We start from the raw sequence: 55,852 nt of genomic DNA, 5'->3' as shown, positions 1-55,852 counted from the left end.
GCGCGAGGCGGGCCTGCACACGAGCTGGACCGAGCCGAACGAGGCGTACGAGAAGGCCGTCACGGCGTTCGTGGAGGCGGGCCCCTGCGGACCGCCGCTCTACACGGTCGCGGAGTTCGCGGGCACGCTGCGCCCGCACGTGCGGGCGAACCTCCTCGGGGCCGCGCTGCTCCAGCTCGCGATGCCCGGCGTGCCCGACCTCTACCAGGGCACGGAGAGCGAGTACCGGGCCCTGGTGGACCCGGACAACCGGCGGCTCGTGCGGTTCCAGCCGCATGTCCTGGAGTACCTGGAGCAGCACCGTGACCGCTGGGACCTCTCCGAGGAGAAGCTGGCCGTCACGACGACCGCGCTGCGGCTGCGCAGACGGCGCCCGGAGCTGTTCGGCGACGCGGCGACGTACGAGCCGCTGGCCGCGCGGGGTCCGGGCGCGGCGCACTGCGTGGCCTTCGCGCGCTCCGGAGAGGTGATCGCCGCGGTGACCCGGCTCTCCCTGCGCCTGGCCGAAGCGGGCGGCTGGCGCTCCACGGAGCTGGCGCTTCCGGAGGGGCGGTGGGTCGATCTGCTCACCCGGGGGCGGGAATTCACCGGGCACGCGCGCGTGGAGGAGCTTTTCGGGGAGCTGCCCGTGGTGCTGCTCGAACGGGCCTCAGGAGGGGCGGACTCAGGAGCGGCGGACTCAGGAGGGGCGGACGAGTAGGAGGCGTGGTGCCCGCGCCATGAGCCCTCCGGGCGCGGGCCTGAAGCCGGGCGCCCAGCGCAGGCCCGGCATGGCGTCGAGCAGGGCCCGCAGACCGCACTCGGCGACGATTCCGGCCACGGTGGCCGCCGGGCGGAAGCGGCCGGGCGCGCCGAACACGAGGTGCGCCGGGTCCGCGCGGAAGATGTCGTAGCGGTCGGGGTCGGCGAAGCGGTACGGATCGCGTCCCGCGGAGCCGATGAGGCAGGCCACGACGGATCCCGCGGGCAGCGCGGTGCCGCCCAGGGTGATCGGAACTCTCGCGCGGCGCGGTACGACGGGCGTGGGCGGATCACGGCGCAGGGACTCCGCCCACGCGCCGGGTATCAGCCCCGGACGGGCGCGTGCGAGCTCCAACTGGGCCGGGTGGTCCAGGAGGTTGGCCAGGAAAGAGGCAAGGGCGAGAGCGGTGGCCCGGCCGCCGCCCGTGAGGAGCGCGGCGGCACGCGCGGTGACGGCCTCGTCCGAGAGTGCCTGCCCGTCCACCCGGACGCGGCACAGCGCGGAGAGCAGGTCGGTGCCGGGCCGCTCCCGCCGCCGCACGACATGGGGGCGCAGGAGCCCGGCGAACTCCGGGTGCACGCCGTCGCCGTGCACGGGGCCCGTACGGCACCACTCCCGCACCCGGGCGGACTCCTCCCCCGGCAGCCCGAGCGCGGCGACGGCAGCCGCCGCGGGCAGCCACGCGCTGAACTCGGCGACGAGGTCGATCTCGTGCCGCCGTGCCACGCGCCGGGCCAGTACGTAGGCGATGCGCTGGGCGGCGGTCCGCAGCGCGGGCTCCACGAGATCCCGGCAGTCCGGACCGGGGTCGGTCGCCGCCGGCCGGGTCCGGGTGGCGTGCAGTACCGCGCGTACGTCCGCGTACCGGCTGATCAGCCAAGCTCCGAGGTGTTCGTCGCGGACGAGGGGGAAGCTCTCGCGGAGGGCGCGGTAGAGCGGGTAGGGATCACGCTCGCCGCCGGGAGCCAGGAGGCCGGGCGGTGACGCGTGGTGCCCGCGAGGGGGCGAGCTCAGTGACACGGCAGACCCCGTTCGGACTCGGCGCGGCGGCAGCCGTGCGATGGGGTTTCAGGGGATCACCGCGGGGCGCCCCGCGCAGTCTCCGTACACCCATTCGGGTGACGCTGCGGGGCAGGGGCGCAGGGGAACGACTTCGCTCGGGCCGCACGCTTGACACCTGCCCGACCGCGTGGCGTACTGCGGATTGCTTCAGCGGACAAGTCAGGGGTGAGTCAACTGGCGGAGCAGCGCTATCCCAATGTGGCCGAACTCGTACTGTCCGCAAGGGAGTTGGCAGCACACCGCCCCGAGCTGAGCACCCTGCGCCAGGTGGGCGCGTCGCGCGCAGGAAGACCCCTGCACCTGCTGTCCGTCGGCCGCTCCCGCCGTGCCGTCCTGGTCGTCGCCGGAGCGCACGCGAACGAACCGACCGGCGGTTCGACGCTGCTGCGCCTCGCGGAGTGGGCCCTGCGCGACGAGGACCTGCGCGCCGACACCTCCTGGCACTTCCTCCTGTGCGCCGACCCGGACGGCGCCAGCCTGCACCGCACGCCCGCGCCGCGCACCCTCTTCGACTACCACCGGCACTTCTTCCGCCCCGCGGGCCCCGAGCAGCCCGAGTGGTCCCCCTCCGTGCTGCCGCCCGACCGGCTGCCGCCCGAGACCCGCACCCTGACCGGCGTCATCGACGAACTGCGGCCCTACTTGCAGGTGTCGCTGCACGGCACCGATCTCGGTGGCAGCTGGGTGCAGTTGACGCGGGACATACCGGGGCTCGCGGAGCCGTTCGCCAAGTCGGCGGCCGAGCTGCACATACCGGTGGAGACGGGGGCTTCGGACGCCGCGGGCTGGCCGGTGTCGGGGCCGGGGGTCCATGTGCTGCCGGGCCCCGGCTCGGCCGCCGCCTATCCGAGCCTCCCGGAGGACGCCCGGCACACCACCTGGCACCACGCCCACCGGTACGGCGGCCTGACCGCCATCGTCGAGGTCCCGATGTGGGCGAGCGACCTCGTGGACGACGTGGCCGCCCATCCCTCCCCGGTCCTCGCCCTGCGCGGCTTCTCGCGGCGGCTGCGGCAGGACGCCCGCCTGGTCGAGGACATCCTCGGCGAGGCGCTGCCCCGGCTGCCCCTGGCGCACGGGCCGCTTCTTCGCGCGGCGCGCTGGGCGCTCGACCTGGTGCCCGGTCTCGCCGACGACTGGGCCAGGCTGCCGCCCGCGGGGACGTCGATGGCGTACATCAACAGCGTCGACGCGTTCGGGCGCCGCCTTCCGCTGCGGGCCGCCGCGATGCTGCTGCGGGTCCTCGACACGGCGGGCGACCCGGCCGCGCCCCGCCTCGAACGGCTCGTGCTGCGCTGGAGCGACGCGTTCGCCGAACGGTTCAGGGCGCGCTGGGTGCCGCTGGAGCACCAGGTCGAGCACCAGTCGCGGACGACGGTCGCGGCCGCACGCCACGCGCGCGTGCAGAGCGACTGACGGCGGGCGCCTCCGGGGACCTCACGAAGCGGGCCGCTCCGAAGACCTCACGAGGCGGGCCCCTCCGAAGACCTCATGAAGCGGAGAGCCGGAAGCCCATCTTCCCGAAGCTGACCTGGTCGCCGTCCTGGACGACGGCCGCACCGATCACCCTGCGGCCGTTCACGGACGTGCCGTTCGTCGAGCCGAGGTCGCGAAGGACCCACATGCCACCCTGCCTGCTCAGCTCGGCGTGCACCCGGGAGACCGTCTCGTGGCTGAGCCTGAGCCCGTTCGCGGGGTCGCGGCCGATCCGCAGCGGGTACGGGTTCGCCGGCACCGGAAGGAGCAGCTTCGGCAGCTTCTCCGCCTGCCAGACCCTGCGCAGCCGGACCGTGAACCCGGAGACCGCGCCGACGGCGCCGAACACCGCCCGCGAGAGGCGGCCCTCGGTCTGCAGATCGGCGGTGAGCGCGGCCAGTTCGTCGGGCTGCCGGGCGGCGAGTGCGAGCTCCATGCGCCGCACGAACGTGTCGTGCGAAAGCTTGCCGAGGGCGGCACCCTCCCTGAGCACCTTCAGCGCCCTGTCGCGCTCGGCATCGGTCAGCCGCGCGGGGTACGTGTGGATCTCGAAGGAGGACGTCACCCTGGTGATTGTCGGTCAGCTCGGCCGGAGTGTCCAGAAAACGCGGAGCGACCCCTGGAAACCCCGAGAAACCCCAAGAAACACAGAACGACCCCGCGGCGATCACTTGTGCACCACGATGGACGGACGTGACGGACGTGACCACGGATGACGTACGGATGAAGACGGATCGCCGTCGACCGACGGCAGACAAGGGGGAACCCGCGGTGGAGTTCGAGGTGTGGGCACCGGGGGCCGAGCACGTCGCGCTGCTGTGCGAGGGCGCCACGCACGCGATGGAGCGCGACGGCGGCCGGGCCGGCTGGTGGACCGCGGAGGCGGACGCCTCCGACGGGGCGCGCTACGGCTTCTCGCTCGACGGCGGCCCCGTACTGCCCGATCCGCGCTCGCGGCGCCAGCCGGAGGGCCCCGACGGGCTCAGCGCCGTCGTCGACCACGACCGGTACGTCTGGCGCGCTCCCTGGACGGGGCGCGGGGTGCGGGACGCGGTCCTGTACGAGCTGCACGTCGGGACGTACACACCGGACGGCACGCTCGACTCGGCGGCGGGGCGGCTCGGCCATCTCGCCGAACTCGGCGTCACCCACGTGGAGCTGATGCCGCTGTGCCCGTTCCCCGGCCGGCACGGCTGGGGGTACGAGGGCGTGTCCCTGTGGGCCGTGCACGAGCCGTACGGCGGGCCCGAGGCGCTGAAACGGTTCGTCGACGCCGCGCACGCGCACGGCATCGGCGTCGTGCTCGACGTGGTGCACAACCACCTCGGCCCGTCCGGCAACTATCTGCCCGCGTTCGGGCCCTACTTCACGGAGACCCACCACACGCCGTGGGGCGCAGCGGTCAACCTCGACGCGCCCGGCTCGGACGAGGTGCGCGCGTTCCTGATCGGCAGCGCGCTGGCCTGGCTGCGCGACTACCGCCTGGACGGCCTGCGCCTGGATGCCGTGCACGCGCTGCGCGACACGCGCGCGTGCCACTTCCTGGAGGAACTCTCGGCGGCCGTGGACGAGCTGTCCGCCGAGCTCGGCAGGCCGCTCTCGCTCATCGCCGAGTCCGACCAGGGTGATCCGCGGGTCGTCACGCCGCGCGCACAGGGCGGGCTCGGACTGCACGCGCAGTGGAACGACGACTTCCACCACGCGCTGCACTGCGCGCTCACCGGCGAATCACACGGCTACTACGAAGACTTCGCCCGCGCGCCCTTCGCCGCGCTGGCCAAGACGCTGACGGGCGGCTTCTTCCACGACGGCACGTACTCGACCTTCCGCGGTCGCCGGCACGGACGCCCCGTCGACACCGCACGGACGCCCGCCTACCGCTTCCTCGGCTACACGCAGACCCACGACCAGATCGGAAACCGCGCGCAGGGAGACCGGCTCTCCGCCGCCCTCTCCCCCGGCCTGCTCGCCTGCGCGGCGGCGCTCGCCCTCACCGGGCCGTTCACGCCGATGCTCTTCATGGGCGAGGAGTGGGGCGCCACCACGCCCTGGCAGTTCTTCACCGACCACACCGATCCCGGACTCGCGGACGCCGTACGCCGGGGCAGGCGGCGGGAGTTCGCGGCGCACGGATGGGCCGAGGAGGACATCCCCGACCCGCAGGACCCGGCCACCAGGAACCGTTCCTGTCTCGACTGGGCCGGGCCCCTGACCGACCCCCACGCGCGCGTGCTCGCCTGGTACCGCGAGCTGATCGCCCTGCGCCGTACCCGCGGCGACCTCATCGACCCCGATCTGGCGGCTCTGCGGGTCGCGTACGACGAGGAGAAGCGCTGGTTCGCGGTGCGGCGGGGCGATCTGCGGATCGCGGTGAACGTCGGCAAGGAGGCGGTCGACGTCCCCCTGGGCGGCCGGGGCGCGCGGGTGCTCGCGGCGTGGGAGCCGGTGACCGCGCCGGGGCCGGACGGGCTGCTGCGGCTGCCCGCCGAGTCGTGCGCGGTCCTCGCGACGCCATGAGGTCGGCGGTTGTGATCGGTGACGGTTGCGACCGGTTGACGGTTGCGGCCGGTTGACGGGTGTGATCAGTTCACGATCGCCAGCTCGCGGGGCGTGGAGTTGAGGCGCCGTACGCCGTCGTCGGTGACCGTCACGATGTCCTCGATACGCACTCCGAAGCGGCCCGGCAGATAGATGCCGGGCTCCACGGAGAAGCACATCCCGGGCACGAGCGGCAGCTCCTCGCCCTCGATCATGTACGGCGGCTCATGGGTGGTGACGCCTATGCCGTGCCCGGTGCGGTGGATGAAGTGCTCGCCGTACCCGGCATCGGCGATCACCGCCCGCGCCGCCCTGTCGACGTCCTGGCACGCGGCGCCGGGCCGCACCGCGCGGCAGCCGGCCTCCTGGGCCTCGCGCACGATGTCGTGGACCCGCTGCTCCTCGGCGCCGGGCTCGCCCACGTGCACCGTGCGCGAGGTGTCCGAGCCGTAGCCGTGCAGCAGGCCGCCGAAGTCCAGGACGACCATGTCGCCGTCCTCGATGACGCGCTCGCCCGCCTCGTGGTGCGGATTGGCGCCGTTCGGGCCGGAGCCGACGATGGTGAAGTCGACCTGGGAATGCCCGAACTGCCGCAGCAAAGCGTCGAGATCGGCGGCGACCTCGGTCTCCTTGCGGCCCGCGAAGGGAACCTTCTTGATCTCCTCGTACGTCGCGTCGGCGGCGGCACCGGCCGCCGCCAGGCGCTCCAGTTCGGCGGCGTCCTTGACGGCGCGCAGCATGGGGAGCGCTTCGGTGAGGGACACGTAGGAGGTGTTCGGCAGCTCGTTCTGGAAGCCGATGAGGTGCATGGCCCAGGAGTTGTCGCTGATCCCGAAGCGGCCGTCGACGTCCAGGAGCGGCGCGGTCGCCGCGTAGGGGTCCTTGCCGTCGGTCCAGTCGCGCAGGGTCAGCGCGCTCGCGCCCGCCGCGCGTTCCGCGTCCGGGGCCTCCAGGGTGGGCACCACGAGCACCGGCTCCTGCCCGGCCGCGAGCACGAGGACGGTGAGGCGCTCGGTGGCGACGGGCTGGTAGCCGGTGAGCCAGATCAGGTCGGGGCCGGGCGCGACGAGCAGCCCGGCGAGCCCCGCGTCCGCCGCGGTGGCCGCGGCGCGGTCCATGCGGGCCTTGTAGTCGTCGGCGGTGAAGGGTACGGGGGTGCCGGTCGTCCCGGTCGTGCCGGTCATGGGGGCCTCCAGGGCTGCTCACTGCTGCGCGTACGGTGCGCTGCCGGTGAGGCCGATCCTGCCCGCAGGGCCGCGCGGGCGCGACCGGGTTACGGAGGCTTTACGGCGGCCCTGTCACGGCCGGTCACCTCGCGCCGCATGACGCTGGCCCGCGTCGGCCCGTGTCGGCCCGCGTCAGCCCGTATCGGCCCGCATCGGCCCGCGTCACGTCACGAAGCCCGGCGTCACCGACAGGGACTGCCGCTGTCCGCCGGCGTGCCGGACGGTCACGGTGACGTTCTTTCCCGGATCGGCCGCGGCGACCGCCGCCGCCAGGGCCTTGGCCGAAGCGATGCGGGTCCCGCCGAGGGCGAGCAGTACGTCGCCGCGCACGAGACCGGCGCTGTGGCCGGGGCCGGGGCTGTGCACGCCGACGAGCAGGGCTCCGGAGCCCCCGGGGGCGTCCACGGCCTCCACACCGAGTGCGGGCCGCGCGGAGGTCCCCCCGGCGGGCTTCCCGGGCTGCTTCTGAGGTGGCTTCGGCGGCGGTTTCGGCTGGGCGGCGGGCTTGGACGCCGCGCCGCCGGAGCCGGGCTCACCGCCGGGTGCCGACGCCGGTCCTGCCTGCTTCTGCATGTCGGCGAGCTTGCTCATGCCGATGACGGTGGCGCTGACGGTGCCCAGACCCACCCCCGAAAGCACGAGGACGACCGAGAAGAGCAGCCCGCAGAGCAGGGTGACCAGCCGCCGCCCGCGCCGCCGCGCGGCATGCGGACGGTGGCCAGGGCCGGGCGCGCGGCCCGTGCCGGGTGTCCGCCCGGCGCCCGGCTTCCGCCCGATGCCGAGCTTCCTGCGGACGCCGGGCACGGCGCCCCGGCCGAACTTGCCGCCGCCGAACTTGCCGCCAGAGCCGTGCTCCTGTCCGGGCATCGGCTTGGGACGCAACGCAGTCTGATCCATGGCTCGCCTCCGGCCACAGCCCTACCCGGCGTGAACCGGCGCGACGATTCACGAACGAGTGAAGTCCAGACGTTCCCCGTCCGCGGGCAGCGCAACGCCACGGATACCGTGGCCGCGTGAAGACCGCCTCCGACATCGCCTCCCTCTGGGCCCGCACGACCAGGGTCGAGATCACCGGCACGACGGGCGGACCCGACGTGCGGCACGACGTGCGCGACCCGGACGAGCTCCGCGAACTGGCCGCGCTCCTGGCCGTCGACCTCACCGCTGACGCCTTCTGCTGCATGTGCTGGGGCGATCTGCGGTTCCTGCTCCGCGATGCCGGCGGCCGGCACGTCGAGCGGCTGACGCTGCACCTCGGGACGGCGAGCAGCGACGTCGAGTACGGCGATGACGGCCAGTTTCCGCTGGTCCGCTCCGGGGACCTGCGGAACTGGCTGGCCGTCCGCGGGCTCTGTCAGCCCGTGTGACCTCCCTCGTGGCCGCCCTCGTGGCCCCCGTGCCCCGCGCCGTGGTCGAACTTCAGGGCCTCCTTCGGCATGACCACGAAGGGGCGCATCATGCCCATGTCCTCGTGCTCGAGCAGATGGCAGTGGTACATGAAGCGGCCGTAGGCGCCGTCGAACTTGCCCATCACCCGCAGCATTTGACCGCCGGGGACCAGGAAGACGTCCTTCCAGCCCCGCTCGTTCGGAGCGAGGGGGATCTCCTTCTTCGGGTCGAAGCTGATCGGGGCGAGCGTGCCGCCCACGGTGACGTCGAAGCCCGACGCGTCGTACGCGTCGCGGCCCAGGAGCTGGAAGTCGGCCAGGTGGATGTGCATGGGGTGGGTCACCGGCGGGTTCACCGCGAGGTTCAAAAAGCTCCACTGTTCGTGGCTGCCCTCGGCGATGGTGAAGCCCAGGCCGTCGTTGAACGTACGGGCGGTCCTGCGATACGTCTTGGTCTTCCCGTCCTCGCCCCTGACCTGGATGACTCCCTCGGTCGGGACCTGGATGCCGCCCGCGTCCTTGACCTCCGTCATCTCCCAGATCTCCGGGTGGCCGCCGCCGCCCTTCGTGGCGGGCGGCGTCAGGACGATCAAGCGGTGGCCGTGCTCGACGTCATGGCTGAGCGGGCGGAAGGAGCCGGAGAGGATCTCCGGCAGCGAGAAGGGGTCCTCGCACTCGGCGTCGCGCACGCGGAACTCCATGACCTGCGGATACCGCACGTCGTTCGCCGGGTCCGGCACTCCGGGGGCCTGCGCCCTGCCCTTGTTCACGAGCCGCACCCGCCTGCCCGCGAGCGCGCGGAAGTCGATCAGCAGGTCCATCCGCTCGGCGGGCGCGACCGTGAGCGTGGGCAGCGCCTCGTCGAAGTCGACCGGCACGGGACGCGGCAGCAGGCCGCCGTCGCTGCCGATCTGGTGCATGACGCCCTGCACGGGGTTGTTGTCCTCGTCGACGAGCACGAGGTCGTAGATCCGGGCGTTCGACGCGTTCACCAGGCGGAAGCGGTGCCAGGCGGCGTCCACGTCCGCGTACGGCCAGATGCGGCCGTTGACCGTGCTGTACGGGCCCGTGAAGGGCAGCGAGACGGGCTTGCCGGTCTCCGGGTTCTTCTCCTGGACGATCACTGTCTTGTGCAGCAGGCGGCCGTTGAGGCGCCCGTCCTCGTCCGTGTCCAGGTTCCGGTCGGCGAGCAGCAGCGGGATCTCCCGCTCCCCGCAGGGGAGGCCGAGCGCGTCCTCTTCGTCGTCCCTCACCAGATACGTGCCGTACAGACCCGCCTGGACGTTCCAGCGGGTGATGTTCATGGCATGGTCGTGATACCACCACTGGACCGCCTGGTGGTCGTTCGGATACTCGGAGAGCTGGGCGTCGCCGGAGCCCACCGCGTTGTCCGCCCAGCCGTCGTTGCCCCCGCCGGTCTGCGCGCCGTGCAGATGCGTCACCGACCAGGCGGGCAGCGCCGCCACGTCCTTGTTCGGCTCGACGCCCGCGCGGCCCGGCAGGGTGGCGGGGCTCGGGTCGGCCCGCGGCACCTCCACGGAGGTGACGGGATACTCGCTGCCCTTGGGGATGCGGTTGGTCCAGGCGATGCGGACGCGCCGCCCGCGCCGCACCTCGATCGTCGGCCCCGGCACGCGGCCGTCATACCCCCACATCAGGGTCGGCGGCAGCTGCGGGTGCAGCCGGACCCAGGCCAGGCGCAGCGCGATCTCGGTCTCCACGGGCACGTCGGTCTCGTCCCGTACGTCCACGGAGTCCGGGCGCAGGACCGGCGGCACCGGCAGCGGTGTGACGTACGGCGTCAGCTCCTCGGCAGCCGCCGTCGTGTGCGCGTCGGCCGGTGTTCCCGTCAGACGGTCCGTGATGCGCTCAATGATGTCGGTCAAGTCGAACACCCCCGTGTCGATCAATGCGGTCGATCAATGCGGTCGATCAATGCGGTCGATCAAGTCAGCCGATCGATGCGAATGCAATGGCCGCTCTCCTGCGGCCGGTTGGGCGGCCCGGTCGGTGGCCGCCCCTCTACATCAGAAGACTCGCGGCGCCGCGGCCAAGTTCCACGAATCCCCCATTCCGTAAGAAAGGGATCGGAAACCGCATATGGAATCGGGTAGTCCTGTTGTGGGTCTGCCGTCAGTGACCGCTGTTACTTTCGGAGCATGACCGAACGTGCACTCCGTCTGCTGCGACAGGACCCGCGCCTGGCCGAGCTGGCCGCGTTCCCTTTCGCATTCGACCTGTCCCGCGCGGACCACGTCGAAGAGGTCCGCCTCGCGTCCGGCGGCCCGCTCGAACCGATCGCGGGGGACGATTCCGGGGGCACGTACTTCGTCTGCGGGGACGGATCCGTGCTGTACGCCGACTCCGAGGGGTCCGCCGGGATCATCGGGGACAGCGTGGACGAGGCCCTGGAGATCCTCGTCGGCCTGCCCGGCTGGCAGGACTACGTAGGCCTGTCGCCGACCGACGGCGAGGCGCGGATACTCGCCGAGATCGCCGACACGGAGGGCGATTTCCGCGAGGACTGCGTGCCCGACCTCGATGCGCGCCGCGCCGAGCTCCGGACCGCGCTCGGACTTCCCGCGCGCTCCCCCGTACAGCTCGTCGCGCGCCTGCACACCGCGCTCCTGCGCACCGAACCGGACCACCTCCTCCTCAACGCCGTCGAGCACCTGGCGTACAAGCGCCTCGATCCGCATCCGCGCCCGCCCCTGTGGGAGCAGGTGCTCGCCAGGGGCCGCACCGACCTGGCCCTGCTGCGCACGGGCGACCGCACGGTCTGGGACGGCGTGGCGGTGGACCGGGCGCGCAGGGTGGCCGCGCTGCGCGCCGCGCAGTTCGACCGGCGGAACACGGACCGCGCCCTCCTGCGCCACCTCCTCAAGCACGAGGCGGACGCCTCCATGTCGGACGAACTGCGCCTCGCCGTGGTCCTGGTGGGGCTGCACGGCCTGGCGGAGGATCTGCCCCTGCTGCGCGAGGTCCACGAGACGACGTACGACACCTGGTGCGGTCTGGCCGGGCTGCCGGAGGACGCCGGTCAAGTACAGGAGTGGGCGCGCTCGTTCGACGACTCCAACTACGGGACCGATCCCGACGACGAGCCGGAGTCCACCTGGCTGGAGCTGGCGCGGGAACAGGGCATGGTGGAGGCGGCCCGCACCTACCTGATCCGCGAACTGGACGACACGGGCCCCGACCCGGCCCAACTGGCGGTGCTGCGGGACGAGTTGGCGATGATCGGCGACTACACCCAGGCGATCCGGGCCCAGCGTCTGCACAAGTCGCTGCAGAACACCGACCAGGCCCGCGCGGCCGCCGACGCGCGCCTTGCCGAACTGGAGCGCAGGGCCATGGACGCGACGGGTTCCTGACCGCGCCGCGAGAGCCGCCGGGCGGGTCAACTCGCCGCATCGCGCCGCCGCGTCATCCGATACGGTTCAAGATCGATCCCGCGCGCACCACCCGGACCGGATACGGAGACGCCCCATGCACGCCCCGGCAGCCGAGGACGAGTACCACGACGACGTCTTCCCCTACGCCGAAGCGCCCGACGACGGCACCCCCTGGCAGGCCCCCGCCGACCTCGAAGAGCACCTGTACGAACTGTGCGAGGCCGACGACGGGTACACCTACCTGCGGGCGATAGCCGTCACCGGCCTGTACCGCCCGGTGTCGGTGGCCGAGGTCGAGCCGGGTGCGGGCGAGCGTCCCGTCCTCACCGTCGACCTCCCCGACGGGCGCCGGATCGCGCAGATGTACACCTCCGGACTGCTGCCGCGGCCGCACCCCGAGGTCGTCTACGAGTTCGTCACGCTCGGCACGCTCGCCGCCGAACTCCCCGACGACATCGACCTCCTGGTGGTCAACGCGGCCACGCCCTGCCAGCAGTTCTATCTGACCACCGACGAGGAACGGGACGTCTGGGCCGACCTGCACGCGGACCACTACGAGGACGGCCGCCTGCACGACCGCATCGACACCCGCCGCACCGGCGCCCCGCGGTCCCCCGTCCTGCTGCACGGCCTGGCCTGCGGCGCCCACCTCTGCTTCGCCAACGGCGACGCCTGGAACACCCTCGACTGGCACGGCGCGGGCTACCACCACGAGATCGAGCGCCTGGCGGAGTGGTGGGGCGTGCACGGCCGCGAGGACTGGCTCGGCATGCAGGAGCGGCTCCTGAACCGTGAAGTCAGCCCGTGGTACTGGGACTTCGTCCTCGGCGCCCGTATGTCACTGATCGAGCAGTTCGGCCCGCGCGTCGACCCGGAGCTGTGGCGTCAGTGCGTGGAGGTGACGATCCGCAACCGCGTGGCCGAGAGCGAGGGCCCCGACGCCCCGCACAAACCGGGCGACGACCCCGAGCTCGACGACTTCGTGGCCGCGCTGCGCGGCCACGTCGGAAAGATCATCCGCTACGAGTCCCGCTTCCGCGCCGACGAGCTCCTGCCTCCCGACGGCCATGTCCGCACCGTCGCGGCCTGGGACATCGGGCGCGCCTCGAAGATGGCCCGCTGGGGGCGCGGCGCGCGGTACGCGACCCACGCGGAGCTCGAAGCCGCCGTCGAGGGCGCGAGCCGCGCGGCCCGGGCGGCGTACAGCTCCTGGGAGGAGTTCTCCGCGGGTTACGTACTCGGCCGCTGTCTGCACTTCGACGAGGAGCAGTTCGGCGACTGGTACACGACGGTGCTCCAGGCCCACCGCGAGCTGGTCTCGGACCCGGACAGCCCTTGGCTGACGGTGCCTTTTCAGTGATCCGATGAGGTGCGTTCCGGTGCTCCGGTGAGGTGCCGTTCCAGTGCTCCGGTGACGGCCGCGCTGAGGTGCTCCGGTGACGGCCGCGCCGAGGTGATCCAGCAGGGCCCGGCGCCACCTCCGGTCACTCCGCTCACCTGAGCACCTCGCATCACAATTAGGTCTCGCTGCCCCTCCAGGGTCTTGCCACCCACCCGTGTAATCGATTCCAATCCTCCGTGTAATCGATTCCACAAGGAGGTGGACCGGCGATGGCGAGCATCAAGGACGTCGCGGCCGAGGCAGGCACATCCGTCGCCACGGTCTCGCGCGTCCTGAACAGTCACCCCTCGGTGAGCCCGGCGGCCCGCGCCCGCGTCATCGCCGCGATAGAGAGCCTGGGCTACCGCCCGAACGCCGTCGCCCGCTCCCTGCGCACCGACCAGACCCGCACCCTCGGCCTGGTCATCAGCGACGTACTGAACCCGTACTTCACGGCCCTGGCCCGCTCCGTCGAGGAGGCGGCCCGCGCACTCGGCTACAGCGTGATCATCGGCAACGCCGACGAGCGCCCCGAGCTTCAGGACCACCACGTGCGCACGCTCCTGGACCGGCGGATCGACGGGCTCCTGGTCTCCCCCGCCGACGGCGGCACCCCGCTGCTCCTGGACACCGCGCGCGCCGGCACCCCGATGGTGTTCGTGGACCGCTGGATCCCCGGCGCGGACGTCCCCGTCGTCCGCGCCGACGGCCGCGAGGCCATCCGTGACCTGGTCGCCCATCTGCACGCCGTCGGGCACCGCAGGCTCGCGATCATCGCGGGGCCCGCGGCCACCACGACGGGCAGCGAGCGCGTCGAGGCCTTCCGCGATGCGCTCGCCTCGTACGGGATTCCGCTGCCCGACAGCTACATCGGGCAGGGCGACTTCCAGGCCGACAGCGGGCGCCGGGCCACCGAGCGGTTCCTCGCGCTGCCCGAGCCGCCCCGCGTGATCTTCGCGGCGGACAACCTGATGGCGCTCGGCGCGCTGGACGCGATCCGGGCGCGCGGTCTGCGCGTCCCGGACGACATCGCGCTGGCCGCCTTCGACGACATCCCGTGGTTCGTGCACACCGATCCGCCGATCACCGCCATCGCCCAGCCGACCGGGGATCTGGGCCGGGCCGCCGTACAGGCCTTGGTCGACCGGATCGAGGGCAGGAGCCCCCGGTCCGTCACCCTGCCCGCACGTCTCGTCGTACGCCGCTCCTGCGGCGAGTCCCCCACCGACCAGAGGAGCAACACGTGAGCGACCCGGACGAGTTGCCGCGCACCACAGAGGACGAGTCGCCGCGCGCCACGGAGCATGACGCCGCCGAGCCGCACGACGCGACCGAACTGCTGCGCATCGAAGGCATACGCAAGACCTTCCCCGGCGTCGTCGCGCTCGACTCCGTCGACTTCGACCTGCGCCGCGGCGAGGTGCACGTCCTGCTCGGCGAGAACGGCGCGGGCAAGAGCACCCTCATCAAGATGCTCTCCGGCGCCTACCGCCCCGACGGCGGCCGCATCCTCGTGGACGGGAAGGAAACCCGCATCCACGGCGCGCAGGACGCCGAACGGCTCGGGATCGCCACGATCTACCAGGAGTTCAACCTCGTACCCGACCTCACGGTCGCCGAGAACATCTTCCTGGGCCGGCAGCCGCGCCGCTTCGGGATGATCGACCGCAAGGCGATGGAGTCGGCGGCCGACGAGCTCCTCAAGCGGGTCGGCGTACAGGTGTCGCCGCGCGCCAAGGTGCGCGAACTGGGCATCGCCCGGCTCCAGATGGTGGAGATCGCCAAGGCGCTCAGCCTGGAGGCCCGCGTCCTGATCATGGACGAGCCGACGGCGGTCCTGACGAGCGAGGAGGTCGACAAACTCTTCGCGATCGTGCGGCAGTTGCGTGCGGACAGCGTCGGCGTCGTCTTCATCACCCACCACCTGGAGGAGATCGCCGCGCTCGGCGACCGCGTGACCGTCCTGCGCGACGGCCGCAGCGTCGACCAGGTGCCCGCGTCGACCCCCGAGGACGAGCTCGTACGGCTGATGGTGGGCCGCAGCATCGAGCAGCAGTATCCGCGCGAACGCCGGGCCGCCGAAGAAGCAGCGCCCGCGTTGCTCACCGTCGACGGCCTCACCCGGGACGGCGTCTTCCACGACGTCAGCTTCGAGGTGCGGGCCGGTGAGGTCGTCGGCCTCGCGGGGCTCGTCGGGGCGGGACGGACCGAGGTGGCGCGTGCCGTGTTCGGCGCCGATCCGTACGACAAGGGCTCCGTCGACGTACGCGGCGAGCGGCTGCCCCGGCATGACGTGATCGCCGCGATGGGCGCGGGCATCGGACTCGTACCGGAGGACCGCAAGGGCCAGGGGCTCCTGCTCGACGCCTCCGTGCAGGAGAACCTCGGCCTGGTGACGCTGCGTTCGGCGACGCGCTCCGGGCTCGTGGACCTCAAGGGCCAGCGCGTCGCGGCGGCCAGGATCGCCGAGCAGCTCGGAGTACGGATGGCCGGGATCGGCCAGCACGTGCGCACCCTGTCCGGCGGCAACCAGCAGAAGGTCGTCATCGGCAAGTGGCTGCTCGCCGACACGAAGGTGCTGATCCTCGACGAGCCGACGCGCGGCATCGACGTGGGCGCGAAGGTCGAGATCTACCAGCTCATCAACGAACTGACGGCCTCCGGGCACGCGGTCCTGATGATCTCCAGCGATCTGCCCGAGGTCCTGGGCATGAGCGACCGCGTGCTCGTCATGGCGCAGGGCCGCATCGCGGGCGAACTCGCGGCGGACGACGCCACGCAGGACGCGGTGATGGCACTCGCCGTCAGCAGTACGGGCAGCGAAACGGCAGTCCGGACAGACGAAGCAACCGAAGGGAAGGCCTCCCGTGGCCACTGAAACGCTGAAGAGCAACGCGGGTGGCGCCACCGGTATCCGCCGCGTGCTGCTCGACAACGGCGCGCTGAGCGCCCTGGTCGTCCTGCTGATCGCGATGTCGCTGCTCTCCGGCGACTTCCTCACCACGCAGAACCTGCTGAATGTGGGCGTGCAGGCCGCCGTCACGGCGATCCTCGCGTTCGGTGTCACCTTCGTCATCGTCTCGGCGGGCATCGACCTGTCGGTCGGCTCGGTGGCCGCGCTCTCCGCGACCGTCCTGGCGTGGACGGCGACGTCCGAGGGGCTGCCGGTGTGGCTGGCGGTCGTCTTCGCCGTCGGCACCGGCATAGCGTGCGGTTTCGTGAACGGCCTGCTCGTCTCGTACGGCAAGCTCCCGCCGTTCATCGCGACGCTCGCGATGCTCTCGGTGGCCCGCGGTCTCTCCCTGGTCATCTCGCAGGGCAGCCCGATCCCGTTCCCCGACTCGGTCTCCAACCTCGGTGACACGATCGGCGGCTGGCTGCCGGTCCCGGTCATCGTGATGATCGTGATGGGCCTGGTCACCGCCGTCATCCTGGCCCGTACGTACATCGGCCGCTCGATGTACGCGATCGGCGGCAACGAAGAGGCCGCCCGCCTCTCCGGTCTGCGCGTCAAGCGGCAGAAGCTCGTCATCTACGGCCTGTCCGGCCTGTTCGCCGCCGTCGCGGGCATCGTCCTCGCGTCCCGTCTGGTCTCCGCGCAGCCGCAGGCCGCGCAGGGTTACGAGCTGGACGCGATCGCCGCGGTCGTCATCGGCGGCGCGAGCCTGGCGGGCGGTGTCGGCAAGGCGTCCGGCACGCTGATCGGCGCGCTGATCCTGGCGGTCCTGCGCAACGGCCTCAACCTCCTTTCGGTGTCCGCCTTCTGGCAGCAGGTCGTGATCGGTGTCGTCATCGCGCTCGCCGTCCTGCTCGACACGTTGCGCCGCAAGGCCGGGGCGACTCCGGGAGCCTCGACCGGCGCGGCAGCCGGTGGTGGCAGGAAGGGGCCGCAGCTCCTGAAGGTGGGGCTCGCGGCCGTGCTGGTGGCGGCCGTCATCGGTGGCATCTCCTTCTTCAACAAGGACTCCTCGTCCGGCGCGACGACGAAGGTCGGCATGTCGCTCTCCACCCTCAACAACCCCTTCTTCGTCCAGATGAAGGAGGGCGCGCAGGCGGAGGCCGAGAAGGCGGGCATCGACCTCACGGTGACGGACGCGCAGAACGACGCCTCGCAGCAGACCAACCAGTTGCAGAACTTCACCGGCGAAGGCATGAAGTCGATCATCGTCAACCCGGTCGACTCGGACGCGGTGGGCCCGGCGGTGCGCGGCGCCAACAAGTCGGACCTCCCGGTGATCGCCGCCGACCGCGGCGTGAACAAGGCGAAGGCGGCGACGCTCGTCGCCTCCGACAACGTCGCGGGCGGCAAGCTCGCCGCGAAGACCCTCGCGGAGAAGCTGGGCGGCAAGGGCAAGATCGTCACGCTCCAGGGCGTCGCGGGCACGTCGGCGAGCCGCGAGCGCGGCAAGGGCTTCGCCGAGGGCATCAAGGAGTACCCCGGCATCAAGGTCGTCGCCTCCCAGCCCGCGGACTTCGACCGCACCAAGGGCCTGGACGTCATGACGAACCTCATGCAGTCCAACCCCGGCATCGACGGCGTCTTCGCCGAGAACGACGAGATGGCCCTCGGCGCGGCCAAGGCGCTCGGCGGCAAGGCGGGCAAGTCGGTCTCGGTGGTGGGCTTCGACGGAACTCCCGACGGGCTCAAGGCCGTTGAGGGCGGCACCCTCTACGCGTCCGTGGCGCAGCAGCCGAAGGAGCTGGGCAGGATCGCCGTGCAGAACGCGGTGAAGGCGGTGCGCGGCAAGGACGTCGACACGATGGTGAAGGTGCCGGTGAAGGTGGTCACGGAGAAGAATGTGGCCGACTTCTCCTGACGGTCCGTCGTACCTCTCTTTGCCCCGCCGCCGGACGAACACAGGAGCTGGATTCTCAGATGCACGACCACGACGACGCCACGTACGACCTCCTGGTCGTCGGGTCGGCCAACGCCGACCTGGTGATCGGCGTCGAGCGCCGACCCGCCCCCGGCGAGACGGTCCTCGGCTCCGACCTCGCCACGCATCCCGGCGGCAAGGGCGCCAACCAGTCGGTCGCCGCGGCCCGCCTGGGCGCCCGTACCGCCCTGCTCGCGCGGGTCGGCGACGACGCGCACGGGCGGCTCCTGCTCGACTCGCAGCGCGCGGCGGGCGCGGACACCGTCGGCGTCCTGGTCGGCGGGGCGCCCACGGGTGTCGCGCTGATCACCGTCGACCCGTCGGGTGACAACAGCATCGTGGTCTCGCCGGGCGCCAACGCCCGGCTCACCCCCGAGGACATCCGCGCGGCGGGCAGCCTGCTCGCCGCGTCCCGGGTGATCTCGACCCAGTTGGAGATTCCCGTCGAGTCGGTCACCGAGCTCGTACGGACGCTGCCGGACGCCGCCCGTTTCGTCCTGAACCCGTCGCCTCCGGCCCCGGTGCCGTCCGAAGTCCTCGCGGCCTGCGACCCGTTGGTGGTCAACGAGCACGAGGCGCGCTACATCCTGGGCGACACCGCGGCGCCCGGGGACTCCCCCGCCGACTGGGCGCGGGCGCTGCTCGCCCTCGGCCCGCGCTCGGTGGTGATCACCCTGGGCGCGGACGGAGCGCTGACGGCGGACGGCAGCGGCTCCCCGGTCACCGTGCCGAGCCCGAAGGTGGACGCGGTGGACACGACCGGCGCGGGCGACGCGTTCACCGCGGCCCTGGCCTGGCGCCTGGGCCGGGGCGACGACCTCCCGACGGCGGCGGCGTACGCGGCGCGTGTCGGAGCGGCGTCGGTGACCCGGCGGGGCGCGCAGGAGTCGTATCCGACGGGTGACGAGCTCGAGGTACCGTCCGCATGAAGAAGCACGGCATCCTCAACCGCCATCTCTCCGGCGCCCTGGCCGAGTTGGGCCACGGGGACATGGTCCTGATCTGCGACGCGGGCATGCCCCTGCCGCCGGGCCCCAAGGTCGTCGACCTGGCGTTCCGGGCCGGTGTCCCGTCCTTCGCCGAAGTGCTCGACGGGCTGCTGGCCGAGCTGGTCACCGAGGGCGGAACCGCGGCGACGGAGGTCCAGGAGGCGAACCCGGCGACCGCCGCGCTCCTGGCCGCCCGCGTCACACCCCTCACCCTGGTCCCGCACGAGGAGCTCAAGCGCCTCACGGCGACGGCTCGTCTGGTGGTGCGTACCGGTGAGGCCACGCCGTACGCGAATGTGCTGCTGCGGTGCGGGGTGTTCTTCTAGGCCGGGAGTTCGGGCCGGGCGTTGGTGCCCGGCGTTCGGGCCCGGCGTTCGGGCCCGGCGTTCGGGCCCGGCGTTCGGGCCCGGCGTTCGGGCCCGGCGTTCGGGCCCGGCGTTCGGGCCCGGCGTTCGGGGCAGCAGGGTTCAGGCCGGACGTTCGGGCCAGGCGTTCAGGGCGGGAGTCAGGGCCGGGCTCTGCGCGGCCCCGGCCGCCGCCCCTCCCGGGAAACTCAGCGTCCGGTACACCGTCACCCCGCCCGCGAGCTCCCCGCACGCCTGCGCCGCCGCACTGACGCGCCGCGTGTACGAGGGGTCGTCGGTGTCGAGGAGGATGCCGAGGGCCGTGCCGCTGTGCGCGACGGCGACCCCCAGGCCGCCGACCTCCCGGCAGATCTCCCGCATCGGCTCCAACGACCATTTGTGGCGCAGGAGTTGGTTCATCTCGGCGCTGCGGGTCGCGATCCTGCCGACCTCCGCCAGATCGCGGCGGCGCACCGCGCAGGCCAGCCGGTCGAGCAGGCGCGCGTACTCGTGGCGGTCGGCCAGAGTGAACGGCTTGGGGATGCGGTTGAAGTCGACGGTGTCGACCGAGCCGCCCTCGTCGATCCCCACCACGGCCATGACGGGCAGCGAGCCGAGGACCCCGCGCAGGCGCACGGTGCGGTGGTGGAAGGCGACGATCGCCGGGTAGAGCACCCCGTCCGTCGGCTCGATGTCCGCGAGCAGCCGCTCGATCCTGGCCGGCGGCATCTCGACCCGCAGGGCCTGCCCCACCGCCCGCGCGGTCGCGACCAGGTCGGCGGACGAGCTCGCCAGGCCCTTGCCCTCGGGGATGACGCTGTTGACGCGGAGGGTTCCCCCGGCCCGAAGCCCGGTCTGCCGCTCCGCCAACTCGCATATCGCGCGCGCCAGTCGCAACGCCTTGGTCTTGCCGGCGGGCCGGACCACCACGTCCCTTGAGCCGGAGCCTGAGCCTGAGCCTGAGCCGGGCTCCGGGCGGAACGTGGCCATCGTCCACCGCGCGACGGGCAACGTCACCAGGAAGTCCCCGTCCTCCTCCGGCAGCACGCCCTGCAGCAGCTCGCCGAAGGTCCCGAAGGCGGCACCCACTCCGATTCCGGCCGTTCGCGTTCCGGCTGTTCGCGTTCCGGCTGTTCGCGCACCCGCCGGACGGGGCCGCGACCCGGCCTCCCGGGACAGCTCCACAAGTCTCCCTCCAACGTCCGGACGCCTCTGTCGCCCACAGGCTGCCACAGCCCTAACCGTCTTGACAATCATTTTCATCTAGTGTGATGCTCTCGGCTCGGCGACGACCTATCCGGGTGACCCAGGGGGCAGCGACAGACATGCACGACCACATAGCCGAAGCGGTGAAGAAACCCGATCTCATATCCCTGGAACCAGACTTGCTCTGTCTCCGGTTCGAGACGATGAAGATCTATTCGGCGCTCGGAGCAGTCCGTCACCTTCTCGAATCGGGTGCCGTGAAACACGGCGACACCCTCATCGACAGTTCCAGCGGTATCTACGCGCAGGCCCTCGCACTGGCCTGCCACCGCTACGGAATGAAATGCCACATCGTGGGTTCCACGACCGTGGACCGCACCTTGCGCATTCAGCTGGAGATACTGGGCGCCACTTTGGAACAGGTGCAGCCGTCCAAGAATCTCCGGCTCGACCAGGAGCTGAGAGTGCGGCGCATCGCGGAGATCCTGGAAGCGAATCCGTCGTACCACTGGATGCGGCAGTACCACGACAGCATTCATTACTACGGCTATCGCGACGTGGCCGAAACGATCGACGCCGAGGTGCCCGAAGGGCCGCTCGCCCTCGTGGGCGGGGTCGGCTCAGGGGCCTCGACCGGCGCGATCGCCGGGTATCTGCGGGAGGCGGGCCGGGACGTATCGCTCGTCGGCGTGCAGCCCTTCGGCAGCGTCACCTTCGGCTCGGAACACGTCGCCGACCCGGACATGATCATCGCCGGGATCGGCAGCGCCATCGAATTCAAGAACGTCCGGCACGAGGCGTACGACCGCGTGCACTGGGTGAATTTCGACTGCGCGGTGTCCGGCGCGGTCTCACTCCTGAGAACCAGCGGAATCTTCGCGGGCCTCTCCGCCGGCGCCGCCTATCTGACCGCTCTGTGGGAACAGCGCCGCGACGATTCCCGTACGTACGTCTTCATCGCGGCGGACACGGGTCACCGCTATGTCGAGAGCGCCTACGCGAAACACGCCCAGGCACCGGACATCGACACCTTGAAGCCGCACGAGATCACCTCGCTCGACGAGCTCAGGCACCCCTGGTCGACGACTTCCTGGCCCGACCTTCCGTGACCGCGCACCAGCCGAATCCCCTTCCACCCTCCACCACACCGAAAGAACTCCGCATGTCACACCCCGACCCGCGCACGCCCCACAACGTCGCGAAGCTCATCGACGCCGTCCTGGCGGGCGACTACGGCCCCGACCCCGAGGAGCTCTCCGTCACCAGCGCGTTCTGGCTTTACAACACCACCCGCCTCGCGGGCAGCCAAGTGACGTACCACAACCACTACTTGCTGCTCCGGGTCGGCACGGCGTTCGGCGCCTGCTCCTTCGAGGCCGGTGAACTCGCCCCGGACTTCTGCGAGAACGCCTCCGGCCACACCCTCGGCAAGCTGCTGCGTGCCGAGTCCACCCCCGTCCGCATCGCCGCGCTCGACGCCTATCTCGCGCAGGTGAGCCCGCACCGCGAGTCCGCCGAGGCCGAGCGCGTCACGCTGCCCACCGGCACTCCGGAGGTCAGGGCCAAGGCGCGCGACGCCGCCATCGCCGGGCTGCTCGACATCGAGCCGGGCGCGAAGGTCGCGCTGATCGGCGTGGTCAATCCCCTGGTCGCGGCGATACGTGAGCGGGGCGGCGTCTGTCTGCCCTGCGATCTCAATCTCCGTACGACCCAGTGGGGCGACCGGATCACCGACGACATGACCGAGGTCCTGGGGGAAGCCGACGCCGTGGTCGCCACCGGCATGACGCTGAGCAACGGCACCTTCGACCTGATCCTCGCGCACTGCCGCGAACACGGGGTGCCGCTGGTGGTGTACGCGCAGAGCGGCAGCGCCGTGGCCCGCGCGTTCCTGCCCGCCGGGGTCACCGGCCTCTCCGCCGAGCCCTTCGCGTTCTCGCAGTTCAGCGCCGACGAGACGCCGCTCTACCGCTACAAGGAGGCGGCGTGAGCGTCGACGCCAAGGGCTCCGCGGTGGACCCCCGGCCCACCGAGGCCGGGGAGACCGTGCCGGGCGACCTGCGGATGGCCCGCACCCTGTGGCCCGTCCTGGTCGCCTCCGCGGTCGGTCTGCTGCCGTTCACCGTCTTCAGCACCTATCTGGTGCCCATGGCCGAGGACGCCGACAGCAGCGTCGCCACCCTGGGCGGCCTGCGCGGCCTCGGCGGTCTCGCCGCCCTCCTCGTGGGCACGGCGCTCGCTCCCCTCATCGACCGGGTGCGCAAGGAGTGGGCGGCCGCGGGCGGTCTCGCGGCGCTCGGAGTGTCCGCCGCACTCGGCGCGAGCGGCGACTTCATCCTGCTCGCCGTGTTCTGCCTCCTGGTCGGCGCCAGTACGTCGGTGCTCAACCCGGCGCTGACCGCGGCCGCCGCCGACCGCTTCGGCTCCGGCAAGGCCGCAGGGCGCGCGGCGACCCTCGTCACGGCGACCCAGTCGATGACGGCGATGCTCGCGGCTCCGGTCATCGCGCTGCCCGCGCTGTTCTGGGGCTGGCAGGGCGACCTCCTCGCCGTGACCGGGGTGTCGCTGCTCCTCGCGGCCGTCTTCTTCGTACGCGGCAAGGACAAGCCGGTCGAGGAGCAGGCAGGCACTCAACGCCTAGGCTACATCGCCTCGTTCAAGGCGCTCGGCGCGATCCCGGGTGTCGTGCCGCTACTGCTCATCGCCCTGCTGCGCACCGCCGTGTTCATGGGCTACCTCTCCTATCTGGCCGCCTACTACGACGACCGGTTCGACCTCGACCCCGGGCTCTTCGCGTTCGTGTGGACGCTCAGCGGCGCGTCGTTCTTCGTGAGCAACCTCCTCACGGGCCGGGTCACCAACTCCGAAGAGCCCCGGATCGGCACCGAGCGGATGCTCGCCTTCGGTCTGGTCGCCGCGCTCGTCTCGGTCGTGGGCTTCTACTTCACGCACTGGCTGCCGCTCGCGCTCGTGATGACGTCCCTGCACGCGGCAAGCCACGCGGTCGTCGCCGCGTGCGTGGTCAGCCTGCTCGTCCGGCGCTGCGGGACCCAGCGGGGCGCGGCCCTGAGCGTGAACTCCGCGGGGATGAGCCTCGGGGTCTTCGTGGGTGCGGGCCTCGGGGGGCTCGGTCTCGGGCTGGCGGGTTACCCCGGGGTGGCCGTGACCTTCGGCGTGTTGGTGGTGGCGGCTCTTGTGGCGGGGGTGTTCGTGCTGCGGGCGGGGCGGGTGGAGGCGGAGGGGGAGCATGCGGCCTGAGTGAAACCGCGGGCCCGTTGGGGGCTGGTCGCGCAGTTCCCCGTGCCCCTCGCGGGGCGCTGTGCCGGAACCGGCCTCGACATGTCCGTCCGGCACCCACGCACAACACCGCTGTATCCGAGCCGATGTGAAAGGCCCCGACCGTCATGCCCCCGCCCTCGCTCACTCCCCCGGCAGCCGTTGCCACGGCGTCCGACGTGCCGCCTCCAGAACCGCCGGCCAAAGGCGTACGGAGCCGGCTCGCCTCCCGCGCGGGGCTTGCGGCGGCCCTCGCCGTGCTTCTCCTCGTGCTCCTCGTCTCCGTCGTCGTGGCCATCGGCCTGGGCTCCGCGGTCGTCACGCCGGGCGACACCGCCCGGCTCCTGTGGGCGGCGCTGAGCGGCGGGAGCATCGACGCCGATGAGGTGACGACGTATCAGATCATCTGGCAGATCCGCACACCGCGCGTGCTCCTGGCGGCACTGGTGGGGGCAGGACTCAGCGCGGTCGGCGTCGCCATTCAGGCCCTTGTCCGCAACGCGCTCGCCGATCCCTTCGTCCTGGGCGTCTCGTCCGGGGCCTCGGTCGGCGCGGTCGGCGTGACGGTCACCGGCGGGCTCGCGGCGCTCGGCATCTATGCGGTGTCGGCGGGAGCGTTCATCGGGGCGCTCCTCGCCTCCCTCCTCGTGTACGTCGCTTCGGCGAGCCGCGGTGGCGGGCTCTCGCCGCTGCGGCTCGTCCTGACGGGGGTGGCCATGGCGCTCGGGTTCCAGGCCGTGATGAGCGTGATCATCTACTTCGCGCCGGACAGCGAGGCGACCAGCATGGTCCTGTACTGGACGATGGGCAGCTTCGGCGCGGCGAGCTGGGGCTCGCTGCCCGTGGTGGCCGCCTGCGTACTGCTCGGCCTCGCCGTGCTCCACCGCTACAGCAGGGCCCTCGACGTACTGGCGCTCGGCGACGAGACCGCGACGAGCCTGGGCATCAGCCCCGACCGGCACCGCAAGGGCCTGCTCCTGCTCGCCTCGCTGATCACCGGCGTGATGGTCGCCGTGAGCGGCGCGATCAGCTTCGTGGGTCTGGTCATGCCCCATCTCGTACGCATGGTGGTCGGCGCCACGCATGCGCGGGTGCTGGCCGTCGCACCGCTGGTCGGAGCGGTGTTCATGGTCTGGGTCGACCTGGTGTCGCGCACCCTTGTGGCGCCGCGCGAACTGCCGCTCGGGGTCATCACGGCGCTCGTCGGGGTGCCGGTGTTCGTCGCGCTGATGCGGCGCAAGAGCTATATGTTCGGGGGCCATTGAGATGGAACTCGCACTGGACGGCCTGTCCGTGACCATCGACGGCAAGCTCCTCGTCCGTGACCTGTCCCTCGACGTGGGCAGCGGCCAGATCGTGGGCCTGGTCGGCCCGAACGGCAGCGGCAAGTCGACCGCGCTCAAGTGCGTCTACCGCGCGCTGCGACCGAGCTCCGGCGTGGTCAGGGTGGGCGACGACGACCTCGCGCGTCTGACGCCCCGCCGCGGTGCGCAACTCGTCGCCGCGATGGCCCAGGACGGTTCGGTGGACCTCGACTTCACGGTGGAGGAGGTCGTCGCCCTGGGCCGCGCCCCCCATCTGCGCGGGAACCAGGCACTCAGCGCCCGCGAACAGGACCTGTGTGCGCGGACGATGGCCCGGCTCGACCTCACCCGCCTGGCCGACCGCGGCGTCCTCACCCTGTCGGGCGGAGAACGCCAACGCGTGCTGCTCGCACGGGCGTTGGTGCAGGAGCCGCAGATCCTGGTGCTCGACGAGCCGACCAACCACCTGGACGTACGCCACCAGATCGAACTTCTCTCGCTCCTCAGGGGCTCGGGCCTGACCGTCCTGGTCGTCCTGCACGACCTCAACCTCGCGGCGGCCGCGTGCGACCGCATCGGAGTGCTCTCACAAGGCGCCCTGGTGGCCGCCGGGACGCCGGAAGAGGTGCTCACGACGGGTCTCGTCGACGAGGTGTTCGGCGTCAAGGCCAGCGTGATCAGCCACCCCCTGACCGGCGACCCCCAACTCCTCTACGCACTGAGCCCCTCGGCACCTCTCTGAACCCCCCTCTGAACACCCCTGAACCTCTGAAAGGCACCACGACGACATGCCCAGAACACGCATCACCATCGGATTCGGATCGGCGCTCGCGGGAGCCCTGCTGCTCACCGGCTGCGGCGCGGAGGTCGACTCGGACTCCGAGGCCGGGGGCGCGCCGGAGAAGGTCACCGTGAAGCGCTGCGGTGAATCCGTCCCGTACAAGACCCCGCAGCGCGCGGTGGTCTACGAGGGCGGCAGCGCGGACAAGATGTTCAGCCTGGGCCTGACCGAGCACGTCCACGGCTATGTGATGCCCCCGGCCAACCCGCCGGTCAGCGAGTCCCCCTGGGCGTCGGAGTACGCCAAGGTGAAGATGCTCGGCGACGATCTGCTCAACAAGGAACTCGTCGTGGAGGCCAAGTCGGACTTCGTCGTCGCGGGCTGGAACTCGGGCTTCAGCGACCAGCGGGGCATCACCCCGAAGATCCTGGACAAGCTCGGCATCCAGAGCTTCATGCACACGGAGAGCTGCTTCAACTACCCCGGCCATCCGCAGAAGGTCACGCCGTTCAAGGCCCTGTACTCGGACCTGGACCGCCTGGGCAGGATCTTCCGGGTGGAGAAGAAGGCGGACGAGGTCGTGGACGGCCTCAAGAAGCGTGTGGCCGCGGTCGAATCCAAGGCACCCAAGTCCAACGCACCCAAGAAGAACCCCGTCCCCGTCTTCCTCTACGACTCCGGCACGGACCAGCCCTTCACGGCGGGCAGCCAGGTCCCGCCCAACGACATCATCAAATCGGCCGGCGGCAGGAACATCTTCGACGGCCTCGACGAGCGGTGGACCCAGGTGAACTGGGAAGCCGTCGCCAAGGCCGAGCCCGAGGTCATCATCATCTTCGACTACGGCGACAAGCCCGCCAAGGAGAAGATCGACTTCCTGAAGAAGTCCCCGCACACCAAGGAACTGCCCGCCGTGAAGAAGAACAACTTCTTCGTGCTCGACTACAACGAGGGCATCAGCGGGCCGCGCAACATCGACGGCCTGGAGAAGTTCGGGAAGTACGTACGGGAACTCAAGCGCTGAAGCCGACCGGGCCCGCCCCTCAGTGGGCCTCGTCGAGAGCGGCGGTCAGGCGGCCGAGGAGCCCTTGCAGCGCACGGGCCTCCTCGACCGTCAGACCGCTCGCCTCGATGATCCGGAGCGGGACACACACGGCCCGCTCCCGCAGCTCCGCCCCCGCGTCCGTCAGCTGAACGGTCACGGAGCGCTCGTCGGCTTCGCTGCGCTCGCGCCGTACGAGACCGGCCGCCTCAAGCCGCTTGAGGAGCGGCGAGAGCGTGCCCGAGTCGAGGCGCAGGCGCTCGCCGATGGCCTTGACGGGCCGCGGGCCGTCTTCCCAGAGGACGAGCATGACCAGGTACTGGGGATAGGTGAGGCCCAGGTCCTTGAGGGCATCGCGGTAGACGCCGCCGAAGGCGCGCGAGGCCGCGTGCAGCGAGAAGCAGACCTGGTGGTCGAGGCGGAGGAGCTCCGCGCCCTCGGGTACGGGGGCGGTCGGCGATGACGTCATGGTTCCAGCGTACCTCCGCAGACACGATTAAGTTGTGCACAACTTAATCGTGTGCAACCATTACAGCAGCACGAACGACCACCGTTCGCCGCACTCCGTTCTCAGCCCGAGGGAAGAGGCACCCCATGAACGCGCTGTACACCGCCGTCGCCACCGCCAACGGCCGCGAAGGCCGCGCCGTCAGCTCCGACGGTCAGATCGACCTCGCCCTCGCCATGCCCCCGGCCCTCGGCGGCAACGGCCAGGGCACCAACCCCGAGCAGCTCTTCGCCGCCGGGTACGCCGCCTGTTTCGCCAGCGCCATGGGGGCGGTCGCCCGCGAGATGAAGGTCGACGTCTCGGACGTCTCGGTGACCGCCGAGGTCTCCATCGGCAAGGACGACACGGGCTTCGGGCTCGCGGTCGTGATGCGCGTGGAGCTGCCGGACTCCCTGGCCGGCGAGACCGGACAGAAGCTGGTCGAGGCCACGCACGCGTACTGCCCGTACTCCAAGGCCACGCGCGGCAACATCGAGGTCGAGCTCGTCGTCGAGTAGTCCGGTCCGGCGGGCGGAATTCGGGCCCGCACCGTACGGCGGGTACCGTAGAGGGACCGATCTCATGGGCCTCCTGGTGGGCTGCGTGAACCCCAGGAGGCCCAGAATGACGACGAACCGCGGACGCAAGGGCGTGATCCGGAAGCGGATGACGTCGACCGGCGAGTCGTACGTGGTCGCCGCCCGCAACCTGAAGTCGATGAAGGACATGGGCGCCACCCGCGAGGCCGTCGTCACGCAGCGCTGGCAACCCGCCGAGACCCTGGACGTGCCGTGCCCCTGCGGCGGCACGTGCGAGCCCGGCGAGAAGTGCGACCACTGCCACGCCCGCCACCGCCACGTGGCCCGCTACCCCGGCAGCCGCACGGAGGTCGAGATCTGGGCCGACCGCTACGACTGCATGGGCTGCTCCGCCACGTACACGATCCTGGTCGAGCTGCCGGACCGCCCGTGGGGCATCGCCGAGACGGTCGTCCAGGGCGCCTCCGCCGAGCCGGTCGTCAAGGCCCGGGTGTTCCCCGGAGTGAAGCATCCGCTGCTGCGGCCCGAGACTCCCGAAGAGGGCTGACTCCTCTCGACGCGGACCGCCAAATATCGCGCGCCTCGCATCGATCAACCGTTCTACGATCGCCTCCGTACGGCCGATAGGGCCGGTAGGGCCTGTGCGGCCGGAGGGATCGGGGGCGGTCATGCGTCAGGGCTTCGAAGAGTTCGAGGGGTTCGAGGACAGCGGGAGCGGTGCTTCGGCGGCCGTGCTGCTCGCGGAGGGGGCGGAGCTGTCGGGTGTTCTGGCCGTCGACGATCCCGGCGGCTGGCTGTCGCTGGACGCGGGGGTGCGGGAGGTGCCCTGGCACCAGTGGGGCCAGGCGGAGCCCTTGCCTGCCTGGGAGCGCGCATCTCCGCTGCCCGCCGATCTGTCCCAGCTCGGCGAGTCAGGGCTCGCGCTCGCCCTTTGCCACCGCGACGGCCGGATCCGCGAGGCCGCGATACGCCGGGCGGGGCCGCACCCCGCCCTGCTTCCGCTGATCGTGATCCGCTGCTCCGACTGGGCCGCCCCCGTACGCAAACGTGCCCGCACGCTGCTGCGCGAGGCCCTGGACCCGAGCACCGCCATCGCCCTCACCCCGCTGATCCTGCTGGTCGGCCGCCGCGACCGGGGCGACTTCGGCGTCGAACTGCTCGGGGACGCGCTGCGCCACGCACCTCTCGGCACCCTCCTCGTGCACCTCGACCGCAGCACGCGGCGTTTCGCTCACCGCCTCGCCGTCGAGCACGAGCGTCTGAGCCCCGCCGAACTGGCCCGCACCGCCGCGCGTGATCCGGACACCGTGATCCAGGACCTGTGCGCGACGGCGGCGCTCACCACCCTGCGGGAAACGAATGCCGACTCCTCAGACTCCTCAGACTTCGCAGACTCCGGCGCAGACTCCGCCGACGTACTCGAACCGCTCCTGACCGCACGTCCGCCTCGCGTCCGGTCTGCCGGTGTCACCGCGCTGCGACGGGCGGGGCAGCCGGAGCGGGCAGCGGCCTTCCTCGCCGACCGGTCCGCGCAGGTCCGCGCCTGCGCCCGTTACGTCGTACGGCAGCACGGAGGCGACCCGGTGGCCTGGTACCGGGCACGGTGTGCGACGCCGGACGACCCCGGCATCGCACCCGGCGCGGTCATCGGCCTCGCCGAGTGCCAGGACCGCGCGGACGGCGCGCTGCTGCGGCCGTTGCTCGTACACCCCGAGGACGCGGTACGGGGGCAGGCCGTGGCCGGGCTCCGGGTGCTCGACCTGGCGGACACGCACCTGCTGCGGCCGCTGCTCGACGACCCGGCCCCCGGTGTCGTACGCCAGACGACCGAGGCCCTGCTGCCGTCGGCCCGGCAACTCCCCGCCGACTGGCTCCTGGAGCGCATCGCGCCCGAGCGGCCCCGGCACGTCCGCGTCGCCGCGTTCCGGCTGCTGCACGCCCACGGCGGGGTCATGGCCCTGCGGGCGGCAGCCGGGCTCGTGCACGACCCGGACGTGAAGCTGCGCACGTGGGCCGGGCAGTCCGTGCAGCGCTGGCATCCGTCGGCGGACGTACGGCGCGGAGACCCGGAGGTGGGCGGGCTGCTCGACCGGTGCAAGCACCTCTTCAGCACGTATGTCCTGAAGCGGCGCAAGTGGGAGGCGGGGCTGGGCGACTGACGGGGACTCAGCCTCCTGCCGTCCGCCGCCCGCCGGACGGTGCCGCGCGCCTCGCCCCGCAAGCGGAACCCTGCACAACGTCCGATATACGAACCCTTCCTTCCGGATTCTGACCGGATTCGTGCCTTGACTGCGCGTCGCGCCACCCCCAATATCAGGCAACGCACTTTGCGCCATGCACACGTCACATCAGCACAGCACGCACAGCACAGCACAGCTCCAGCGCCCTGCGGCATCCGCGTCGCAGGGCGTCAGTACGTTCCGTCCCCCTTGCTGTTCGGAATTCGGAGCCCCACATGAGACTCTCCAGATCCGCCATGCCCCGCGCCCTGAGACGGGCCACCGCGGGCGTCGCCACCCTCGCCGCCGCCGGCCTGATCGCGGCCACCGCACCCGCGGCCATGGCGGCCCCGTCCCCGACGCTCGCGGCCCCCGACATACCGCTCGCCAACGTCAAGGCGCACCTCTCCCAGTTCCAGTCCATCGCCACGGCCAACGGCGGCAACCGCGCCCACGGACGCCCCGGCTACAAGGCCTCGATCGACTACGCGAAGGCCAAGCTGGACGCGGCCGGATTCACCACCACCGTGCAGCAGTTCACGTCCAGCGGCGCCACGGGCTACAACCTCATCGCGGACTGGCCGGGCGGCGACCCGAACAAGGTCCTGATGGCGGGCGCCCACCTGGACAGCGTCTCCTCGGGCCCCGGCATCAACGACAACGGCTCCGGCTCGGCCGGCATCCTGGAGACCGCCCTCGCCGTATCGCGCGCGCAGCTCCAACCGACGAAGCACCTGCGGTTCGCCTGGTGGGGCGCGGAAGAGCTGGGCATGGTCGGGTCGAGGTACTACGTCAACAACCTCCCCACCGCCGAGCGCGCGAAGGTCTCCGGCTACCTCAACTTCGACATGATCGCCTCCCCGAACCCGGGGTACTTCGTCTACGACGACGACCCCACGATCGAGAAGACCTTCAAGGACTACTTCGCGGGCCTGAACGTCCCCACGGAGATAGAGACCGAGGGCGACGGCCGCTCCGACCACGCCAGTTTCAAGAACGTGGGCATCCCTGTCGGCGGCCTCTTCACCGGCGCGGAGACCAGGAAGTCAGCGGCCCAGGCCCAGAAGTGGGGCGGCACGTCGGGCCAGGCCTTCGACCGCTGCTACCACTCGTCGTGCGACACCACGGCGAACATCAACGACACGGCGCTCGACCGCAACAGCGACGCCATCGCCCACGCGATCTGGACGCTCGGCACGGAGACCCCGACCCCGCCCGGCGACTCGTACGAGAACACCGCTGACGTCGCCATCCCGGACAACGGCGCGGCCGTGACCTCGACGATCAACGTGACGGGCCGCACGGGCAACGCCCCGGCCACCCTCAAGGCGGACGTCGACATCCGCCACACCTGGCGCGGCGACGTGGTCGTCGACCTCCTCGCCCCGGACGGCACGGCGTACCGCCTGAAGAACTCCAGCAGCAACGACTCGGCGGACAACGTCATCGCGACGTACACGGTCAACGCGTCCAGCGAAACGGCGAACGGCGCCTGGAAGCTGCGCGTGCAGGACGTGGCGTCCCAGGACACCGGCTACATCAACAGCTGGAAGCTCACCTTCTAGAGCACGCGCGGCGCCCGGCAGCGTTCGTCCGCTGCCGGGCGCCGATGACGTGAACGGACGCTCAGCCCTCGGTGGGCGCCAGCGTCAGTGAGATCGAGTTGATGCAGTACCGCTGGTCCGTCGGCGTCGCATAGCCCTCGCCCTCGAACACGTGGCCCAGGTGCGAGCCGCAGCGGGCGCAGCGGACCTCCGTGCGGACCATGCCGTGCGAGGTGTCCTGGAGGAGTTCGACCGCGTCCGTGTCCTTGGGGTCGAAGAAGCTCGGCCAGCCGCAGTGCGACTCGAACTTCTCCTCCGAGGTGAACAGCTCCGCGCCGCACGCGCGACAGCTGTAGACACCCTTGGTCTTGGTGTCCGTGTACTCACCGACGAACGCGGGCTCCGTGCCCGCCTGGCGCAGGACCGCGTACTCCGAGGGGCTCAGCTCCGCGCGCCACTGCTCGTCCGGCTTCTCGACGTCGTACGACATGAGACTGAACCCCTTACTGCTTCGATGTGCTGCTCGGCATTACTGCTTCGACAGCTCGGCCAGGATCTGCGGGCCGAGGTCCGTGACGTCGCCCGCTCCCATGGTGAGAACGAGATCACCGGGCTTCGTCATTCCCGCGACGGCCGTCACGGCCCCGGCCTTGTCGTGCGCGGCCCGTACGTCGGCGCCCGCCGCCACGGCCGCGTCGATGATCAGGGCGCTGGTGATGCCGGGGATCGGGTCCTCGCGGGCGGGGTAGATGTCGAGGACGACGGAGGCGTCCGCGAGGGCCAGGGACTGGCCCATCTCCTTGCCGAGCTCCTGCGTGCGGGAGAAGAGGTGGGGCTGGAAGAGGACCAGGATGCGTGCGTCGCCCGCCGAGGAGCGCATGGCCTCCAGGTCGGCCGTCATCTCCGTGGGGTGGTGCGCGTACGAGTCGATGACCTGGACGCCCGCCGCCTCGCCCTTGAGCTGGAGGCGGCGCTTGACGCCGGTGTACGAGCCGATGGCCGAGGCGAGGTTGTGCGCCGGGATACCGAGGGCGATGCCCGCGGCCAGGGCGGCCACCGCGTTGTGGGCGTAGTGGCGGCCGGGGACGGAGACCGTGAAGGTCAGGAACTTGCCGTTCAGGATGACCGTGACCTCGCTGGTCAGGCCGCGCGCGGTGATCTTGTGGATGCGCAGGTCGGCGCCCTCGGACTCGCCGTACGTGACGATCTTCAGGTCGCCCGCGTCGCGCACGCGCCTGGTCAGCTCCGCCGCGCCCGACTGGTCCGCGGCGATCACCAGCGTGCCACCGGGGACGATCTTGTCCGCGAAGGTCTCGAAGGACTCGTAGATCTCGTCCATCGACGCGTAATTGGCGTGGTGGTCGAGCTCCACGTTCAGGACGATGGCGACCTCGGGGGCGTACTTGTGGAAGCTGCGGTCGCTCTCGTCCGCCTCGGCCACGAAGATGTCGCCCTCGCCGTGCAGGGCGTTCGAACCCGGCGCGTCCAGGTCGCCGCCGATCGCGTACGAGGGGTCGAGGCCGAGGGAGGAGAGGGTGACCGCGAGCATCGAGGTCGTCGTGGTCTTGCCGTGCGTACCGGCCACCGCGATCGGGCGCAGGCCCTCCATGAGGGAGGCCAGGGCGTCCGAACGGTGGACGACCGGGATGCCGAGCTCGGTGGCGCGGGCCAGCTCGGGGTTGTCGGCGCGGATGGCGGAGGAGACGACCACGCAGGTCGCGTCGGACGCGAGGTGCGCGGCGTCGTGGCCGATGTGGACCGTGGCACCCAGGGTGCGCAGGGCCTCGGCCGTGGCCGACTCCCGCGCGTCACTGCCCGCGACCTTGGCGCCGCGCTGGGCCAGGATCTTGGCGATGCCCGACATTCCGGCGCCGCCGATGCCGATGAAGTGCGGTCGGTCCATGGCGGTGGGCAGGCCGGGTGCCATACGTGTGTCTCCCCAGGGGTCCAGAAATTACGGCAGATGAGCAGGGCCAGACTATGGCCTAGCACGGTCGCCGGGCACATCTGCGCCCCGCAGGGGCGCGGGGCCGTGACATCTGCGGCGCCGCCGCGTGGGCGCGACAAGCCCCCACCGGCCCGCGGAGAAGTCACCGCCCCCGGCGAAGCGCCTAGTCCTCGGCGTGCGAGAACAGCTTCAGCACAGGAACCCCCACCTTGTGCCGCGCACGAGATGCCCAGTCCCGGTGGAAGAACTCCTCCACGTAGTGGGGATCGGTCAGCACGATGACCTCGTCGGCGTCCGCCTCGTCGACGAGGCTCTTGAGCGCGTCGAGCGGATGATCCTCGATCAGCTGCCCAAGCGCCTCACAGCCCGCGGCGCGCAGCGCGGTCAGGGAGACCTCGAGCGCCCTCTGCGCGGGGGCCGCCGCCTCCTGGCCTTCGGGTACGTCCCCTTCCCGCGCCGCCTCGTCGAGCTCGCCCAGAGCCACGTCGTCGATGGCCCGCAGCAGGCGGTCGGCCTGGTCGCCGCGGGGCTGGAGCAACACTCGGAAGGTGACCGGTTCGTCGCCGTGCAAGGTGGTGACGAACTCCACGTCGGCGGAGGTCAGGGCCTTCTCGATCATCAATACGCTTGTGAACACGACAGGCGCCCTTCTCATCCGTGGGCCGCCGAGAGTCTGTCTCGACAGCCCCTGCGGAAACCATCCTGCCCCGTAGCCGCACGGGGTCTGCGACTTTTAGTGTGCCCAGCGGAAGCAAAACGGAACGGAGGATTCCGCTGATTGTCAGGTTTGACGGTATCGGGTGAAGAGGAACCCGGCCTCCTCCAGTACGGAAGCCAGGGTGAATCGTTCCGGCACCTCCACCGAGGACCCCCAGGCGATCCGCTGGGCGTCCCCGGAAGTGAGCATCGGGGACACCGTCAGACAGAGCTCGTCCAGGGCGCCGGCCGCCACGAACTGGCCGAGCAGCCGGGGTCCGCCCTCCGTGAGCAGCCGGGTCAGACCGCGCTCGGCCAGGGCGGGTGCGATCCGCTCCGGCTCGACCACGGCCCCCTCCCCCGCGATCACCACGACGGCGCCCGCCTTCTCGGCCGCGGCGACGCGGTCGGCGGGCGCCTGGGCACCGGTCAGCACGAGCGTGGGCACCAGCGGCCCGGTGAAAAGCGGAAGGGTGAAATCCAGGTTGAGGCTCGCGCTGACGACGGCGATCGCGGGCACCGCCGTCTGCCCGGCCGCGGCCCTGCGCCCGGCGAAGTCCGCCCGCTCGCGTGCCGGTCGGTAACCCTCCTGGCGGACCGTCTCGGCACCGACGACGACGGCATCGGCCAGCGCGCGCAGGGTGCCGAAGATCCGCATGTCCGCGGCGTTCGAGATGGGCTGCGAGCGACCGTCGTGCTGGGCCGCCCCGTCCAGCGTGGACACCATGTTGGCGCGCAGCCAGGGGGTGTCGCCCGGGGGGTAGGCGTACGCGTCTGCCAGCTCCCCCAGTTCCCACTCTCGTACTGCTGTTTCGTCTGTCTGGTCGGTCACAGGGAACAGGCGTCGCATGTCCAGCAGTCTTGCACGGCGCTTAGAGTTAGGAACCGTGTCGTCCTCCACCGCCGCCCCCGGGCAGAGCCCCATAGCCGAAGCGGCTCCCCTGTCGCTGTGCGCCCGCGAGCCCCATGTCCCCGCCGACCGTCTGGTCGCCGAGATGGTGCCGCCCCCGCGCTTCGACTCCGTCCGCTTCGATACGTACATCCCGGACCCCGATCAGCCGAGCCAGACCGAGGCCGTGCGGGTCCTGAGCGACTTCGCGGCCGGGCTCGGCGGTGCGCACGCGTCCGGCGCGGGCAAGCGCCGCTGGTTCCAGAAGAAGGCGGCGGCCCCCACCGGCCCCCGCGGCGTCTACCTCGACGGCGGCTACGGCGTGGGCAAGACCCACCTCCTCGCCTCCCTCTGGCACGCGACGCCCGCCGAGCCGGGACAGAAGGCGTTCGGCACCTTCGTCGAGCTGACGAACCTGGTCGGGGCGCTCGGCTTCCAGCAGACCGTGCGCACCCTCAGCGGGCACCGGCTGCTCTGCATCGACGAGTTCGAGCTCGACGACCCGGGCGACACCGTGCTCGTGTCCTCGCTGCTCTCGCGGCTCGTCGACGAGGGCGTGGCACTCGCCGCGACGTCGAACACGCTGCCGGGCAAGCTCGGCGAGGGCCGGTTCGCCTCCGCCGACTTCCTGCGCGAGATCCAGGGTCTGGCGACCCACTTCAAGTCGCTGCGCATCGACGGCGAGGACTACCGCCACCGGGGTCTTCCGGAGGCGCCCGCTCCGTACTCGGACGAGCAGGTCACCCGGGCCGCGTACGCCACCGAAGGCGCGAGCCTCGACGACTTCCCGCACCTGCTCGACCACCTCGCGCGCGTCCACCCCAGCCGGTACGGAGCGCTCACGGACGGACTCGGGGCCGTCTGCCTCACCGAGGTGACGCCCGTGCCCGACCAGTCGACCGCGCTGCGCCTCGTCGTACTCGCCGACCGTCTGTACGACCGCGAGGTCCCCGTACTCGCCTCGGGTGTCCCCTTCGACCAGCTGTTCAGCGAGGAGATGCTGAACGGCGGCTACCGGAAGAAGTACTTCCGGGCGATATCGCGGCTCACCGCGCTCGCGCGGGACGCGAAGGGCCTCGTCAAGGCGTAACGGCGTAACGGCGCACCGCCGGGCGAGGGGCATGACGACCCACCGCTCGGCGACGGCATGACGACTCACCGCTACGCGCGTGGTTCCCGCACGCCTAGGCGCGTGGTACACACATCCGGTCATGTTCCTGTCCGCCAGCAGGAGGTCGACCTTTTATGTCCACGACACGACGTCAGGTGCTAGCCCGTACCGGTGCGGTGGGTGCGGGAATCGCCTTCACCGGCGCGCTCTCGGAGCTCTTCGCGGGAAGCGCCGCCGCACAGGGCAAGGCGGGGTACGGGCCGCTGGTGCCCGACCCCGCGGGCCTTCTCGACCTGCCGAAAGGTTTCCGCTACAAGGTCCTCTCGCGGGAGGGCGGCGAGCTGCCGTCCGGTGAGGGCAAGGTGCCGAGCAACTTCGACGGCATGGCAACGTTCCGCGGCAAGAAAGGCGGCACGAACCTCGTCCGCAACCACGAGAACCGCCACAACGGCAGAATTCCCGTGCCCACGGTCAAGGGCGTGACCTACGACCCGATGGGCAAGGGCGGCTGTACGGCGCTCGAACTCGACCGGCACAACAACGTCCTGGGCGAGCGCGTCGCGATCGCCGGTACCGCGGTCAACTGCGCGGGTGGCCCCACTCCTTGGGGCACCTGGCTGACCTGTGAGGAGACCGAGGACAAGGCCGGCACGAACGGCTACACCAAGGACCACGGCTTCATCTTCGAGGTCGACCCCGTCGACCCGCAGCGCACCGGCGCCGTGCCGCTCACGGCGATGGGCCGCTTCCAGCACGAGGCGATCGCCGTCGATCCCCGCCGTGGGATCGTCTACGAGACCGAGGACGCCTTCCTCAAGCCCTTCGGCCTCTTCTACCGGTTCCTGCCCAAGAAGCCCGAGGGCGGCCGCGGCTCGCTCCGCGCGGGCGGCACGCTGCAGGCCATGCGGGTGCCGGGCGTGCCCGACCTGTCCGCGATCCAGGAGACGGGCGCCAGCTTCAAGGGCATCGAATGGGTCGACGTGCCGGACCCGCTGGCCGCCCAGACGCCCATCAGGGACCAGGACTTCGGCCCCAAGGGCATCACCCACGCGCAGAAGCTCGAAGGCTGCTACTGGGGCGGGAAGTCCGTCTACTTCGTCTCGTCGTTCGCCCACAGCGCGGAGGGTTCCGCGGGCGACCACTTCGGGCAGATCTGGCGCTACGACCCCTCCGAGCGCCGTCTCACCCTCGTGATCGTCTTCGGCCCGAGCACCGACATCCAGCTGCCCGGCGAGTCCCCCGACAACATCTGCCTCGCGCCCAGCGGCGGTCTGATGGTGGCCGAGGACGGCGGCGGCGCGCAGCACGTGTACGGCCTGACGCGGCGCGGCGAGGTCTACGCGATGGCCCGCGGCAAGCAGAACATCGGCACCCCCGAGGAGCCCGAGTGGGGCGAGTTCGCGGGCGTCTGCTTCTCGCCGGACCACGACACGATGTACGTCAACTGCTACACGCCCGGTACGACGTTCGCCGTGACGGGGCCCTGGCACCGGACCTGACCTGACCTGATCCGGCCTGGGGCCGGGTGCGCGGCGGTTCGTCGCGCACCCGGCCCTTCCCGGCAGGCGCAGGCGCAGCCTCAGTCGCGGTCGCGGTCGCAGCCGCAGTCGCAGTCGCAGTCGCAGTCGCAGTCGCTAGGAGCCGATCAGCGGGTAGTGGTCGGACAGGTTGGTGTACGTGTACTTCTTGCCCCAGCTGGAGACGGTCCAGGGCGCGCTCTGCTCCTTGACGACCTCGTTGTGCCAGGTGGCGGGGCGGGCGTGGCCCTTGCGGTGCAGGACGTAGTCAAGGTCCTCGCGGGGGTCGTCCGGGTAGCGCTCGGCGGCGATGGAGTTGTCCCGGGTGTCGAAGGAGTACGGGTGGCCGCCGCGGCCGTCGGCGGGGGCGAAGCCGCCGTCGGCGAGCATCGAGGCGTACTCGTCGCTGTGCGAGTCGACGTTGAAGTCCCCCGCGGCGATGACCTGTTCGTCCGCCGGGATGTTCTTGGCGTCCAGGAAGGCGTTCATCTCCTTGAACTGCGAGGCGCGGGTCGCCGCGGCCTCGCCGGAGCCGCAGCCCGGGTCGGTGGACTGGGTGTGGCTGCCGACGACGTGCACCTTCTTGCCGTCGACGTTCAACTGGGCGTAGACAAAGCCCTTGTTGGAGAACGAGTCCGATCCGCAGGCGTCCTTGTAGACGTACTGCTCCTTGCGCAGGATCGGCCACTTGCTCAGGACGGTGACTCCGCCGTCCTCCGGGGTCACCGAGGAGTACGCGCCGCCGGTGGCGTCCCAGCCGTCCTTGCTCCGGCCCATGACGGGGGTCTGGTGGGGGTAGCGGTCGGCGGCGTCGGCCTTCAGGGCGTCGGACGAGGAGTTGTCGAAGGCCTCCTGGAGGACGACCACGTCCTTGCCCTGGAAGAAGTCCGCGGCCGCTATGGCCTTGGCGCGGTGGTCCTGGCCCCAGTTGGGGTACAGGTTCTTGCTCATGAGGAACGCGTTGTACGAGAGCACCTTGAGTGCGGGCGTGTCGACGGACGCGGCAGGCGCGTCGGCGGCGGTCGCGGACGGGGCGACGGCGGCGAGCGTGGCCGCGGCGAGCACCGTGGTGATCGCGGCGGCGTGAGTCCTGCGCAGCGCTGGGTGCGGCACTGAATCTCCCGGGGAGTGGGGGGTGTGAGGGTCCACATGATGCGGCTGATGTGGCGCCGCATATCCAATCAGCCGTGATTACTTCTGGGGATACGCCGCGTGAACAAAGATCTCGCGGCGGAAGCGGGACGATTTTGTGCGGGCTGATCCGTGTACGCCGGCCCGAGCGGGCCATAGCCGTCAGTGAGCGGCCCGGTCACAGCCGGCCGGGTCACCGGCCGCGCGTGCCGCGGCACTGCGCAGCACGCAGAACTCGTTGCCCTCGGGGTCGGTGAAGACCACCCAGCCGGTGCCGTCGGGGTTCCTGCGGTCCGCCGCCACGGTGGCGCCCGCCGCCAGCAGGCGTTCGACCTCCTGGTCGCGGGGGCCGTCGGGCTGGAGGCAGAGGTGGACGCGGTTCTTCTGGGTCTTCGGCTCGGAGACGTTGGCGAAGTAGAGGTGAAGGCCGGTGGGCAGGGCGATGGCCGCGGTCGATTCGCCGGGCAGGTCGTCGTCGTTGAGCGGGTGGCCCACCACCTTGCTCCAGAACTGGGCCAGTTCGTACGCGTCGGCGCAGTCGAAGGCGACGTTGAAGAGGGTCGAGCGCATGGAGGGGCCTTTCGTCGTCCGTGGCGGCGGGATGCGCCGGCGAGCGGAATTGTCAGTGGTGGGTGTCATTGTGATCGTCATGAATCCGCTGCCGTTGACCAGTGCGAAACCGTTGACCCTGACCGGGCTCTCCGCGGCGCTGCGGGCCGCCTGGTCCGCCGACACGTGCTCGCCGGACGATGTCGCTCGCGCCCCGTGGACCGCCGGGAACCCCGCGTGGGGGCACTGCGACATCACCGCGATCCTCGTGCACGACATATTCGGCGGCGAGTTGCTGGTCGGCGAGGTGTGGTCGGCCGAGGGCGAGCAGCAGGGCTTCCACTGGTGGAACCGCCTCGCGAGCGGGGTCGAACTGGACCTGACGCATGAGCAGTTCCGGCTCGGCCAGCGGGTCACGGCACCGCGCTCCGTGGACCGACCGCCGGGCCGCCTGCCACGCCGTCAGAAGGAGTACGAGTTGCTGCGGCAGCGGTTCACGGAGGCGGTGTCGCCGACGACGGGGGCGACAGCGGCTGTGTCTGCGACTCCGACTGCGACTGCGACGGGTTGAACACTCCCGCGTGTTCCGCGTGACAGGCGGCTTCGGCGCTCGCGTGGACCAGGCGGTCGTCGATGGGTCCGCGGAGGGTGAGAAGGCGGTAGAGGAGGCGGTAGCAGAGGCGGGCACTCAGGGCCGCGATGACTTCCTTGGCCTGTGTGTCCGGGGGGAGTTCGACTTGCTCGACGGCGCGGTGCACGAGCCGGGCGACGTGCTCGGTGCGTGCCATGAAGGCGCCGCGCACGATGTCGGCGATGGCCCTGGCCAGCTCGTGCAGGTCCTGGCGGAAGTCGCCGGATTCGGGGGTGGGGATCGTCGCGCTGTGCTGGGCAAGGAGGTCGACGACCACGCCAAGGGAGCACGCCCTCCATGTCAGGGATTGCCGGCGAGCCGCGTACGGGGCCGCCGGCGGTTCGGCCGTCCGGGGTTAACCAACACGCCCTTACCCTTTTAATCCTATTTGTGCCGATATGTTCGCAACATGATCACCCCGGCACGAAGACTGACCACCGCCTGCGCGTTGTCCGCCCTTGCCCTCATCACGCTCGCCGCCTGCGGCTCGGACCCGGCTCCGGGTACGGGGGCGGGGGCGGAGGCGGGGGGCCGTGAGCGGAACGCGAGCGCCACGGCGAGTGCGCCGCCCCGCCCCGCGACGCTCGCTCCCGGGCCCGCGGGCCTCACCCCCGTCTTCAAGAACGCCCCGCGGACCCCGGCGTCCGCCGCCCCCATCGTGGCCCTCACCTTCGACGCCGACATGACCGCCGACCAGGGGCCCCGCGCCGCGGCGGGTGAGCGGTTCGACAATCCGGCGCTGGTGCGGACGCTGCGCCGGGAGAAGGTGCCCGCGACGTTCTTCATGACGGGACGGTGGGCCGAGGAGTACCCGGCGCAGGCCAAGGACATCGGCCGGGACCCGCTCTTCGAGGTCGCCAACCACTCCTACAGCCACTACGCCTTCACCGACCGCTGCTACGGCCTGCCGACCGTCCCCGCCTCCCGTATGCGTGCCGACATGGAGCGCGCCTTCGCCGCCTTCCGCAAGGCGGGCATCGAGCACCAGGTTCCGTACTTCCGTTTCCCCGGCGGCTGCTACGACAAGCGGTCGCTGCGCGCGCTGGCGCCCGGCGGTGTCACGGCCGTGCAGTGGGACGTGGTGAGCGGCGACGCCTTCGCCACGGACGCCGACGCGGTGGCCCGGCAGGTGCTCGATGGGGTACGGCCCGGCTCGGTCGTCGTCATGCACTGCACACGCAGCGCGGCCCCCACGACGGAGCGCGCCCTGCGCACGATCATCCCGAAGCTGCGCGAGCGCGGCTTCCGGTTCGTGCGGGTGTCGGAGCAGATCCGGGCGGCCGGAACACGCGGCTAGCCTGACCCGCATGGACGACACCACCGACACGGCCGGCTCCACCGGTTCCGCAGATTCCACCGACTCCGCCGACGGCCCGTTCGCCGAGTGCGTGCTGTGCCGCAAGCCCACCGAGTACCCGGAGACCCACAAAGGCGTGACGCTGTGCCCCGTATGCGAATGGCACGAGGCACAGCGCACGGCCTGCTCCGGCTGAGGCGGCGAAGCCCCCGGCCAGGTCGGTGTCCGGCCCGGCGGGGCTGGCAGACTGGGCCCGTGAGCAGCGATCAGAACTCCGCCGGGATTCCCGGGCCGCAGGCCGGCCAAGACCCCGGGGACAGCCCCTTCCGTGTGGAGCCGACGCCCCGCGACGAGGCACCGCAGTACGTACTGCCGCTGGTGGCCCGCATCGAGCGCGCCGAGCCCCCGCACCGTACGGACGCCCTGGAGACCGCGGCCCGCGCGGTGCTCGTCATGCTCGGCGACGAGCGGTCCCTCGGCGACGGCGAGTGGGCGCAGGCCATGCGGGACTGGCAGGACGCCCGGATCCGCAAGGTGGTGCGCCGGGCCCGCGGGGCAGAGTGGCGGCGGGCCGAGGCACTCCCCGGCATCACGGTCACGGGCAAGTCCGCGGAGGTCCGCGTCTTCCCGCCCATCCCGCTGGACGGCTGGCCCAAGGACCTGGCGAAGCTCCAGGTGTCCGGCACGGATCTGGACGACCCGGAGCCGGTGCCGCCCGCGGACGCGACCGCGCCGGTCCTGTGGATGAGCCCCGACGTGGACATGTCGGCGGGCAAGGCGATGGCGCAGGCGGGGCACGGCGCCCAACTGGCGTGGTGGGAGCTGTCGGACGACGAGCGCACGGCCTGGCGTGACGCCGGATACCCGCTCTCCGTGCGCACCCCGGACGCCGCGCTCTGGCGCGAACTCGTGGCGAGCGGCCTGCCGGTGGTACGGGACGCGGGCTTCACGGAGATCGCGCCCGGTTCCTGCACCGTGGTCGCCGACCACCCCGCCCTGCGCCGCTGAGTCCTCCCCCTGTGTTCAGGGTGTTCAGGTGCTGATGCTGGCCACGGGGTCCAGGCCGTAGGTACGGGCGTAGCCGTTCTCGGTGCCTACGAGCAGGTCGACGATCTCGAAGTAGCGGTCCCAGAACGGGGTTTCGCGCAGTGCGTCGATGAGGAGCTGGTACGCCTCGTGGTCGTCGGCCTCCCAGACCCATACGTCGGTGACGCGGGCGGAGTAGAACTCCGTGTCGTAGAAGCGTGAGCGGACGCCGGTCGTCTTGGCCTTGATCGCGGGGATGACCCGGGTGGAGAAGGCGTCCACTCGTTCCTGCGGGGTCATGGCCAGCCACTCGGGCGTGGTCTTGACGAGGATGAACGCGGTGACCGGGGGTGCGGTGGTGGTGTTCTGGGCTGACATGGCTGGGCCTCCTGGGCGTGGGTCGGTGATGGTGTAGTCGGGAGTTGTGGCCTGACGTCGTGGTCAGGAGAGGACGGCCGGCCTGAGCGTCTGCGCACACCACTGCTCGAAGGTGGTGGGGGTTGCCGTCTCCGGCGTGCGCACTGCCCCCGCGTCGAGCCCTTCGTTCTTGGCCCGCTTCATGTCGACGACGCCCCGCGCGAACGCCTCGTTCAGACGGAAGCCGACGAGGGTGTCGTACAGCTCGTCGAGCGGCTGGCGTTCGTAGCGGACGGGGCGGCCGAGCTGCTCGGTCATGATGCGGGCCAGGTCATCGGGAGACAGGTCCTGCGGCCCGAGGACCGGGACGTCCTCGCTGCCGGTCCAGGTGCGGTCGAGGAGCAGACGGGCCGCGACGGCCGCGATGTCGGCGACGGCGACCATCGGGGCCCGGCGGTCGGCCTCGGCGGTGTCGGTGAAGACGCCCTTGTCCCGGAGCGATTCGGCCTCCTCCAGAAGGTTCTCGAAGAAGGACGGGTTGGCCAGGGCCCGGTACGCGACGCCGGTGTCCGCGATGAGGTCGTCCATCGCGTGGGAAGCCGTGACGAGTCCCGCGCGTCCGGCGACCGGGGTGCCGCGGCCGAGCGCGGAGACGCCGACGACGTGGCCGACGCCGTGCGCGACGAGCGCCTTCGCCGCGGGACGGGTGAATCCGCGGTAGGCGTCCTCCGGGGTCAGGGACGCGTCCGGCGGGACGAGCCAGAACACGGCGTCCGCGCCGTCGAAGGCGCGGTCGACGACCTCGGGGTCGCCGTGCGAGCCGGTGATCACCTCGACGCGTTCGCGCACCGCGCCGTCGAGTCGGTCGGGATCGCGCACGATCACGCGCAGTTCCTCGCCCCTGGCGGGGGCGGACTCCAGGAGCAGGGGCAGCAGGTGGCGGCCGATGTTCCCGGTGGGAGCGGTAATGACGATCATGGAAACCTCGTGGGGTCGTGCCGGATCGGTACGTCCCTCATCCTGTGGAGGACCGCGGTGTTGCCACAATGGGAACTTCAGCAAGGGATCATTGCCTGAAATGGAATAACGCCGATGAGCAGCACTTCTAGCAGCCCCAGCCGTCCGGGCAGTCCCAGCGGTCCGCACCGTCCGAGCAGCCCAGAGAGCTCAAAGAGCCCAGAATCCGTCATCGACGCCAATCTCGCCGTCGCCCTCGACGCGCTGCTGGCCGAGGAGAGCGTCACCCGCGCCGCCGAGCGCCTGCACACGTCCCCCGCCGCCATGAGCCGTACGCTCGCCCGCCTGAGGCGCATCCTCCAGGACCCCCTCCTGGTCCGGGCCGGCCAGACGATGGTCCCCACACCCCGCGCCCGGGCCCTGCGCGACGAGGCCGCCACGGTGGTAAGCCGTCTCGGCGCGCTCCTCACTCCCGGCGCCGCGGCCGACCCCGCCTCGCTGCGCGGCACCTTCACCCTCCAGGCGGCCGACCTGATCGGCGCGGCTCTCGCTCCCGGGCTGCTGCGGCTGGCCCAACAGGAGGCGCCAGGCGTCTCGTTGCGGTTCAGGGCGGAGGATCTGGAGGCCGGACCCGCTCTCCGTGACGGCCGGATCGATCTGGAGGTCGGGTCCATCGACCACGTCGATCCCGAGACCCGGGTCGAGGAGCTCGTCACTCTGGTGATGACGGCGGCCGTCCGTCCCGGACACCCCCTCACCGAAGGGACGTTGACTCCGGAGCGGCTCGCAGCCGCCGAGCACGTCGTGGTCAGCCGCCGAGGCCGGTTCAAGGGCCCCATGGACAGCGCCCTTGCCGAGCTGGGCCTCAGGCGGCGGGTCGCCGTCGTCCTCCCCAGCCATCTGGCCGCGATGACCCTGGCCGCCGGCAGCGACGTCGTGTGCCTCGTGCCCACCGCGCTCCCCGGCGCCGCCCCCTCCCCCCTCAGCACCCCGGCCACCACGCTCGGCCTGCGCCTCCTCGACGTCCCGCTGCCCCTGCCGCCCCTGTCCATCGGCATGGCATGGCACCCCCGCCAGGCGGCCGACGGAGGCCACCGCTGGCTCCGCGACACCGTCCGCCGGACGCTCCTCACACCTCCGGGCCCGGCGGTCTGACGTGCGCGCCCACGGGGGCGGCGCGACGAGAGAGGATGTACCTCGGGAAACGCACGACGGAACGGCGCTGAGGAGACCCGGCATGGCGAGCGAGACCGGCATGGCGAGCGAGCCCGGCGTGAGCGAGGACGCGCGGGCGGGGGCGCGGGCGGCAGCGGGCGCCAAGCTCGACGGCCGCGTCGAGCGCGGCAACCAGACCCGGCGCCTCGTTCTGCGCCGCACGGTCGACATCGCCTCGGTCGAGGGCCTTGACGCGCTCTCGGTCGGCCGTCTCGCAACGGAGTTGAAGCTCAGCAAGAGCGGGGTCTTCGCGCTCTTCGGCTCCAAGGAGGAGCTGCAGCTCGCGACCATCCGCGCGGCGGGCCGCATCTTCCTGGACAACGTGGTGGAACCGGCACGCCAGTCCCCGCCCGGCCTCGACCGGCTCTGGCAGCTGTGCGCGCGCTGGCTGGACTACTCGGAGCAGCGGATCTTCCCCGGCGGCTGCTTCTTCTACGGGGTGATCGCGGAGTTCGACGCGCGCGAGGGCGCGGTGCACGACGCGCTTGTGCTTGCCGACCGTGACTGGAACGGCCAGGTGGAGGGCTGTGTCGCCGAGGCCCGCGACACCGGCGAACTGCGTCCGGACACCGACGTCACCCAGCTGGCCTTCGAGCTCATCGCTTTCCTGGAGGCGGCGAACGCGCACTCGGTGCTGCACGACAAGCCGGACGCCTACCGCAGGGCGAGCGCCGCCATCACGGCACGACTGCGCGGGGCGGCGGCGGACCCGTCGCTGGTGCCGCAACTTCCCTGAAGCGTCCGCCCGATCGGGTGCGGAACCAATACCGGCCCCATACCGGCAAACAAGTAGCACGACCGTTCGTTTAGATTTACGCTAGCCGCATGCCTCCACCGACCACACGCTCGATCACACGCCCGACCACACGCCCGATCATGCGTTCGCCCTGGCAAGCGGGCCCCGAGGCGCACACCGAGGGCCCGGCCCTGGTGAGCGTCACGGAGTTCACCGCCGACCGTCACTCCCAGACCGTCCCGATCGCCCTGGCGGGCCTGCGGCTGCGCAGGAGCTGGCCGCAGACGCCCGGCGCCGTCGGCATGTGGCTCTGGGCCGACCCGTGGCACAAGCGCTCGGGGTCCGTGTCGCTCTGGACCGGCGAGCGTGCGCTGTACGCGTTCGTCGGGCGCCCCGACCACATACGGATCGTCCGCGCGCACAAGAACCGCGGCACGGCGCGCGCCACCTCCTGGACGACGGACCGGCTCGACCCGGCGGCCGCCTGGGCCACCGCACACGCACTGCTCTCCGACTCAACTCCCTGGCCGAGCAAGTCCGTTCACACCCCGGAAGGAACGTAAGAGCCCATGACCGACCTCATCGCACTGGACCGCACCGCCGTCCGGGAATCGCTCCGCGTCCTGCGCGCCGCCCGCGACACCGACTGGAACCGCCCCTCCCCCTGCGCGGGCTGGACCCTGCGCGATCTGGTGGCACACATGGCCGCGCAGCACCACGGCTTCGCGGCGGCGGCGCGGGGATCGGGCGCCGACCGTACGTACTGGATCGCGCCGGAACTCGGCCGCCACCCGCTCAAGATCTACGAGGAGTCGGTACGTCACGTCCTCGCCGCGTTCGCCGAAGAGGACGTCCTGGAGCGGGGGTTCACCCTGCCCGAGATCGGCGGGACGTTCACGGGGCGGATCGCGGTCGGTTTCCATTTCCTGGACTACGTGGTGCACGCCTGGGACGTGGCGGCGACCATCGGCATCGGCGTCGACCTCCCGCGGCCGGTCGTCGAGGCCGCTCTCGAAGTCGCCCGCAGGGTGCCGAAGGACCCCGAACGCCGGGGCCCGGGTGCCGCGTTCGCGCCTGCCCTGCCCACACCGGAGAACGCTTCCCCGCTGGAGGAGATGCTGGCGCTCCTGGGACGTCAGGCAGTAGGAGCACACTCGTAGGGCAAAGCGTTGAACATCACGCGCACCTCTTCCGTATCTCCCGGTACCAGGAAGTAGCTTGCCTCCACGGCAGGTTGACCGGGCAGGGAGGCACGGCACATTGCGGCGCATCAACGGCACGGCTCTGATCATCGCGGCACTCGTGGTCACACTGGGGGCGCTCGCGTTCCCCATGTGGTCCTACGCCGACCGCTCGGGCACGGGGCCCGCCAATCTGGCCGCAGGGTCCGTGGCGACACAGTGGGGCCCGCTGTCGGCGGCCGACCGTGATCTCCTCGTGAAGGTGCGGCTCGCGGGACTGTGGGAGCTGCCCGCGGGCCAGCAGGCCGTCGAGCGCGCGCCGACCGAGGCGATCAAGGAGGCCGGTGACCATCTGATCGTCGGCCACACGGACCTCGACAAGCGGGCCCGCGCGGTCGCGGCGCAGCTCGGCGTGGAGCTGCCGAACCAGCCCACCGCCCAGCAGCAGGGCTGGCTCCAGGAGCTGACCGAGGCCGACGGCATGGAGTACCAGCGGAAGTTCGCGAATCTGCTGCGGGTCGCGCACGGCAAGGTGTTCGCGGTGATCGCGCAGGTGCGCGACAGCACCCGCAACACGCTGATACGGCAGCTGGCCAGCGACTCCAACCAGACCGTCCTCGACCACATCACGATGCTGGAGGCCACGGGTCTGGTCGACTTCGACGACATCGCCAACGGCGGCGCCGCCACCGCCACGGCCAGCCCCACCGGCCCGCCCCCGCCCTCCGGCGTCACTCCCCCGGAGCCCCCGCCGGCCGGCCCGACCGGTGATGTGTCCACGACCTCGCGGCCCTCGCCCGCGCCGCCGGGCGAAGTCAACACGGACAGGCCGGAACCTCAAATGTAGCTCTGAACGTCCCTCCTCAGGGGTTCGGCCGCATTGGTCGGGGCCATGACCACTCCACACGTTCACAAGACACGCGCGCATGCACGAGTACGTGAACGAGCACGACGCGGGGTCTTGGCGGAGGAGGGGGAACATGAAACATCTGGGGACCGGAATCGGATGGCGTCCGGAGATCGCGGACGCCGTGGAACGGATGCCCGGCATCGACTGGGTCGAGGCGGTCGCGGAGAACCTGTGCCCCGGGCACCTCCCCGATTCCCTGCTGCGGCTGCGCGAACGCGGCGTGACGGTGGTGCCGCACGGCGTCTCGCTCGGGCTCGGCGACGCCGGCCGCCCCGACGAGACCCGCCTCGCGGCTCTCGCCGAGCGCGCGCAGGCCCTCGGGTCCCCGCTGGTCACCGAGCACATCGCCTTCGTACGCGCCGGGGGCCCCGCGACGGCTTCGCAGCCGCTGGAGGCCGGCCATCTGCTGCCGGTGCCGCGCACCCGCGACGCGCTCGACGTGCTGTGCGAGAACGTCCGCATCGCGCAGGACGCGCTGCCCGTGCCGCTCGCGGTGGAGAACATCGCGGCGCTGATCTCCTGGCCCGGCGAGGAGATGACGGAGGGGCAGTTCCTGTACGAGCTCGTCGAGCGCACGGGCGTCCGCCTCCTCATCGACGTCGCCAACCTCCACACGAACCACGTCAACCGCGGCGAGGACCCGGCGAAGGCCCTGGACGAGCTGCCGGTCGAGGCCATCGCGTACGTCCATGTCGCGGGCGGCTTCGAGCGGGACGGCGTCTGGCACGACAGCCACGCCCACCCCGTCCCCGAGCCGGTCCTCGCGATCCTCGCGGACCTGGCATCCCGGGTGACCCCGCCGGGCGTCCTCCTGGAGCGGGACGAGAACTTCCCGGCGCCGCAGGAGCTGGAGCGGGAGCTGGACGCGATCCGGGAGACCGTACGGGCGGGGGCGCCGGCCTCCGGCGAGAGCGCCACCGGCACTGCGCCGGCCGCCGCCGCGCCTGCCGCGCGCCCCTCCCCTGTACCCGACCCCACCCGGCAGCGTCTCGCCCTCGCGCAGACCTCGCTCCTGTCCGCGCTCGTCGCGGGGACGCCCGCGCCCGAGGGGTTCGACCGGGCCCGGCTCGCCGTGCAGAGCCGGGCGCTGGCCGGGAAGCGGGCGGACGTCGTGGCGAAGGTGGCGCCCGAGCTGCCGGAGATCCTCGGCAAGTCCTATCGCGCGCGGTTCCTCTCGTACGCCCAGGCGCGCCCGATGTCCGGCGGATACCGGCGTGACGCGCTGGACTTCGCCGAGCGGCTGCTGCTCGCCGGGCAGCCCGAGGACTCCGAGGCACGCGGTCGCCTCACCCGGTGGTGGCTGGAGCGGTCCGGGCCCGCGCCGCTGGACGGCAAGCCGGTCACGCGGTGGCTGCGGGCGGCTCGCCTCGCCCTGCGGCGGGGATAGGAGGCGGCCGTGCAGATCCTGTCCGTCTGTTTCGCCCTGCTGGTCGCGGCCTCGTCGGCCGCGCTCCTCTTCGGCGCGTCCCGCGTACGGCAGGCCGCGCCCGCTCACCCCGACGCGCGGCACGGAGCCGTGTTCGACCCCCTGGAAGCGGCCTTCCTGGCGGGCGGCCCCGGCCGCGTGGCCGACGCCGCGATAGCGGGTCTGCACGAGGACGGGCGGCTGGTCGTCGCGTTTCCCGGCGTCGTCGAGATCCGGTCGGCCGAGGCCCGCAACCCGGTGGAGGCCGCGGCGATCGAGGCCAGGGCCTCCGCGCCGAGCAGTGCCCTGCACTGGCTGCGCATCGGCGTGATGCGCAGCCCCGCCGTGCAGGCGATCGGCGACGCGCTGGCGCTGCGCGGCCTGATGGTGCGGCCCGAGGCCCTGAACCGCCTGCGGCGCCTCAGGATCCGGCACAACATCCTCAGCGCCGTCGGCTTCGTCCTCGTCATCGCCGTCATCGCCGTCGAGGACGACGACGGCCCCTCGTGGGATCCCGTGAGCGTGTCGACCATCGTCCTGATCGCGGTGTGGGTGATCGGTGCTCTGGTCGGCGTGCTCTCCGGGCGCACCGCCCGCGCCAGAGTGACCGCCACGGGCCGGACCGCCCTCGCGGAGTACCGCGCCGCGGGCGAGAACGTCCACGGCGCGGCGCACCGCGTGGCGGTGGACGGCCTGGTCGGGGTGCTCGACCCCGGGCTCCGCGCACAGCTGGAGGCCGCGCACCGCGTCAGGCCGGGGCGGACGACGTCGGGATCCTCCTCGGCGTACGCGAGCTCCGGGACCACCATCGCGTGGTGCGGGGGCGGCGGAGGCGACGCCGGCTCGACGTGCGGCGGCTTCGCCTGCGGAAGCTCCGGCAGCTGCGGCGGCGGCTCGTCCTGCGGGGGCGGCGGAGGCGGAGGCGGAGGCGGCTGCGGGGGCGGAGGCTCCTAGCCTCCGACTCCGGGCTCCGGCTTTCGCCTCGGTCTCGGCCCCGGTCAAGGGCTTGGGCGGGGCTTTGGCCAGGGGTTTGGGGGGAGGGAGAGTGGGCGCCCGTCTTCGATGCCCCTTACTGGTACGGCAGTTGACGTACTCCGGGCGGTATCCCGCAGGCGCCTCTCCGCGGCGCACTAACGTGCGGCGCGCAACAGGAGGCGTCATGCGATCCATCAACGGCACCGGCCTCATCGTCGCGGCACTCGTCGCGACCCTGGCCGCGCTGCTCTTCCCCGTCTGGTCGTACGAGGACAGGTCGGGCACCAGCCTGGACAGACTCAACGCGGAGACCGTGTCGACGCAGTTCGGCCCGCTCTCCGCGCTCGACCGCGACTTCATCAGCAAGGTGCGCCTCGCGGGCCTGTGGGAGCTCCCCGCCGGACAGCAGGCCGAGGCGCGCGGCACTACCGCGGCGGTCCAGACCGCGGGCGAACATCTCGTGAAGGGCCACACCTTCCTGGACGCGCGGGTGCGCGAGGTGGCGGCGCAGCTCAGCCTCGAACTGCCCAATCAGCCCAACCCCCAGCAGCGGGAGTGGCTCGACGAGCTGAGCGACGCGCACGGCGAGGCGTACGACGAGATGTTCGCCAACATTCTGCGCGCCGCCCACGGCAAGGTCTTCTCGGTGGTCGCCGAGGTCCGCGCGACCACCCGCAACTCGCTGGTGCGCGCGCTCGCCGACGACGCGAACACGACGGTCCTCGACCACATCACGGTCCTGGAGGGCACGGGCCTCGTCGACTTCGACGACCTGGCCCGTGACGCGGCATCGGCTGCTCCCGATCCGGTGACCCGCTCCCCGGCCCCGCCCGGTCCGGCCGGGACCCCGGCTCCGGCGACGCCGGTCTCCCCCTCGCCCACGTTCCCGCTGCCCCCACCGGCGTCCCGCCCCAAACCGACCAAGCCGACGAAACCCGCGAAGGAGAAGGGGAAGGAGAAGCGCGAAGGGAAAGAACGCGGCGGCACAGGGAAGAAATAGCCCCGCCGCCAAGCGGAACGTTACCTACCCGCTATCCCGCGTCCGCATGCTGAATAACCCGTGGCGCGAGCCCGCTTTCTCGCATAAAAACACCGGCATGTTCTGGCTTCCCCTCCTTCTCGTGGCCTGGGTCGTGACGGGCCTGTCCTGCGCCCGGCTCTGCCTCACCGCGTACCGCGCCGCCCGGCACGGCGCGGCCCCGGAGCGCCGTCATGAACTGACGCTGTACGAAGCCGCCTTCCTCTCCGGCGGCCCCGACCGCGTCGCCGACCTCACCCTGGTGTCGATGGCCCGCACCCGGCGCCTGCTGCTCGCGCACACCGGCTGGGCGACGGTCGTCGACCCGGTGGGCGGCGACGACATGGAGCGTTCCGTGCTCGGCGCCATAGGGCCCGACGGGCAGGCGCCGATAGCGCCGGTACGCCGGGCCGCGGCAGGCACCGACGCCATGCGCGCCCTCGCGGACCGCCTCGTCGCGGCAGGTCTCGCCCTGCCCGACGGCACCTGGTCCGGGGTGGCCGGAGCGGTCCGGCAAGTGCGGGCCGCCACGGCGGCGGTGGTCGCGCTGGGGCTCGTGGCGCTGCTGATGCCCGCGCAGGAGCCGCCGGGGCAGGTGTCCGTGGCGCTGTGGTTCGCGCTGCCGCTGGTCCTGAACGCGAGCTGCCTGGCCGTCGCCCGCTTCGAGATCCACCCCTACCCCCGCTGGGCCTCGCCCGCGGGCCAGCTCCTCCTGAGCGCGCTCCCCGCGCGCGGCGGCTCGGATCTCACCGCGGTCGCCGTACGCGGCACCCGCGTCCTGGCCGATCCGGAACTGCGTGCGGCTTTCGCACACCGGTATGCGGCGCATCGGAGTCATTGAGCCGAAACAGGTGAGGCGGTGCTTTACTTCGCCAATTACCGAACGAATCATCCCTTTTATTCGAGCAACGCACGGCCGAATGAAGGAATGAAGAGCGATGAGAGCAGCAGCCGCCCTCTACGGAACCGCCGGATCCCTGGTCCTGACCGCCCTCGTCGCCGCCCCCGCGGGAAGCGCGTCCGCGGCCGACCCCGCCCCCTATCTGGAGGCGCACGGCAGCCTCCTCGCGGCCCAACGCGCGGAGGCGGCGGGCATCCGCTTCGGTGACTGTCCGGCGTCGGAGGGCCTGCCGCCCTCGGTCAAGTGCGGCACCGTCTCGGTGCCCCTCGACTACGCCCGCCCGTACGGCAAGCAGATCAAGCTGACCGTCAGCCACGTCAAGGCCACGAAGAAGGCCGCACCGCGCCGCGGCAAGGCCGTCAAGCGGCAGGGCGCCCTCGTGTTCAACCCCGGCGGGCCCGGCGGGTCCGGCATGTATTTCCCGATGGCCGGCATGCTCCCCGAGTGGAAGCGCATCGCGGCGGCGTACGACCTGGTGGGCTATGCCCCGCGCGGTGTGGGCCGCTCGGCCCCGATCTCCTGCCAGGACCCCAAGCGGTTCGCCAAGGCGCCGACCCAGGCTCCGACCTACCCGTCCGCCGCGTACAAGCAGGAGCGCATCAAGCAGGCGAAGGCGTACGCGGAGGGCTGCGTGAAGCGCTCCGGGCAGGACGTGCGGCACTACACGAGCCTGAACAACGCCCGTGACCTGGACGTCCTGCGGGCGGCGCTCGGCGAGAAGAAGCTGACCTTCATGGGCGCTTCGTACGGGACCTACTTCGGCGCCGTGTACGCCTCGCTCTTCCCCACGCACGTGCGCCGCATGGTGTTCGACTCGGCGGTCAACCCCGACCCCGAGCAGATCTGGTACCGCAACAACCTCGACCAGTCCGCCGCCTTCGAACAGCGCTGGGGCGACTTCCGCACCTGGGTGGCCAAGCACGACAAGACATACCACCTGGGCAAGACGCCCGAAGCCGTCTCGCGGAGCTACGAGAAGGTGCGCGACGCGGTCGCGAAGAAGCCCGCGGGCGGGAAGGTCGGGCCCGGCCAGCTCCAGTCGGCGTACCTCCAGGCCGGGTACTACGACGACTACTGGCCGACGCGTGCCTCGGCGCTCTCGGCGTATCTGAAGGGCAACCCGAAGCCGCTGATCGAGCAGGCGGGGCCGGAGCCGAAGGCGGCCAAGGAGTCGGAGAACGGCAACGCGGTCTACACCGCGGTCGAGTGCAACGACGCGGCCTGGCCCACGGACTTCGCGACCTGGGACCGCGACAACTCCAAGCTCGCGCGCACCGCTCCCTTCGAGACCTGGGACAACGCCTGGATGAACCTGCCGTGCGCCTACTGGCCCGCGCCCCGGCAGCAGCCCCTCGACGTCCGCGCGTCGGCGAACCTGCTGCCCCCGACCCTGATCCTGGCCGCCGAGCGCGACGCGGCGACCCCGTACAAGGGCGCTCTGGAGCTGAACCGCAGGCTGGGGGGTTCGGTGCTGGTGACCGAGCGGGACGCGGGAACGCACGGCATCGCCGCCGGGCCCAACCGGTGCGTCAACGGCCACATGGAGTCCTACCTCCTGGAGGGCAGGCTCCCCGAGCGGCCCGCGCAGTGCGCGCCGCACAAGGAGCCCGAGCCGCTGTCCGGCGCGCGGGCAGCGGCTCTTCCCGAGGGCCACTAGCCGCTAGAGGGCTCCGAGCCGCTCCAGCGGGAACGGCGGCTGGGCCAGCGGCCGCACCGCGAGCCGGGTCAGCGGCAGGGCGTTGTCGTCGCCCGCCGTGCGGTTGGCGTGCAGGACACCGCAGTGCATGCAGCGATGGACGAGGATCCACTCGCCGTCTCCCCGTACGGAGATGGCGAGGGGTTCCATCCGGGCGCCGCAGTCCGCGTCACGGTCGCCCGGGGTGTCGTCGAGGTGACGGCTCCACAGGCAGTTGGGGCAGTGGTTGCGGTGGCCGGTGCCGGGCGCGGTCATCGAGACGTCGAGACCGCAGTGCAGGCAGCGGAAGGACTGGGCGCGCGCTTCAGTGCGGGCCCGCCGAGAGGTGTTGCGGGACATGGTGGGAGTGACTCCAGTGCGTCGCGGAATGGGCTGACTTCGAGCTGTTCCGCGGGGCCCTGGGCATACAAGCACCATCTTCCTGTTCTCGGCTTCGACCTCTCGATGAAACCCGCACCGGGCGGGCGCGGCAACCGAATTACGGCTGCCGCGCCCGCCCGGTGCGTGAAGCGGGGAGGGTTACGCGAGGCCTGCCACGAGGTCCGCCACGGACTTGCGGCGGCCGGTGTAGAACGGGACCTCTTCGCGGACGTGCATGCGGGCCTCGGAGGCGCGCAGGTGCCGCATGAGGTCGACGATGCGGTACAGCTCGTCGGCCTCGAAGGCGAGGATCCACTCGTAGTCGCCCAGTGAGAACGAGGCGACCGTGTTGGCGCGCACGTCGGGGTAGCCGCGGGCCATCATGCCGTGGTCCTTGAGCATGCGGCGGCGGTCCTCGTCGGGCAGGAGGTACCAGTCGTAGGAGCGCACGAAGGGGTAGACGCTGATGTAGTTGCGCGGCGTCTCGTCGGCCAGGAAGGCCGGGATGTGCGACTTGTTGAACTCGGCGGGACGGTGCAGCGCCATGTTCGACCAGACCGGCTCAAGGGCGCGGCCCAGCTTGGTGCGGCGGAAGAGGTTGTAGGCCTCCTGCAGCTCGTCGGCGGTCTCGGCGTGCCACCAGATCATGATGTCGGCGTCGGCGCGCAGGCCCGAGACGTCGTACGTGCCGCGGACGGTGATGTCCTTGGCGGCGAGCTGGTCGAACAGCTCCTGGACCTCGTCCGCGTAGCCGGCGCGGTCCTCGGGGAGCACGTCACGCAGCTTGAAGACGGACCACAGCGTGTAGCGGATGACCTCGTTGAGGTCCTTGGCCTTCTTGCCCGCGTTCGGGCTCTTGGCGGGGGCGTCGTCACTCATGGCCCTATTCTCCTCCGCCGCCGTGCAGACTCTGCACCGGGTTGCGGGTGAGCTCCTGCACACCGGCCGGGTCACCGCCCAGTGCGTCGACGGCCGCGTAGGCGCTCGCGATGCACGCGGGGATGCCCACGCCGTCGTACGCCGCTCCGCACACGGCCAGGCCCGGCAGCTTGGCGACGTGCTCGCGGACGCGGGCCACGCGCGCGTGGTGGCCGACGGGGTACTGCGGCAGGCCGTCGTGCCAGCGGGTGACGCGGGTGGCGACGGGCTCGGCGTCCAGGCCGGTGGCCGCGCGCAGGTCATGCCGGGAGAGGTCGATGAGGTCGGCGTCGTCGCGTCCCAGGATCGCGCTCTCGCCGTACCGGCCGACCGACGTGCGCAGGACGAGGAGGTCGGGGTCCTCGTCGGCGATCCAGCCCCACTTGCGCGAGGCGAAGGTGGACGCCTTGATGGTGTGTCCGTCGACGGGCGGCACGAGAAAACCGCTGCCTTCGGGGAGGTCGGTCTCGCTGCGGCGGTAGGCGAGGGTCATCAGGGCCATGGAGGCGTACTCGACGCCCGCGAGTTCGGCCGCGGCGGCGGGCGCCTCGACGCCGAGCAGTGCGGCGGCGGCGTACGCGGGCACGGCGACGACCACGGCCCGGGCCTCGA

At 71.6% G+C, this 55,852-nt stretch carries 56 protein-coding genes (2 of these 56 running past the window's edge); 37 read left to right on the top strand and 19 right to left on the bottom strand.

The genetic code is table 11. The features are described 5' to 3' along the window. Positions 1-700, top strand: the 3' end of a protein-coding gene (gene treY / locus ABZ906_RS01615; RefSeq protein ID WP_361376113.1) for a malto-oligosyltrehalose synthase. The gene continues 1,757 nt to the left of window position 1, outside the view; the window shows 700 of its 2,457 coding nt (coding positions 1,758-2,457); the start codon falls outside the window, past its left edge; the stop codon is at positions 698-700. On the opposite strand, the gene ABZ906_RS01610 is transcribed toward treY, so the two are convergent. Next, positions 680-1,762: a cytochrome P450 gene (locus ABZ906_RS01610; protein ID WP_361376110.1), complete on the bottom strand. Its 1,083-nt coding sequence runs from the start codon at positions 1,760-1,762 to the stop codon at positions 680-682. The two genes, treY and ABZ906_RS01610, sit on opposite strands and share 21 nt — an antisense overlap. Positions 1,763-1,969: 207 nt before the next feature. Here ABZ906_RS01610 and ABZ906_RS01605 point away from each other — a divergent pair, with 207 nt between their 5' ends. Continuing rightward, positions 1,970-3,220, top strand: coding sequence for a M14 family zinc carboxypeptidase (locus tag ABZ906_RS01605; protein ID WP_361376107.1), 1,251 nt, complete (start codon positions 1,970-1,972; stop codon positions 3,218-3,220). 73 nt (positions 3,221-3,293) lie between these two features. Here the strand turns inward: ABZ906_RS01605 and ABZ906_RS01600 are convergent, their stop codons facing one another. Further along, positions 3,294-3,845: a DUF1707 and FHA domain-containing protein gene (locus ABZ906_RS01600; protein WP_361194779.1), complete on the bottom strand. Its 552-nt coding sequence runs from the start codon at positions 3,843-3,845 to the stop codon at positions 3,294-3,296. Between the two features lie 206 nt (positions 3,846-4,051). On the opposite strand from ABZ906_RS01600, the gene treZ reads away from it, so the two are divergent. Further along, complete coding sequence (treZ, locus tag ABZ906_RS01595) at positions 4,052-5,797, top strand: malto-oligosyltrehalose trehalohydrolase (protein WP_361377998.1); 1,746 nt, start codon at positions 4,052-4,054, stop codon at positions 5,795-5,797. 65 nt (positions 5,798-5,862) lie between these two features. Here the strand turns inward: treZ and ABZ906_RS01590 are convergent, their stop codons facing one another. Both ABZ906_RS01590 and ABZ906_RS01585 read right to left on the bottom strand, forming a co-directional pair. Beyond that, positions 5,863-7,002 (bottom strand): aminopeptidase P family protein, encoded by a 1,140-nt coding sequence (locus tag ABZ906_RS01590; RefSeq protein WP_361376104.1) that lies wholly within the window; start codon positions 7,000-7,002, stop codon positions 5,863-5,865. A gap of 204 nt (positions 7,003-7,206) precedes the next feature. Further along, on the bottom strand, positions 7,207-7,941 hold the full coding sequence (locus ABZ906_RS01585) for a PDZ domain-containing protein (RefSeq protein WP_361376101.1): 735 nt from the start codon (positions 7,939-7,941) through the stop codon (positions 7,207-7,209). A 116-nt stretch (positions 7,942-8,057) separates the two neighbouring features. Between ABZ906_RS01585 and ABZ906_RS01580 the strand changes: the two genes are divergently transcribed. Further along, positions 8,058-8,411, top strand: coding sequence for a hypothetical protein (locus ABZ906_RS01580; protein WP_361376098.1), 354 nt, complete (start codon positions 8,058-8,060; stop codon positions 8,409-8,411). Here the strand turns inward: ABZ906_RS01580 and phsA are convergent. Then, positions 8,399-10,318 carry an O-aminophenol oxidase PhsA gene (phsA, locus tag ABZ906_RS01575; RefSeq protein ID WP_361376095.1) on the bottom strand — a complete coding sequence of 640 codons (1,920 nt, stop codon included), beginning with the start codon at positions 10,316-10,318 and terminating at the stop codon, positions 8,399-8,401. The two genes, ABZ906_RS01580 and phsA, sit on opposite strands and share 13 nt — an antisense overlap. Before the next feature lie 273 nt (positions 10,319-10,591). Here phsA and ABZ906_RS01570 point away from each other — a divergent pair, with 273 nt between their 5' ends. The 7 genes from ABZ906_RS01570 to rbsD all read left to right on the top strand — a co-directional run bounded on the left by ABZ906_RS01570 (position 10,592) and on the right by rbsD (position 19,400). Then, the gene (locus ABZ906_RS01570) at positions 10,592-11,806 is read left to right on the top strand and encodes a hypothetical protein (protein ID WP_361376092.1); all 1,215 of its coding nucleotides are present in this window, start codon (positions 10,592-10,594) and stop codon (positions 11,804-11,806) included. A 115-nt stretch (positions 11,807-11,921) separates the two neighbouring features. Then, positions 11,922-13,187, top strand: coding sequence for a DUF1266 domain-containing protein (locus ABZ906_RS01565; protein ID WP_361376089.1), 1,266 nt, complete (start codon positions 11,922-11,924; stop codon positions 13,185-13,187). Positions 13,188-13,438: 251 nt separating this feature from the next. After that, the gene (locus ABZ906_RS01560; protein WP_361376086.1) at positions 13,439-14,455 is read left to right on the top strand and encodes a LacI family DNA-binding transcriptional regulator; all 1,017 of its coding nucleotides are present in this window, start codon (positions 13,439-13,441) and stop codon (positions 14,453-14,455) included. Between the two features lie 89 nt (positions 14,456-14,544). Continuing rightward, complete coding sequence (locus ABZ906_RS01555) at positions 14,545-16,086, top strand: sugar ABC transporter ATP-binding protein (protein ID WP_361377995.1); 1,542 nt, start codon at positions 14,545-14,547, stop codon at positions 16,084-16,086. After that, the gene (locus ABZ906_RS01550; RefSeq protein WP_361376083.1) at positions 16,076-18,025 is read left to right on the top strand and encodes a substrate-binding domain-containing protein; all 1,950 of its coding nucleotides are present in this window, start codon (positions 16,076-16,078) and stop codon (positions 18,023-18,025) included. Before ABZ906_RS01555 ends, ABZ906_RS01550 begins: the two co-directional genes overlap by 11 nt. Before the next feature lie 59 nt (positions 18,026-18,084). Next, positions 18,085-19,014: a ribokinase gene (locus ABZ906_RS01545; RefSeq protein ID WP_361376080.1), complete on the top strand. Its 930-nt coding sequence runs from the start codon at positions 18,085-18,087 to the stop codon at positions 19,012-19,014. Next, positions 19,011-19,400, top strand: coding sequence for a D-ribose pyranase (gene rbsD / locus ABZ906_RS01540; protein ID WP_361376077.1), 390 nt, complete (start codon positions 19,011-19,013; stop codon positions 19,398-19,400). The genes ABZ906_RS01545 and rbsD overlap by 4 nt, the downstream gene beginning before the upstream one ends. A gap of 141 nt (positions 19,401-19,541) precedes the next feature. Here rbsD and ABZ906_RS01535 read toward each other — a convergent pair whose 3' ends face one another. Next, positions 19,542-20,507, bottom strand: coding sequence for a kinase (locus ABZ906_RS01535; protein WP_361376074.1), 966 nt, complete (start codon positions 20,505-20,507; stop codon positions 19,542-19,544). Positions 20,508-20,743: 236 nt separating this feature from the next. Here ABZ906_RS01535 and ABZ906_RS01530 point away from each other — a divergent pair, with 236 nt between their 5' ends. From ABZ906_RS01530 to ABZ906_RS01505, 6 genes are all read left to right on the top strand, one after another. Further along, positions 20,744-21,733 (top strand): pyridoxal-phosphate dependent enzyme, encoded by a 990-nt coding sequence (locus ABZ906_RS01530; RefSeq protein WP_361376071.1) that lies wholly within the window; start codon positions 20,744-20,746, stop codon positions 21,731-21,733. Positions 21,734-21,786: 53 nt separating this feature from the next. Beyond that, the gene (locus tag ABZ906_RS01525; RefSeq protein ID WP_361376068.1) at positions 21,787-22,614 is read left to right on the top strand and encodes a DUF364 domain-containing protein; all 828 of its coding nucleotides are present in this window, start codon (positions 21,787-21,789) and stop codon (positions 22,612-22,614) included. Further along, complete coding sequence (locus tag ABZ906_RS01520) at positions 22,611-23,882, top strand: MFS transporter (protein ID WP_361376065.1); 1,272 nt, start codon at positions 22,611-22,613, stop codon at positions 23,880-23,882. The genes ABZ906_RS01525 and ABZ906_RS01520 overlap by 4 nt, the downstream gene beginning before the upstream one ends. Before the next feature lie 146 nt (positions 23,883-24,028). Beyond that, entirely contained in the window at positions 24,029-25,165 is a 1,137-nt protein-coding gene (locus ABZ906_RS01515) for an iron ABC transporter permease (RefSeq protein WP_361376062.1), read from the top strand. Position 25,166: 1 nt separating this feature from the next. Continuing rightward, the gene (locus ABZ906_RS01510; protein WP_361194808.1) at positions 25,167-25,946 is read left to right on the top strand and encodes an ABC transporter ATP-binding protein; all 780 of its coding nucleotides are present in this window, start codon (positions 25,167-25,169) and stop codon (positions 25,944-25,946) included. A gap of 46 nt (positions 25,947-25,992) precedes the next feature. Next, positions 25,993-27,009, top strand: a complete 1,017-nt coding sequence (locus ABZ906_RS01505; protein ID WP_361376059.1) for an ABC transporter substrate-binding protein — start codon at positions 25,993-25,995, stop codon at positions 27,007-27,009. Between the two features lie 19 nt (positions 27,010-27,028). On the opposite strand, the gene ABZ906_RS01500 is transcribed toward ABZ906_RS01505, so the two are convergent. Beyond that, entirely contained in the window at positions 27,029-27,496 is a 468-nt protein-coding gene (locus tag ABZ906_RS01500) for a MarR family transcriptional regulator (RefSeq protein WP_361376056.1), read from the bottom strand. Between the two features lie 125 nt (positions 27,497-27,621). On the opposite strand from ABZ906_RS01500, the gene ABZ906_RS01495 reads away from it, so the two are divergent. The 4 genes from ABZ906_RS01495 (at position 27,622) to ABZ906_RS01480 (ending at position 31,837) form a co-directional block, all read left to right on the top strand. Then, positions 27,622-28,032: an organic hydroperoxide resistance protein gene (locus tag ABZ906_RS01495; protein WP_361194815.1), complete on the top strand. Its 411-nt coding sequence runs from the start codon at positions 27,622-27,624 to the stop codon at positions 28,030-28,032. Between the two features lie 106 nt (positions 28,033-28,138). Then, positions 28,139-28,600 (top strand): hypothetical protein, encoded by a 462-nt coding sequence (locus ABZ906_RS01490; protein ID WP_361376053.1) that lies wholly within the window; start codon positions 28,139-28,141, stop codon positions 28,598-28,600. A gap of 121 nt (positions 28,601-28,721) precedes the next feature. Continuing rightward, positions 28,722-30,212, top strand: coding sequence for a hypothetical protein (locus tag ABZ906_RS01485; protein WP_361376050.1), 1,491 nt, complete (start codon positions 28,722-28,724; stop codon positions 30,210-30,212). Positions 30,213-30,529: 317 nt separating this feature from the next. Next, positions 30,530-31,837 carry a M28 family metallopeptidase gene (locus ABZ906_RS01480; protein WP_361377992.1) on the top strand — a complete coding sequence of 436 codons (1,308 nt, stop codon included), beginning with the start codon at positions 30,530-30,532 and terminating at the stop codon, positions 31,835-31,837. A 61-nt stretch (positions 31,838-31,898) separates the two neighbouring features. On the opposite strand, the gene msrB is transcribed toward ABZ906_RS01480, so the two are convergent. The 4 genes from msrB to ABZ906_RS01460 all read right to left on the bottom strand — a co-directional run bounded on the left by msrB (position 31,899) and on the right by ABZ906_RS01460 (position 35,310). After that, complete coding sequence (gene msrB / locus ABZ906_RS01475) at positions 31,899-32,306, bottom strand: peptide-methionine (R)-S-oxide reductase MsrB (RefSeq protein ID WP_361376047.1); 408 nt, start codon at positions 32,304-32,306, stop codon at positions 31,899-31,901. A gap of 39 nt (positions 32,307-32,345) precedes the next feature. Further along, positions 32,346-33,743 (bottom strand): UDP-N-acetylmuramate--L-alanine ligase, encoded by a 1,398-nt coding sequence (gene murC / locus ABZ906_RS01470; protein ID WP_361376044.1) that lies wholly within the window; start codon positions 33,741-33,743, stop codon positions 32,346-32,348. 184 nt (positions 33,744-33,927) lie between these two features. Continuing rightward, entirely contained in the window at positions 33,928-34,401 is a 474-nt protein-coding gene (locus ABZ906_RS01465) for an indole-3-glycerol phosphate synthase (protein ID WP_361194825.1), read from the bottom strand. 144 nt (positions 34,402-34,545) lie between these two features. After that, positions 34,546-35,310, bottom strand: a complete 765-nt coding sequence (locus tag ABZ906_RS01460; RefSeq protein WP_361376041.1) for a pyrimidine reductase family protein — start codon at positions 35,308-35,310, stop codon at positions 34,546-34,548. Between the two features lie 37 nt (positions 35,311-35,347). Here ABZ906_RS01460 and zapE point away from each other — a divergent pair, with 37 nt between their 5' ends. Further along, positions 35,348-36,439, top strand: coding sequence for a cell division protein ZapE (gene zapE, locus ABZ906_RS01455; RefSeq protein WP_361194827.1), 1,092 nt, complete (start codon positions 35,348-35,350; stop codon positions 36,437-36,439). 155 nt (positions 36,440-36,594) lie between these two features. Further along, positions 36,595-37,959, top strand: coding sequence for an alkaline phosphatase PhoX (locus ABZ906_RS01450; RefSeq protein ID WP_361194829.1), 1,365 nt, complete (start codon positions 36,595-36,597; stop codon positions 37,957-37,959). Between the two features lie 135 nt (positions 37,960-38,094). On the opposite strand, the gene sph is transcribed toward ABZ906_RS01450, so the two are convergent. Both sph and ABZ906_RS01440 read right to left on the bottom strand, forming a co-directional pair. After that, on the bottom strand, positions 38,095-39,090 hold the full coding sequence (gene sph, locus ABZ906_RS01445) for a sphingomyelin phosphodiesterase (RefSeq protein ID WP_361376038.1): 996 nt from the start codon (positions 39,088-39,090) through the stop codon (positions 38,095-38,097). Between the two features lie 180 nt (positions 39,091-39,270). Beyond that, the gene (locus tag ABZ906_RS01440) at positions 39,271-39,678 is read right to left on the bottom strand and encodes a VOC family protein (protein ID WP_361376035.1); all 408 of its coding nucleotides are present in this window, start codon (positions 39,676-39,678) and stop codon (positions 39,271-39,273) included. Positions 39,679-39,757: 79 nt separating this feature from the next. On the opposite strand from ABZ906_RS01440, the gene ABZ906_RS01435 reads away from it, so the two are divergent. Further along, positions 39,758-40,228 carry a hypothetical protein gene (locus tag ABZ906_RS01435; RefSeq protein ID WP_361376032.1) on the top strand — a complete coding sequence of 157 codons (471 nt, stop codon included), beginning with the start codon at positions 39,758-39,760 and terminating at the stop codon, positions 40,226-40,228. Here the strand turns inward: ABZ906_RS01435 and ABZ906_RS01430 are convergent. After that, the gene (locus ABZ906_RS01430; protein ID WP_361376029.1) at positions 40,152-40,565 is read right to left on the bottom strand and encodes a hypothetical protein; all 414 of its coding nucleotides are present in this window, start codon (positions 40,563-40,565) and stop codon (positions 40,152-40,154) included. The two genes, ABZ906_RS01435 and ABZ906_RS01430, sit on opposite strands and share 77 nt — an antisense overlap. Before the next feature lie 132 nt (positions 40,566-40,697). Between ABZ906_RS01430 and ABZ906_RS01425 the strand changes: the two genes are divergently transcribed. Genes ABZ906_RS01425 through ABZ906_RS01415 form a run of 3 tightly spaced genes read left to right on the top strand, consistent with a single transcriptional unit; the run spans position 40,698 to position 42,593 of the window. Continuing rightward, the gene (locus tag ABZ906_RS01425) at positions 40,698-41,585 is read left to right on the top strand and encodes a polysaccharide deacetylase family protein (RefSeq protein WP_361376026.1); all 888 of its coding nucleotides are present in this window, start codon (positions 40,698-40,700) and stop codon (positions 41,583-41,585) included. Positions 41,586-41,595: 10 nt separating this feature from the next. Continuing rightward, positions 41,596-41,781, top strand: coding sequence for a hypothetical protein (locus tag ABZ906_RS01420; protein ID WP_361376023.1), 186 nt, complete (start codon positions 41,596-41,598; stop codon positions 41,779-41,781). 59 nt (positions 41,782-41,840) lie between these two features. Next, a complete protein-coding gene (locus tag ABZ906_RS01415) occupies positions 41,841-42,593 on the top strand; it encodes a peptidyl-tRNA hydrolase (protein WP_361376020.1) in 753 nt (250 codons plus the stop codon). Positions 42,594-42,617: 24 nt separating this feature from the next. Here the strand turns inward: ABZ906_RS01415 and ABZ906_RS01410 are convergent, their stop codons facing one another. Together ABZ906_RS01410 and ABZ906_RS01405 are read right to left on the bottom strand one after the other, a co-directional pair. Continuing rightward, positions 42,618-42,989 carry a darcynin family protein gene (locus ABZ906_RS01410; protein ID WP_361376017.1) on the bottom strand — a complete coding sequence of 124 codons (372 nt, stop codon included), beginning with the start codon at positions 42,987-42,989 and terminating at the stop codon, positions 42,618-42,620. A 63-nt stretch (positions 42,990-43,052) separates the two neighbouring features. After that, the gene (locus tag ABZ906_RS01405) at positions 43,053-43,946 is read right to left on the bottom strand and encodes an NAD(P)H-binding protein (RefSeq protein ID WP_361376014.1); all 894 of its coding nucleotides are present in this window, start codon (positions 43,944-43,946) and stop codon (positions 43,053-43,055) included. Between the two features lie 114 nt (positions 43,947-44,060). Between ABZ906_RS01405 and ABZ906_RS01400 the strand changes: the two genes are divergently transcribed. The 10 genes from ABZ906_RS01400 to ABZ906_RS01355 all read left to right on the top strand — a co-directional run bounded on the left by ABZ906_RS01400 (position 44,061) and on the right by ABZ906_RS01355 (position 53,923). Beyond that, positions 44,061-45,080 (top strand): LysR family transcriptional regulator, encoded by a 1,020-nt coding sequence (locus tag ABZ906_RS01400; RefSeq protein WP_361194847.1) that lies wholly within the window; start codon positions 44,061-44,063, stop codon positions 45,078-45,080. 100 nt (positions 45,081-45,180) lie between these two features. Next, the gene (locus ABZ906_RS01395; RefSeq protein ID WP_361377989.1) at positions 45,181-45,876 is read left to right on the top strand and encodes a TetR/AcrR family transcriptional regulator; all 696 of its coding nucleotides are present in this window, start codon (positions 45,181-45,183) and stop codon (positions 45,874-45,876) included. A gap of 89 nt (positions 45,877-45,965) precedes the next feature. Then, the gene (locus ABZ906_RS01390) at positions 45,966-46,439 is read left to right on the top strand and encodes a hypothetical protein (protein WP_361376011.1); all 474 of its coding nucleotides are present in this window, start codon (positions 45,966-45,968) and stop codon (positions 46,437-46,439) included. Between the two features lie 6 nt (positions 46,440-46,445). Next, positions 46,446-47,036: a TIGR03086 family metal-binding protein gene (locus tag ABZ906_RS01385; RefSeq protein ID WP_361376008.1), complete on the top strand. Its 591-nt coding sequence runs from the start codon at positions 46,446-46,448 to the stop codon at positions 47,034-47,036. Positions 47,037-47,136: 100 nt separating this feature from the next. Then, positions 47,137-47,904: a DUF4142 domain-containing protein gene (locus ABZ906_RS01380; protein ID WP_361376005.1), complete on the top strand. Its 768-nt coding sequence runs from the start codon at positions 47,137-47,139 to the stop codon at positions 47,902-47,904. 133 nt (positions 47,905-48,037) lie between these two features. Next, positions 48,038-49,354, top strand: a complete 1,317-nt coding sequence (locus ABZ906_RS01375; RefSeq protein ID WP_361376002.1) for a DUF692 domain-containing protein — start codon at positions 48,038-48,040, stop codon at positions 49,352-49,354. Positions 49,355-49,363: 9 nt separating this feature from the next. Continuing rightward, positions 49,364-50,326, top strand: coding sequence for a TIGR04222 domain-containing membrane protein (locus ABZ906_RS01370; protein WP_361375999.1), 963 nt, complete (start codon positions 49,364-49,366; stop codon positions 50,324-50,326). A 205-nt stretch (positions 50,327-50,531) separates the two neighbouring features. Continuing rightward, on the top strand, positions 50,532-51,347 hold the full coding sequence (locus ABZ906_RS01365) for a DUF4142 domain-containing protein (protein ID WP_361375996.1): 816 nt from the start codon (positions 50,532-50,534) through the stop codon (positions 51,345-51,347). Between the two features lie 97 nt (positions 51,348-51,444). Next, positions 51,445-52,206 (top strand): TIGR04222 domain-containing membrane protein, encoded by a 762-nt coding sequence (locus ABZ906_RS01360; protein WP_361375993.1) that lies wholly within the window; start codon positions 51,445-51,447, stop codon positions 52,204-52,206. 97 nt (positions 52,207-52,303) lie between these two features. Beyond that, positions 52,304-53,923 carry an alpha/beta hydrolase gene (locus tag ABZ906_RS01355; protein ID WP_361375990.1) on the top strand — a complete coding sequence of 540 codons (1,620 nt, stop codon included), beginning with the start codon at positions 52,304-52,306 and terminating at the stop codon, positions 53,921-53,923. A 3-nt stretch (positions 53,924-53,926) separates the two neighbouring features. Here the strand turns inward: ABZ906_RS01355 and ABZ906_RS01350 are convergent, their stop codons facing one another. From ABZ906_RS01350 to hemG, 3 genes are all read right to left on the bottom strand, one after another. Continuing rightward, the gene (locus ABZ906_RS01350) at positions 53,927-54,301 is read right to left on the bottom strand and encodes an RNHCP domain-containing protein (protein WP_361375987.1); all 375 of its coding nucleotides are present in this window, start codon (positions 54,299-54,301) and stop codon (positions 53,927-53,929) included. Between the two features lie 180 nt (positions 54,302-54,481). After that, positions 54,482-55,201, bottom strand: a complete 720-nt coding sequence (hemQ, locus tag ABZ906_RS01345) for a hydrogen peroxide-dependent heme synthase (protein ID WP_361194864.1) — start codon at positions 55,199-55,201, stop codon at positions 54,482-54,484. Between the two features lie 4 nt (positions 55,202-55,205). After that, a protein-coding gene (hemG, locus tag ABZ906_RS01340) for a protoporphyrinogen oxidase (protein WP_361375984.1) crosses the window boundary here: on the bottom strand, positions 55,206-55,852 show its end. The gene runs 805 nt beyond the window's last position; only the last 647 of its 1,452 coding nucleotides appear in the window; the start codon falls outside the window, past its right edge — the gene reads right to left on this strand; it ends in the stop codon at positions 55,206-55,208.

Source organism: Streptomyces sp. NPDC046925 (assembly GCF_040644915.1).
Lineage (GTDB): Bacteria > Actinomycetota > Actinomycetes > Streptomycetales > Streptomycetaceae > Streptomyces.
This window is presented reverse-complemented; position numbering and strand designations above follow the sequence as displayed.

Excerpts from the sequence above, each read along its gene's own strand:
- ABZ906_RS01440 (WP_361376035.1), bottom strand. The coding sequence starts at position 39,678 with ATGCGCTCGACCCTCTTCAACGTCGCCTTCGACTGCGCCGACGCGTAC.
- ABZ906_RS01460 (WP_361376041.1), bottom strand. The coding sequence starts at position 35,310 with ATGCGACGCCTGTTCCCTGTGACCGACCAGACAGACGAAACAGCAGTA.
- ABZ906_RS01410 (WP_361376017.1), bottom strand. The coding sequence starts at position 42,989 with ATGTCAGCCCAGAACACCACCACCGCACCCCCGGTCACCGCGTTCATC.
- ABZ906_RS01590 (WP_361376104.1), bottom strand. The coding sequence starts at position 7,002 with ATGACCGGCACGACCGGGACGACCGGCACCCCCGTACCCTTCACCGCC.
- ABZ906_RS01435 (WP_361376032.1), top strand. The coding sequence starts at position 39,758 with ATGAATCCGCTGCCGTTGACCAGTGCGAAACCGTTGACCCTGACCGGG.
- ABZ906_RS01495 (WP_361194815.1), top strand. The coding sequence starts at position 27,622 with ATGAACGCGCTGTACACCGCCGTCGCCACCGCCAACGGCCGCGAAGGC.
- ABZ906_RS01500 (WP_361376056.1), bottom strand. The coding sequence starts at position 27,496 with ATGACGTCATCGCCGACCGCCCCCGTACCCGAGGGCGCGGAGCTCCTC.
- ABZ906_RS01585 (WP_361376101.1), bottom strand. The coding sequence starts at position 7,941 with ATGGATCAGACTGCGTTGCGTCCCAAGCCGATGCCCGGACAGGAGCAC.
- ABZ906_RS01560 (WP_361376086.1), top strand. The coding sequence starts at position 13,439 with ATGGCGAGCATCAAGGACGTCGCGGCCGAGGCAGGCACATCCGTCGCC.
- msrB (WP_361376047.1), bottom strand. The coding sequence starts at position 32,306 with ATGTCGTACGACGTCGAGAAGCCGGACGAGCAGTGGCGCGCGGAGCTG.
- ABZ906_RS01355 (WP_361375990.1), top strand. The coding sequence starts at position 52,304 with ATGAGAGCAGCAGCCGCCCTCTACGGAACCGCCGGATCCCTGGTCCTG.
- hemQ (WP_361194864.1), bottom strand. The coding sequence starts at position 55,201 with ATGAGTGACGACGCCCCCGCCAAGAGCCCGAACGCGGGCAAGAAGGCC.
- ABZ906_RS01425 (WP_361376026.1), top strand. The coding sequence starts at position 40,698 with ATGATCACCCCGGCACGAAGACTGACCACCGCCTGCGCGTTGTCCGCC.
- ABZ906_RS01360 (WP_361375993.1), top strand. The coding sequence starts at position 51,445 with ATGTTCTGGCTTCCCCTCCTTCTCGTGGCCTGGGTCGTGACGGGCCTG.
- ABZ906_RS01365 (WP_361375996.1), top strand. The coding sequence starts at position 50,532 with ATGCGATCCATCAACGGCACCGGCCTCATCGTCGCGGCACTCGTCGCG.
- ABZ906_RS01390 (WP_361376011.1), top strand. The coding sequence starts at position 45,966 with ATGCCTCCACCGACCACACGCTCGATCACACGCCCGACCACACGCCCG.
- ABZ906_RS01485 (WP_361376050.1), top strand. The coding sequence starts at position 28,722 with ATGCGTCAGGGCTTCGAAGAGTTCGAGGGGTTCGAGGACAGCGGGAGC.
- ABZ906_RS01525 (WP_361376068.1), top strand. The coding sequence starts at position 21,787 with ATGTCACACCCCGACCCGCGCACGCCCCACAACGTCGCGAAGCTCATC.
- ABZ906_RS01545 (WP_361376080.1), top strand. The coding sequence starts at position 18,085 with ATGCACGACCACGACGACGCCACGTACGACCTCCTGGTCGTCGGGTCG.
- ABZ906_RS01420 (WP_361376023.1), top strand. The coding sequence starts at position 41,596 with ATGGACGACACCACCGACACGGCCGGCTCCACCGGTTCCGCAGATTCC.
- ABZ906_RS01395 (WP_361377989.1), top strand. The coding sequence starts at position 45,181 with ATGGCGAGCGAGCCCGGCGTGAGCGAGGACGCGCGGGCGGGGGCGCGG.
- ABZ906_RS01375 (WP_361376002.1), top strand. The coding sequence starts at position 48,038 with ATGAAACATCTGGGGACCGGAATCGGATGGCGTCCGGAGATCGCGGAC.
- ABZ906_RS01515 (WP_361376062.1), top strand. The coding sequence starts at position 24,029 with ATGCCCCCGCCCTCGCTCACTCCCCCGGCAGCCGTTGCCACGGCGTCC.
- rbsD (WP_361376077.1), top strand. The coding sequence starts at position 19,011 with ATGAAGAAGCACGGCATCCTCAACCGCCATCTCTCCGGCGCCCTGGCC.
- ABZ906_RS01405 (WP_361376014.1), bottom strand. The coding sequence starts at position 43,946 with ATGATCGTCATTACCGCTCCCACCGGGAACATCGGCCGCCACCTGCTG.
- ABZ906_RS01385 (WP_361376008.1), top strand. The coding sequence starts at position 46,446 with ATGACCGACCTCATCGCACTGGACCGCACCGCCGTCCGGGAATCGCTC.
- ABZ906_RS01565 (WP_361376089.1), top strand. The coding sequence starts at position 11,922 with ATGCACGCCCCGGCAGCCGAGGACGAGTACCACGACGACGTCTTCCCC.
- murC (WP_361376044.1), bottom strand. The coding sequence starts at position 33,743 with ATGGCACCCGGCCTGCCCACCGCCATGGACCGACCGCACTTCATCGGC.
- ABZ906_RS01350 (WP_361375987.1), bottom strand. The coding sequence starts at position 54,301 with ATGTCCCGCAACACCTCTCGGCGGGCCCGCACTGAAGCGCGCGCCCAG.
- ABZ906_RS01450 (WP_361194829.1), top strand. The coding sequence starts at position 36,595 with ATGTCCACGACACGACGTCAGGTGCTAGCCCGTACCGGTGCGGTGGGT.
- ABZ906_RS01480 (WP_361377992.1), top strand. The coding sequence starts at position 30,530 with ATGCCCCGCGCCCTGAGACGGGCCACCGCGGGCGTCGCCACCCTCGCC.
- ABZ906_RS01530 (WP_361376071.1), top strand. The coding sequence starts at position 20,744 with ATGCACGACCACATAGCCGAAGCGGTGAAGAAACCCGATCTCATATCC.
- ABZ906_RS01510 (WP_361194808.1), top strand. The coding sequence starts at position 25,167 with ATGGAACTCGCACTGGACGGCCTGTCCGTGACCATCGACGGCAAGCTC.
- ABZ906_RS01570 (WP_361376092.1), top strand. The coding sequence starts at position 10,592 with ATGACCGAACGTGCACTCCGTCTGCTGCGACAGGACCCGCGCCTGGCC.
- ABZ906_RS01505 (WP_361376059.1), top strand. The coding sequence starts at position 25,993 with ATGCCCAGAACACGCATCACCATCGGATTCGGATCGGCGCTCGCGGGA.
- ABZ906_RS01400 (WP_361194847.1), top strand. The coding sequence starts at position 44,061 with ATGAGCAGCACTTCTAGCAGCCCCAGCCGTCCGGGCAGTCCCAGCGGT.
- ABZ906_RS01490 (WP_361376053.1), top strand. The coding sequence starts at position 28,139 with ATGACGACGAACCGCGGACGCAAGGGCGTGATCCGGAAGCGGATGACG.